Raw genomic sequence first — 55,455 nt, 5'->3', positions numbered from 1 at the left:
GCCGCGCTCACCTACGACGAGGCCTCGGCGGCCGCGCCCGAGCGCGAGGAGCGCCGGGCGGCGCTGATCGCCGACATCGACCGCGAGTCGGCCGTGACCGACGACCTGGTCGCCACGCTCGCCCAGCTGCAGACCGACGTCGGCACCGCGCGCGACCAGGCGCTGTCGGCGTCCACCGTGGGCCAGCGGGCACTGGGCCGGCTCGCCGAGGCCGAGGCCGGTGCGGCCGCCGAACCGGTGACCGGGCCCGGGTTGACCGTGACCCTGGGCAACGCGCTGCCCTCCGCCGACGACGACCCGGTGGCCACCGGCGCCGCCGACGACCAGATCGCCCAGGTGCTCGACCGGGACCTGCAGCTGCTGGTCAACGCGCTGTGGGCGGCCGGGGCCGAGGCGATCAGCGTCGACGGCCAGCGACTGGGGCCGACCACCACGATCCGGCAGGCCGGCGGCGCGATCCTGGTCGACCTGCGCCCGGTCACCAGCCCGTACGTCGTCGAGGCGATCGGCGACCCGGTCGGCCTGAACAACGGCTTCCTCACCTCGCCCGAGGTCCGCAACCTCGGCCAGCTCGCGGTGACCTACGACTGGCAGTTCGACCTGGTCCGCAGCGACGGCCTCGAGCTGACCGGCGCCGGCAGCGTCGAGCTGCGCTCCGCGCGGCCGGTCGACCCGACCACCGACGCGGGCACCCCGGCCGACGGCGCCCCCACGGACGACGGAGACTGACCCGGTGATCCCCATCCTCGGCCTCGCGGTGGGCGTGGTGCTCGGCCTGCTGCTGGACCCCAGCGTCCCGGTGTGGCTGCAGCCCTACCTGCCGATCGCGGTCGTCGCGGCCCTGGACGCCGTCTTCGGCGGCATCCGCGCCCGGTTCGACGGGATCTTCGACGCCAAGGTGTTCGTGGTGTCCTTCGTGTCCAACGTGGTGGTGGCCGCGCTGATCGTGTTCCTGGGCGACCAGCTGGGCGTCGGCGCCCAGCTGTCGACCGCGGTCGTGGTCGTGCTGGGCATCCGCATCTTCGGCAACGCCGCCGCCATCCGCCGGCACCTCTTCCGGGCCTGAGCGGGAGGCAGCCATGACCGACCAGGACCCGGCCCGGCCCGAGCCCGAGGCTCCCGGGCCCGACGCCGTCGAGACCGAGCCCGAGACGGTGGGGGAGGCCCGGCCTCCGTCCGTCTGGCACCAGCTGCGGCACGGCCGGCGGGACCGGCTGGCCGCCGCGCTGATCGGCGCGCTCACCCTGCTGCTGGGCTTCGCCTTCGCCGTCCAGGTGCGCAGCCATGACGGCGGCGAGGACTACGACCGGGCCCGCGAGGAGGACCTGGTCAGCATCCTCGACGACGTCAACTCCCGCGAGGACCGGCTGCGCCAGCAGATCTCCGAGCAGCGGACCGCCCTCGACCAGCTCACCGACACCGACAGCCAGTCCGCGGCGGCCCTGGCCGAGGCGCAGCAGCGGGCCACCGAGCTGGGCATCCTCAACGGCAGCCTGGCCGCCCAGGGCCAGGGGCTGACCATGACGCTCACCGACCCGGCCGGGGAGATCACCCCGGCCATCCTGCTCAACGCCGTCCAGGAGCTGCGCGGCGCCGGTGCGGAGACCATGCAGGTCGACGACGTCCGGATCGGCGTGAGCAGCGCGGTGACCGGCACCGCCGGCGCGCTGAGCATCGACGGCCAGGCCGTCACCGCCCCCTACGTCTTCGTCGTGATCGGCGAGCCGCAGGTGCTGGCCACCGCCATGGACATCCCGGGCGGGGTGAGCGCCACGGTCCGCCGGGAGGGCGGCGACGTCCGGATCGTGCAGTCCGACCAGGTCGTCGTGGACGCGCTGCGCCCCCTCGACGAGCCCCAATACGCTGACCCCGACGGCAACTGAGAGAAGGACGACGCATGAGCACCCCTGAGGACCGCCGCTACACCGACCAGCACGAGTGGGCCCAGGTCCAGGGCACCTCCGGTGCGGCCACGGTGGTCCGCATCGGGATCACCGACCACGCGCAGGACGCCCTGGGCGACATCGTGTTCGTCCAGCTGCCCGCCGTCGGCGACGAGCTCACCGTGGGCAACCCGATCGGCGAGGTCGAGTCCACGAAGAGCGTGTCCGACGTCTACGCGCCGCTGGCCGGGACGGTGTCGGCGGTCAACGACGCGCTGGCCGAGACCCCCGAGACGGTCAACTCCGACCCCTACGGCGAGGGCTGGCTGCTGGAGATCGAGGTCACCGGCGACACCGAGGACCCGACCGCCGAGCTGATGGACGCGCAGGCCTACCAGACCCTGGTCGACCAGGGCTGACCCGACCCGCCCGGCAGCCGCCGGGGCCGACCCCCGGTCACCCGGGATGCGGCGATCACTATGCTCGCCGAGAGTGATCCGGGACGGCACCGCGACGGTGCCGCGACGGACCCACCCTCAGCCTCGACGTCCGGTTGACCCTCGGGTCGGCCGACTGGTTCCATGATCCCGGCCCGCCCGCTGACAGCGGCGGCCGACCCTCGACGGGCCGCCCGGCCCGTCGTCCGCCGGCCGGCCGCGGCCTGAGAAGACAGTCCGCGGCGGTGCCGCCTGCACATCCGGAGGAGACACCGTGCACTGCACTCGATGTGGACACCAGAACCCCGAGGGCAGTCGCTTCTGCGCGCAGTGCGGCTCGGCCCTGTCCCCGGAGCGGGTGGGCGAGTCCACCAGCGTCATCCCCAAGGTGGGCGGCGAGGACTCCGGCGAGGCCCCCCAGACCGGTGAGACCCCGCTCGACGCGCACGCCGGCGCCGTGGAGTCCCTCCCGGCCGGCTCCGCCCTGCTGGTGGTCAAGCGTGGCCCGAACGCGGGCAGCCGCTTCCTGCTCGACCAGGAGGTCACCACCGCCGGTCGGCACCCCGACAGCGACATCTTCCTCGACGACGTGACCGTCAGTCGCCGGCACGTGGAGTTCCACCGCGAGGGTGGCGGCTTCACCGTGCACGACGTGGGCAGCCTCAACGGCACCTACGTCAACCGCGAGCCGGTGGACGTCGCCTCCCTCGCCGGTGGCGACGAGGTGCAGATCGGCAAGTTCCGGTTGGTCTACCTGACCGGGCCGCGCACCGGCGAGCCCGCCTCGTCGTGACCGCGGCGGCCCGGGCCGGGGAGCCCGCGCCGGGTGCCGGCGCGACCGGGGCCGACAGCCGGCCCCGGTTCACCATCGGCGAGGTGCTCGCCGACCTGCGCGACGAGTTCCCCGACGTGACGATCTCCAAGATCCGCTACCTCGAGGGCGAGGACCTGGTCCACCCGCAGCGCACGCCGTCGGGATACCGGAAGTTCTCCACCGCCGACATCGACCGGCTGCGGTTCGTGCTGGCCGCCCAGCGCGACCAGTACCTCCCGCTGCGGGTGATCAAGGAGCAGCTGGACGCGCTGGACCGGGGCGAGTCGCCGGCCACGCTGCCGGCGCGCCCCGAGGTCACGGCTCCGGAGTCGCAGCCGGCACCGGCCCGGGAGCCCGAGCAGGGCGAGCCGCTGTCGGCCGCCGACTTCGCGGCCGCGGCGGACCTCGACGACGCCCAGCTGGCCGACTGCGTGCAGTACGGCCTGCTGACCCCGGGTGCCGACGGCCGGTTCCCGGCGTCGGCCCTGGCGGTGGCCCGGGCCGCCGGCGGTCTGGCCCGGCACGGCATCGAGCCCCGGCACCTGCGGGTGTACCGGACCAGCGCCGAGCGCGAGGCCGCCCTGGTCGAGCAGGTCGTCGCCCCGGTGCTGATGGCCCGCTCCGAGGACGCGCACACCCGCGCGGCCGAGCAGCTGCGGGAGCTGGGCACGCTGTCCACCCAGCTGCACACCGCGCTGCTGGAGGCCCGGCTCCGCGAGGTCCTCGGGGCCGACGCCGGGGCCTGACCCGCGGCGTACGTTGTGAACCGTCGTCCGGCCCTCGTGGTCGGTCCAGCACCGACCGGGGGAGGCCCATCGTGCAGGAGCTCAGAGTGGTCGGTGTCCGGGTCGAGCTGCCCGGCAACCAGCCGATCCTGCTGCTGAAGGAGACGCAGGGCGAGCGCTACCTGCCGATCTGGATCGGCGCGGTCGAGGCCGCGGCCATCGCGTTCGAGCAGCAGGGGGTCCGGCCGGCCCGGCCGATGACCCACGACCTGCTGCGCGAGGTGGTCACCGTGCTCGGGGCCAGCCTCGAGGCCGTGCACATCACCGAGATGAAGGACGGCATCTACCTCGCCGAGCTCGTCTTCGGCGACGAGCGGACGGTCAGCGCCCGCCCCTCGGACGCGGTCGCGCTCGCCGTCCGCACCGGTGCGCCGATCTACGGCGCGGAGGCACTGCTCGACGAGGTGGGGATCGAGATCCCCGACGAGCAGGAGGACGAGGTCGAGAAGTTCCGCGAGTTCCTCGACCAGGTCAGCCCGGACGACTTCTTCGGCCCGGATCCCACGTCGGACCCCAGCCCCTGACCCAGCGTGAGTGGGCCGTGACGGCGTGCCGATCGCAGGTCACAGCCAGGTCACCCTCTGGGGTGACCTGGTCGACACGCCGCCGACCGCGGTTGACCGCCCCACCGGGCGGGCCTACCTTCGACGAATCACCCCGGTGCAACTCCGAGCGCACAGCTCGGTGGTCGCGCGGGGCGCCGGCCGGGTCTCCGGATCGGGCCGCACGACGAGGAGGACGCTGACGTGGGCGACGGCAACCAGGGCCAGCTGTTCACCGACGCGGCAGTGGGTGCTCCCTCCTACGACGAGGCCGACTCCGACGCGTTCGGCTACCGGGGCCCCACCGCGTGTGCGGCCTCTGGCATCACCTATCGGCAGTTGGACTACTGGGCGAGAACAGGTCTGGTCGCCCCGTCGGTCCGCACCGCCACCGGCTCGGGCACCCAGCGCCTCTACAGCTTCCGCGACATCCTCGTGCTCAAGGTCGTCAAGCGACTGCTGGACACCGGGGTCTCGCTGCAGAACATCCGCAAGGCCGTGGACCACCTGCGCACCCGCGGGGTCAAGGACCTGGCCAACGTGACCCTGCTGTCCGACGGCGCGACGGTGTACGAGTGCACCTCGGCCGAGGAGGTCGTCGACCTGCTCGCCGGTGGCCAGGGCGTGTTCGGCATCGCGGTGTCCGGCGCGCTGCGCGAGCTGACCGGCGAGCTCGCCGAGCTGCCCGCCGAGCGCCTGGACGGCGGTCCGGTCGAGGCCGACGACGAGCTCTCCGCCCGTCGCCGCCGCCGCGCCTCCGCCTAGCCGCCAGCGGGTACGTTCGGGGTCGTGGTCGACCCCGCAGCTCCTCTCCCCGCCCTGGCCGATCTCCAGCCCCGCGGCGCGTTCGCCGCCCGGCACATCGGCCCCCGCACCGACGACACCGCGGCCATGCTCGCCGCGGTCGGTCAGCCGTCGCTGGCCGCGCTGGTCGACGCCGCCGTCCCCGAGGTCGTGCGCGACCGCAGCGCGCTGGATCTGCCCGCCGCCCAGGGCGAGGCCGAGGTGCTGGCCGCCCTGCGCGAGCGGGCCGCCCGGAACGAGGTGTTCACCTCGATGATCGGGCTGGGCTACAGCGGCACCACCACCCCGGCGGTCATCCAGCGCACGATCCTGGAGAACCCGGCCTGGTACACCGCCTACACGCCCTACCAGCCCGAGATCAGCCAGGGCCGGCTCGAGGCGCTGATCAACTTCCAGACCACGGTCGCCGACCTCACCGGGCTCCCGGTCGCGGGCGCCTCCATGCTCGACGAGTCCACCGCGGCCGCCGAGGCGATGACCCTGGTCCGGCGGGCCGGCAAGGCCAAGCCCGACGCGGTGTTCGTCGTGGACGCCGACACGTTGCCGCAGACCCTCGCGGTGCTGCAGACCCGGGCCGAGCCGCTGGGGATCACCCTGCACGTGGCCGACCTGACCGCCGGCTGGCCCACCGACCTGCCCGAGGCCGGGGCGTTCGGCGTCCTGCTGGCCTATCCGGGTGCCTCGGGCGCCGTCCGGGACCACCGCGCGCTGACCGCTGCCGCGCACGAGGCCGGTGCCGCGGTGGTCGTCGCCGCGGACCTGCTGGCGCTGACCCTGGTCGAGGCACCGGGGGAGTGGGGCGCCGACGTCGCCTGCGGCACCACCCAGCGCTTCGGCGTCCCGATGGGCTACGGCGGCCCGCACGCCGGTTACCTGTCGGTCCGCGAGGGCCTGGCCCGCCAGCTCCCCGGCCGGCTGGTCGGCGTCTCGGTGGACGCCGACGGCGACGTCGCCTACCGGCTGGCGCTGCAGACCCGCGAGCAGCACATCCGCCGGGAGAAGGCGACCAGCAACATCTGCACCGCGCAGGTGCTGCTCGCCGTCATCGCCGGCGCCTACGCCGTCTACCACGGGCCCGAGGGCCTGGCGGCGATCGCGGCCCGCACGCACCGGTCGGCCACCACGCTGGCCGGGTGGCTGCGCGCCGGTGGCGTGGACGTCGTCCACGAGCACTTCTTCGACACCGTGCTGGCCGCGGTGCCGGGCCGGGCGGTCGACGTCGTCGCGGCCGCTGCAGAGCGCCGGATCAACCTGCGGCTGGTGGACGCCGACACCGTCGCGGTGGCCTGCGACGAGACCACGTCGGTGGACACGCTGCGCGAGGTCGCCGCCGCGTTCGGCGTCGAGCCGGGCGGTCTGGACGACGTCACCGACGCCCTGCCCGCGGCCGTGCGGCGGAGCACGCCCTACCTGACCCACCCGGTCTTCTCCGCCCACCGCAGCGAGACCGCGATGCTGCGCTACCTCCGGTCGCTGAGCGACAAGGACCTGGCGCTGGACCGCACGATGATCCCGCTGGGCTCCTGCACGATGAAGCTGAACGCGGCGACCGAGATGGCCGCGATCACCTGGCCGGAGTTCGCCGGGTTGCACCCCTTCGCCCCGGTCGAGCAGGCCCGCGGCTACGCGCAGCTGATCGACGAGCTGTGCACCGGGCTGGCCGAGATCACCGGGTACGCCGCGGTCAGCGTGCAGCCCAACGCCGGCTCGCAGGGCGAGTTCGCCGGGCTGCTGGCCATCCGCGGCTACCACCACTCGCGCGGGGACGTGCAGCGCGACGTCTGCCTGATCCCGTCCTCGGCGCACGGCACGAACGCCGCGTCGGCGGTCATGGCCGGCATGCGGGTCGTGGTGGTGGCCTGCGACGACCAGGGCAACGTCGACGTCGCCGACCTGCGGGCCAAGGTCTCGCAGCACGCCGACCGGCTGGCCGCGCTGATGATCACCTACCCGTCCACGCACGGGGTGTTCGAGACCGCGGTGGGCGACATCTGCGCCGCGGTTCACGACGCCGGTGGTCAGGTGTACGTCGACGGCGCGAACCTCAACGCCCTGGTCGGCCTGGCCCGGCCGGGCCGGTTCGGCTCGGACGTCAGCCACCTCAACCTGCACAAGACGTTCTGCATCCCGCACGGCGGCGGTGGCCCCGGCGTCGGCCCGATCGGCGTCCGGGAGCACCTGGTGCCCTTCCTGCCCGGCCACCCGCTGGTCGAGACCGGCGGCACCGGACCGGCCGTGGCCGGCGCCCCGTTCGGCTCGGCGGGGATCCTGCCCATCTCCTGGGCCTACCTGCGGCTGATGGGCCCCGACGGGCTGACCCGGGCCACCGAGCACGCCATCCTGGCCGCCAACTACGTGGCCGCGCGGCTCCGCGAGCACTACCCGGTGCTCTACACCGGCGCGGAGGGCCTGGTGGCCCACGAGTGCATCCTGGACATCCGCGGCATCACCAAGGCCACCGGCGTCACCAACGACGACATCGCCAAGCGGCTGGTCGACTACGGCTTCCACGCCCCGACCATGAGCTTCCCGGTCAACGGCACGCTGATGGTGGAGCCGACCGAGAGCGAGGACCTGGGCGAGATCGACCGCTTCGTAGACGCGATGATCGCCATCCGCGGCGAGATCGCCCGGGTCGAGTCCGGGGAGTTCGACGCCACCGACAACCCGCTGCGCAACGCCCCACACACGCTGGCGATGCTGGCGCGGGACTGGGACAAGCCGTACAGCCGGGAGACCGCGGTGTACCCGGTGCGCGCGCTGGTGGGCCGGTCCTACCTGTCGCCGGTGCGCCGCATCGACGGTGCGTACGGGGACCGGAACTTGGTCTGTTCCTGCCCATCGCCGGAGGCCTTCGAGGAGGTCGCACCGGAGGCCGGCGCGGTCCCGGCCCCGCACGGCGACCCCGAAGGCGTCGGCGAGACCGAGACCGCGGGCGTCGAGCGCGAGGTCGTCGCCCAGGCCTGACCCACTGACGCGGTTCCCGCCCTCATCCGCTGTGCGGTGAGGGCGGGAACCCGGCGGTGCGTGGCCGCTACAGCTCGCGCGGCCGGGCCTGCACGTCGGCCATCCAGGCGACCAGCTCGTCGGCGTCGGTGGGCAGCGCGTCGGACAGCACCCGGGCGGCGCCGTCGGTGACCACGAGGTCGTCCTCGATGCGGACGGCGACCCCGCGCAGCTCGTCGGGGACGGTGCGGTCGTTGACCTGGAAGTACAGGCCGGGCTCGACGGTGAGGCAGTGCCCCGGCTGGAGCGTGGTGGCCAGGTACTCGGCGCCGTCCAGGGTGGCGCAGTCGTGCACGTCCAGGCCGAGCAGGTGGCTGGTGGAGTGCAGGGTGTAGCGCCGGTGGGCGCCGGCGCCGGGGCGGGCGAGGTCCTCGTGCAGGGCGTCGTCGGCCGACCAGGGGATCAGTCCCCAGCGGCAGAGGTGGTCGGCCAGGACCCACTGCGCGGCGCGGTGGGCGGCGAGGAAGTCGCGGCCGGGGCGGACCTCGGCGATGCCGGCGTCATGGGCCTCGCGGACGGCGTCGTGCACCCGGCGCTGGACCGGCGTCCAGGTGCCGGAGACGGGCAGGGTGCGGGTGACGTCGGCGGTGTAGAGGGAGGTGGTCTCCACGCCCATGTCGGCGAGCAGCAGCTGGCCGGGGCGGATGTCGCCGTCGACGGGGGCCCAGTGCAGCGAGGTGCCGTGCGTGCCGGCGGCGACGATGGAGGAGTAGCCGACGTCGTTGCCCTCGAGGCGGGCGCGGCGCCAGAAGGTGCCCTCGAGCCAGCGCTCGCCGCGCCGGCCGTCGCCGGCGAGGAGCTCCGGCAGTTCGCGGACGACGTCGGCGAACCCGCGGGCGGTGGCGGCGCAGGCGTCGGCGAGGCGGTCGATCTCCCAGTCGTCCTTGACCGCGCGGAGGCGGTCGACCGTGCGGCCCAGCTCGGGGTCGCCGGGTCCCAGGTCGGGGTCGACACCGCCGAGGACCCGGGCGTCACCGGCGGCGCGGAGGGCGGCGGGGAGCTCGGTGCGCGGTCGGACCTGCACGTCGAGAGCGGCGGCGGTGCCGGCGGCGGAGGGGACGCCGCCGACCCAGAGTGCGCCCTCGCGGCGGTCGGTGACGTAGGTGAGCGTGCCCGGCCCGGCGGAGGGCGGCAGGTAGATCGTGGCGGCGCCGTCGGGGGCGAGGAGGAGGACGGCGCCCTCGGCCTGGTCACCGGTGAGCCAGGTGTAGGCGCTGGCGGGGCGGAACCCGTAGACGGTGTCGTTGGCGCGGACCGGAGCGGTGCCCGACGGGACGACGACGGTGCCCCCGGGCAGGGCGGCCAGCAGGCGGGCGCGGTGCGCGGCAGCGGCGGCGGCGGCGCCCGGGTGGGCAGGATGCGGCGCCTCGGGCTCGGGGTCCCAGCCGTCGGCCAGCGTGGTCTGCACCCAGGGCCCGAACGCCTGGTCGTGCGGGGCGCGGCGGGTGGCGTCGGGGACGGCGGGGCTGCCCGCGAGGTCGTCGGCAGAGCTCATGCACCCAGTCTCCCGCTGCCCTCGTCGGGCCGTGTGCCCACCCTCCGCCGACGCCACGGCGACCCGGCTGCCGCTGCTGATCGTGCTGCCTGGCGGAACCGGCGCTTGGCCTGACCCCCCCCTTCCGACGACCCGGAGCCCTGGGTCCCGCCCCGTCGGACTGCAGTCGCGTCGGCCACCGAACCTGCGTCCGAGTCGCTCCGGATCAGCTCCGCCACCGGCCAGCGTGGCGACCGCGTGGCCCAGGGCCCCGCCACTGTGCCGGACCTCGCCTCAGAGCACCCCCTCCCGTCGAACCCGGCCCGGGCCACCGCGAAGGCCCGCACCCCGAGAACCGATGGCCGTCCGGCGGCCGTATCGAAGCCTTGGGTGATCACCTTGGACGGGACGCCCACCCGGGCGGCCGAACGCCGCTCAGCGGGTCGTCTGTCGAGGCCAGACGGTCAGAAGGGTGGTGGGTCGGCGGCTGGGTCGTAGGGCGGCGGCGACTCCTCGAGCAGGTCGAGGACCTCACCCATCGCCGGTGGCCGGGTGGTCCGGGTCGTGCCGCCGGGCGTGGTCACGTGCAGGGTGCCGTCGGCGTCGATGGCGAACCGCCAGCCGGGCGCGTGGGTCTTGAGCCGGTGGTGCCGGCGGCAGAGCATGGCCAGGTTGCGGACGCAGGTCGGTCCACCCCGTTCGGGGTCGTGGTGGTCGTAGGGGATGACGTGGTCGGCGTCGCAGGTCCGGGCGACTTGTCGGCAGCCGGGGAAGCGGCAGTGCCGGTCGCGGGCGCGCAGGTACCGGTACTGGGCTGCGGTCGGTGTGTAGCCAGGAGCTGGTGGTGGCGGTCCGAGTCCACGCCCGCCCTTCGCAGCGGCGACCAGCTCCTCGGGGGTGGCGACGGCGAGCAGTCGGCCGCGCTCGCCGGTGATGGTGAGGTCGAGGTCTCCGCCGTCGGGGTGGGTCAGACCGAGGGCGTCGATGCGGTGCAGCAGGGACCGCACCGCGGCCGGGGTGACCGGCAATCCGCCGACGTGCCCGACCCGGCTACCGCAGCCCGCATCACGGGCGGCCGGGACGCTGATCGCTTCGTAGTCGGCCGCGTCGTCGTCGGCCGCGTCGTCGTCGGCGGAGCCATCCTCGGCCGCCTCGTCCTCGGTCGCTCCGTCTTCGGTCGCTTCGTCTTCGGTCGCTTCGTCCTCGGTTGTCTCGTCGCTGGGGACGGCGCCCTCGGCTGCCGCCGACTCGGCCTTCGCCGGGGCGTCGGGGAGGAGGTCGGCGAGGTCGGCGTTGATGGTCACGTGGGCGACCACGGGGTCCTGGGCTTCCCAGGGGCGGGTGATGAGGGTGGCGACCAGTTCGGTCTCGATCTCCCCGGCCCGGCGGTCGTCTCCGTCGGCCTTCCGCTCCCGCGCGAACGCCGCCAGCTGGGCCTTCACCAGCTTCGCGGTCGCAGCCTCCATCCCGGCCACCCGCACGTCGGCCAGGCCGTCGCCGGTGCCCTGCACCCGCACCCCGGCCTCCCGCTTGCGCAACTCCCGCCGCCGGTCCGCCGCCGCAGGGTCCGCAGCGATCAGCGCGGCCTCGAGCCGGACGCGCAACGTCGAGGGCGCGCACCCTGCCGCGGCCCACGCCACCCCGCGGGCGGCGACCGCGTCGACGATCGCGTCGTCGACCGGGCCGCCCCACGACCGGGCCTGGTAGCGCAGCGCCCGCACGATGGCCTTGGCACGGGTCTCATCGATCCGCTGATCAGCCAACGCATCCCACACCGCCGGGAACTGCCGGACCAGCGTCAGGTCGTCATCCACCAGGTACCGGGCCGACCCGACGGACATGTTCAGCAGGACCGCGACCTCGTCGGGCAGGAAGTCATCGGCGGTCTGCAGTGACGGGTCAAGATCCGGGTCGGCGTCGGGGCGGGTGTCGGTGCGCGCACCGGGCGCGAACGGCAGCGGCTGCCGGGCCCCGAGGGTGGCCTTCCGCTCGATCAGGCCGGCGCGGTAGGCGGCCAGGGCCGACATCTGCTTGGCCACCGAGGCCAGCTCCGCGTCCAGCTCGGTACCCGAGAGCCCGGCGGCGGCCGCGAGCTCGGTCAGCCGTGGCACCGGCGCAGCGTCGACGGGGACAGCGGTGACGTAGGGGGTCACCTCCACCCGGAACCGTCGCGCCGTCGCTGTCATGGACCCAGTCCACCAGAGGGGTCTGACAGAAACGGCGCCCGAACAGCGTCCTGAACAGCTAATTCTCTGCTAGCGGGCCGCCACCTGGCGTGACGAAAGAAGTCGACCGGTGTCTGGACCGTCGTCGTCAGTGGGGAGGCATCAGGCGGGGGAGGGCTGTGCCGATCGGGCGGCGACGACCTCGACGCGGCTCCGGCGGCCAGTTCGGGGACGCCCGTGTGTCGACGCAGGGCCGCTCGGGAGCGACTCGTTCACCTGGGCGGTCTGCCGAGTCGGGTCGGTCATGCCGATCGAGCGGCGACGACTCGACGCGTCCAGGGCGACCAGTTGGGGGACCCCCTATCCAGGAGGACCGACGGGGCTGATCTCGACGCGGACACCTGGGTGGTGCTGCGGGGGCAGGTCGATCGCGTCGGACGGGCGGCGTCCGCATCGGTCACCACCTGCGCCACCACCGTCGTCCCTCGTCGGCACGACCCGTGCGGCCGCTCAATCGGCACCAATACGACAAACCTGGGTAGCCCGGGGCGCCTTGCTCCCGACACTGCGCCCCGAGCCCTTTCCGCCCACCCACAGCAGGTGAGTAGGCCGGGCTCTCAGAGCGGCGCCTCCACGAAGACGCAGAACGGATGCCCCGCCGGGTCGACCAGCACGTACAGCGGCTCGTCCGGGTCCTCGCTGCGGTCCAGCCGGAGCGTCGCCCCGAGCCCCAATGCGGTCTGCAGCACCTGCTGCAGGCTCAGCACATCGGGCACGGAACAGTCCAGGTGCAGCTGCATCGGGACGTCGTCCTCGGGCCAGGTGGTCGGCGTGAGCCGCTCCACCTGCTGGAACGCCAGCTGCGGCGCGCCGCCGGGGCTGCGCAGCACCAGCCACTCCAGCTCGTCTGGTCCCTCGGCCGGGGGTTCGTCCCCGGGCCGGTACTCGTAGCCGAGCAGCTGCCGGTAGAACTCGGCCAGCGTGCGGATGTCGGTGCCGTCGAGCACCACCTGCCGGATGGTCGGGACGATCACGGCCCCTCCTCGTCGATGCGGTCGGATCCACCATGCTCCGGGGGTACGACACCGTCGACCCGGGCGCCCGGCGGTGCCAGGGTGTGGTCCATGACCTACGGATCGCCGGAGTTCGACTGGGACGTGCTGACCCGCCCCGACGTGGCCTCGCTGCTCGCCGGCCAGCTGGGGTTCTCCTGGCTCGACCTGCACGAGCACCTGCAGGACCTCGCCGACGACGAGTACTTCTGGAAGCCCGCGCCGTGGGCCCTCTCGATCGCCCCGCGCAGCAAGACCAGCCGGCGCACCGCCGGCGCGGGGGAGTGGGTGGTGGAGTGGCCCGACGGCCCCGACGACCCCGGGCCGCGCACCATCGCCTGGCTGGTCTCGCACCTCGTCGAGGTGTTCACCGAGCGCTGGGAGTGGACCTTCGGCGGCCGCACCCGGCGGCGCGACGACCTGGTGCTGGCGCACCCCAGCGCCGAGGCCGGGGTCGCGGCGCTGGTGGAGGCGGTCGGCGCCTGGCGGGAGGGCATCGCGGGGCTGTCCGAGGACGAGCTGTGGACGGTCGGGCGCAGCCAGGCCACCCCGGTCGACCAGCAGGCACCCTTCGCCCACCTGGTGCTGCACCTCAACCGCGAGCTGATCCACCACGGCGCCGAGATCACCGTGCTGCGCGACCTCTACCGGGCGAGCTCCGCGGCGTAGGCGGCCAACGACCGCTGGTAGCGCGGCAACCGGGGAGCCAGCGCGCCCAGCGCGAGGCCCAGCGCCTCCCGTTCCCGGCCAAGGTCGGCCAGGCACAGTGCGAGGAACGCCCGGACGGCGTCGTCCAGGTCGTCGGACGTGCGGTCCAGCTCCGCCTCGAGCAGCTGCGCGCCGTCGGCCGGGCGGCCCAGGTTGCGGTACGAGCTGGCCAGCTGGACGGCGGCCCGCCGGCGCCGGAGGCCACCAACCCCAGCCGCAGCGCCTCCTCGTAGAGCGGCACCGCCTGCTCCGGGTGACCGGTGGAGTCGTGCGCCCCGGCCAGCTCGAACACCCCGGACCCGTCCCCGGTGGGGCAGGCCGCGGCGAGCTCCGCCGCCCGGGCCACGAAGTCCGGGGCGTCCACGTCACCGGCCCACAGCTGCGCCACCTGCTCGTCCCAGTCCACGGCCGACAGCATGCCCGCGGAATCGTCGGTGGCCCGTGCCAGGGTCACCGCATGAGACCGGTCATCACCCTGATCACGCTCGGCGTCACCGACCTCGCCCGGGCCCGGGCGTTCTACGCGGCCCTGGGCTGGCGGGAGTCCAGCCAGTCCCAGGAGGAGGTCGCGTTCCTGCAGGGCGCCGGCACCCACCTGGGCCTGTGGTCCCGCACCGAGCTGGCCGCCGACTCCGAGGTCGCCGACGACACCGGCGGCTGGGGCGGCATCCCCCTGGCCCACACCGTGGGGTCCACCGCCGAGGTGGACGAGGTGCTGGCCGAGGCGGCCGCCGCCGGCGGCACCGTGCTGCGGCCCGGCACCGCCACGTTCTGGGGCGGCTACAACGGGGTGTTCGCCGACCCCGACGGCCACCGCTGGGAGATCGCGCACAACCCGGCCTGGCCCCTGGACGACGCCGGCCGGTCCCAGCTGCCCGACTGAGCCGCTCAGAGCTTGCGGAGCAGGACCCGCTTCACCGAGTGGTCGGCAGCCTTCTGCAGCACCAGCCGGGCCCGCGACCGGGTCGGGGCGATGTTGGTGCGCAGGTTGGGTCCGTTCACCGCCGCCCAGATGCCGCGGGCGGTCTCGACGGCCTCGGCGTCGGTCAGGTCGGCGAAGCGGTGGAAGTAGGCGCCCTCGTCCTGGAACGCCGTCCGGCGCAGGGCGAGGAACCGCTCCACGTACCACTGCTCGACGTCCTGCTCGCCGGCGTCGACGTAGACGGAGAAGTCGAAGAAGTCCGACAGGAACACCTCCGGCACCCGGCCGTCGGCACGGTTGCCCGCCTGCAGCACGTTCAGGCCCTCCAGCACCAGGACGTCGGGGCGGTCGACCAGCTGCACCTCGCCGGGCAGGACGTCGTAGGACTGGTGGGAGTACAGCGGCGCGGTCACCGAGCCCCGGCCACCCTTGACGTCGGCCAGGAACCGCAGCAGCGCCCGGCGGTCGTAGGTCTCCGGGAAGCCCTTGCGGCCGAGCAGACCGCGGGACTCCAGGACCGCGTTGGGGTGCAGGAAGCCGTCGGTGGTGACCAGGTCGACCCGCGGGGTGTCCGGCTGGGCGGCCAGCAGGGCCTGCAGCAACCGGGCGGTGGTGCTCTTGCCGACCGCGACGCTGCCGGCGACGGCGATCACGTACGGCATCTTCGCGGTGCTGGTGCCCAGGAACTCCGACTGGGCGGTCCACAGCCGGCGGCTGGCGGCGACCTGCAGCGCCAGCAGGCGGGCCAGCGGCAGGTAGACAGTGCGCACCTCGTCCAGGTCGATCCGGTCGCCCAGGGTGGCCAGCCGGGCCAGCTGGGCGGCGTCCAGCGGCAGGTCCTGGTTCTTCGCGAGGGCACGCCACTGGTCACGGTCGAACGCCGCGTACGGCGAGGGATGGCTCCGCGGGGCGACCGTCACGGCGACCATGGTGCCGTCGGCCCACCCGTCCACCTCGCCCGGGTGGGCCCGGGCCCCGTCGCCGGGTGCACCCGGTCGGGCGCGTCTAGGGTTCGGGTGTGCCGACGCGACCGGGTCTGCTCGACCGCATCGAGCAGTACTTCGCCCTCTCCCCGCTCCCGGAGACGGCCGTCCGCCGGGTCGGTGCCCTCGACGTCCCGGTCGGCTCCGCCGAGTGGCCCTACCCGGCGCGCCCGCACCCGGGTGGCGGGCCGGTGCCGGTCGCCGACATCGAGGCGGCGCTGGCGCTGCAGCGGGAGTCCGGCATGCCCGAGGCGCTCGAGTGGTTCGCCCAGCGCAACCCGGGCCTGGCCCAGGCCGCCCGCAGCGCCGGGCTCGGGATCGACGAGCTGCCGCTGCTGGTCGCCGTGGACGACGTGGAGGTCACCCTCCCCGAGGGCGTCCGCTTCTTCCTGGTCGGCGCCGACGACCCGCAGCTGGCCACCTACCAGCGGCTGGCCCAGCTGGCCTTCGCCACCCCGGTCGGCGCGACCGCCGGGCCCATCTCCTCCGCGCCCGGCGCGGCCCCCGACCGGCTGGTCGACCCCCCGCAGCCCACCAGCGTGCTGCGCGAGCGGATCGCCGACGGGCGCACGGTCATGATGATCGCCGTCGAGGACGGCGAGCCGGTCGCCGTCGGCTCGCACCAGCCGGTCGACGTGGACGGCACCGGCATGAGCGAGATCGTCGGCGTGGCCACGCTGCCCCGCTTCCGCGGCCGCGGCCTGGGCGCGGGGCTGGCCTCCACGCTGGTCGAGCACGCCGGGGAGACCGTGCAGACGGTCTTCCTGGCCGCCGGGGACGACGACGTCGCGCGGGTCTACGAGCGGGTCGGCTTCGCCCGGATCGGCACCACGCTGGTCGCCGAGCGCGTCAGCGACTGAGCGCCGCCGCCGCGGCGTCCACCGCGGCCCGGGCGGCCGGCCAGTCGACGACGTCGACGGGGAACGTGGCCAGCACGACCACCACCCGGTCGTCGACGACGCCGATCGAGTGCAGGTACCGCTGCCCGTCGAGCACCATCCAGCCCTGCTTGGCCGCCGTCCCCGCCGACCGGCCCGGACCCAGCAGCCCGAAGGACTGGTCGAAGCCGTCCGCACCGGCCGGGGTGGCCCGGGACAGGGCGCCCAGCAGCAGCTCGGCGTCGTCGGGGTGCGCCCGGTCGGGCAGCTCGGTGAGGAACCGGGCCGGGTCGGCGGCGGTGGTCAGCGTCTGGCCCCAGGCGCCCGGGTCGGGAGTGGGTGCCGAGGTGCCCTGCAGGTCGTAGCGGGCGACCACGTCGGCCAGCACCGCCGGGCCGTCGTAGGCCACCCACAGCTCGGACGCCGCGAGGTCGTCGGAGCTGGTGAGGGCCGCGTCGATCCGGGCCAGGTCCTCGGCGGGCAGCGCGGTGCCGGCGGTCCGGGCGGTGGCGAGGATGCCCTCGGCCAGGTACAGCTTGACCAGCGACGCGGTGGGCACCGGCCGGTCGACGTCCCCGACCGCCCAGGATCCCGCCGAGCCCCGGGCGACCGCGTCGGCGGTCGTGCCCGGAGGCTCGGGGGACTGCACGGGCGCGACGGCGGCGACCAGCGTGCCGACCGGACCGAACCCGACCAGCGCGGCCCCGATCGGCGAGACGGCGGGGAACGGGGCGACCAGGGCGGTCGGCTGCACCGACCGGACGACGGCGACCGGCGCAGCCTGGGCAGCCTCGGCCTCCACCAGGAGACCGGCCACCAGCACCGCGGTGACCGCGACCGTGCGACCACCCCAGCGACTCATGGGTTGTGCACTACCCACCGCCGTCCGGGTCACACGCCGCGGGTCACGAGACCTCGAACGTCGGCACCAGGGTGGCCCGGGCCAGCGTGTGGCTGAACAGGTTGAAGCCGAGGAACGCGCAGGAGCCCTCCGCCGGGACGCCGAGGTCGTCGGTGTCCAGTGCGTGCACCACCACGTAGTACCGGTGCGGGCCGTGGCCGGCCGGGGGAGCGGCACCGACGAAGCCGGCGAACCCGGCGTCGTTGCGCAGCTGCACGGCGCCCTCGGGCAGGCCGCCGTCGGCGGCACCGGAGGGGAGCTCGGTGACCGAGGCGGGGATGCCGGTGACCGCCCAGTGCCAGAAGCCGCTGGCGGTGGGGGCGTCGGGGTCGTAGACGGTCACGGCGAAGCCCTTGGTGCCCTCGGGGAACTCCGACCAGGACAGCTGCGGGGAGCGGTCCTCGCCGTCCAGACCCATCTTGCCGCTGACCTGCTCACGGCCCAGCGGCTGTCCGTCGCGCACATCGGAGCTGGTCAGGGCGAACTCGGGCACCTCGGGCAGGAAGTCGTACGGGTTGGGCGGGGTCTGACGGGACATCGGGTGCTCCTCCGGTGCGGTGGATCGGTCGTACCCAACCTAGGAGGGGGAGACCGCGCCCGCTCACCAGGCGGCAGCCGTACCGTCTGCCCCGTGCTGGGACTACCCGAGACCATCCGTGGCTGCCTGTTCGACCTCGACGGCGTGCTCACGCAGACCGCCACCGTCCACCAGGCGGCCTGGAAGCGGACCTTCGACGAGTTCCTGCGTGCCCGCGACCCGCAGGCCGCGGAGTTCAGCGATGCCGACTACCAGCGCTACGTCGACGGCAAGCCGCGCGCGGACGGCGTCCGCGACTTCCTGGCCTCCCGCAGCATCGAGCTGGCCGAGGGGACGCCGGACGACGGTCCCGACGAGCAGACCGTGCAGGGCGTGGCCACCCGCAAGAACGACCTGGTGCAGGCCGAGCTCGACGAGCACGGCGTCACCGTCTACGAGGGCTCGGTCCGCTACCTGCGGGCGGTCAAGGACGCCGGCCTGCCGGTGGCCGTGGTGACCGCGTCGGCCAACGGCGAGAAGGTGATCGCCGCCGGCGGGTTCGCCGACCTGGTCGACGCCCGCATCGACGGCGTGGTGACCGCCCGGGAGGGCTACCGGGGCAAGCCCGCGCCGGACACGTTCCTGGCCGGCGCCCGGGCCCTGGGCCTGCAGCCGGGGGAGGCGGTGGTCTTCGAGGACGCCCAGTCCGGCGTGGCCGCCGGCCGCGCGGGGGACTTCGGCTACGTCGTGGGCGTGGACCGGGTCGGGCAGGCCGACGCGCTGCGCGAGCACGGCGCCGACGTCGTCGTCACCGACCTGGCCGAGCTGCTCGGGGACCCGTCGTGACCGAGGGGCGCGCGCACTTCCCGATCGAGGCCTGGGCGCTCACCGAGACCGGCATCGACCACGACAGCCTCGCGGTCAACGAGTCGGTGTTCGCCCTGGCCAACGGGCACATCGGCATGCGCGGCACGCTGGAGGAGGGCGAGCCCTCCGTCGTCCCGGGCACCTACCTCAACGGCTTCTTCGAGGAGCGCCCGCTGCCCTACGCCGAGGCCGGCTACGGCTTCCCGGAGGAGGGCCAGACCGTCGTCAACGTGACCGACGGCAAGCTGATCCGGCTGCTGGTCGGCGACTCCCCGCTGGACCTGGACTACGGCCAGATCATCTCCCACGAGCGCACCCTGGACCTGCGGGCCGGCGTGCTGCGGCGGTGCACCGAGTGGCGCTCGCCGAACGGGCGGACCGTGGAGCTGCGCAGCACCCGGCTGGTCTCGCTGACCCGCCGGTCGATCGCCGCGATCCGCTACGAGGTGCGCTGCACCGACGACGGCGGCGACCTCTACGTGGCCATCCAGTCCGACCTGCTGGCCAACGAGGTGGTGGAGAACTCCGGGTCCGACGACCCGCGCGCGGCCGCCGCGCTGCGCAAGCCGCTGCAGTCCGAGCTGCACACCGGCCGCGGCCGGCACGCGGTGCTCGTGCACCAGACCACGACCAGCCGGCTGCGGATGGCCGCCGGCATGGACCACGACGTGCTCATCCCCGACAGCGCCAGCGAGGACCTGGAGGTCTCCCCGGACCTCGCCCGCTACACGCTGGCCGCCCGGCTGCCGGCGGGGGAGAAGCTGCGGCTGGTCAAGTACCTGGCCTACGGCTGGTCCTCCCGGCGGTCCTCGGCCGCCGTCCGGGACCAGGTGGAGGGCGCCCTCGCGGTGGCCAAGCTGGCCGGCTGGGACCGCCTGGCCGCCGAGCAGCGCGAGCTGCTGGACGGCCACTGGGCGCAGGCCGACGTCACCATCGAGGGCGACGACGAGCTGCAGCAGGCCGTGCGGGTGGGCATGTTCCACGTCCTGCAGGCCGGCCTCCGCGCGGAGAAGCAGCCGATCCCGGCCAAGGGCCTCACCGGCCCGGGCTACGACGGGCACGCGTTCTGGGACACCGAGACCTACGTCCTCCCGGTGCTGACCTACACCGCGCCGGAGGCCGTCCGGGACGCCCTGATCTGGCGGTGGAGCACCCTGGACCTGGCCCGCGAGCGCGCCGCCGTCCTCGGGCAGAAGGGCGCGGCGTTCCCGTGGCGGACCATCCGCGGCGAGGAGACCAGCGGGTACTGGCCGGCCGGCACCGCGGCGTTCCACGTCAACGCCGACATCGCCGACGCCGTCGTCCGGTACCGCAACGCCACGCAGGACGACACGTTCGACGCCGACCACGGCACGGAGATCCTGGTGGAGACCGCCCGGCTGTGGGCGTCGCTCGGGCACATGGACGACGGCCGCGGCTTCCGCATCGACGGCGTGACCGGCCCCGACGAGTACACCGCCGTGGTGGACAACAACGTCTACACGAACTTGATGGCCCAGCGGAACCTGCGCGAGGCGGTCGCCGCCGTGCACCGCCAGCCCGGGGTCGCGGCGCGGCTGCAGGTCACCGAGGACGAGGTCGCCGTCTGGTCCGAGGCCGCGGAGAAGATGCGGATCCCGTTCGACGACGAGCTCGGCGTGCACATGACCAGCGAGGGCTTCACCCGGCACCAGGAGTGGGACTTCGAGGGCACCCCGCCGGACAAGTACCCGCTGCTGCTGAACTACCCCTACTTCGAGATCTACCGCAAGCAGGTGGTCAAGCAGGCCGACCTGGTCATGGCGCTGCACCTGCGCGGGGACGCCTTCACGCACGAGCAGAAGGTCGCCGACTTCGCCTACTACGAAGCCCGCACCGTCCGCGACTCCTCGCTGTCGGCGGCCCAGCAGGCCGTCGTGGCGGCCGAGTGCGGGCACCTCGAGCTGGCCTACGACTACTGGGGCGAGGCCGCGCTCACCGACCTGCAGAACCTGCACGGCAACTCCGGGCACGGCCTGCACATCGCCTCGCTGGCCGGTGGCTGGACCGTGGCCGTCGCCGGGTTCGGCGGCATGCGCGACCACGACGGTCACCTGACCTTCGCCCCGCGGCTGCCCCCGCAGCTGACCGGGCTGGCCTTCCGGGTCGTCTACCAGGGTCGCTGCCTGCGGGTCCGGATCGGCCGGGAGAAGGTCGTCTACCAGCTCGTGTCCGGCGAGCCCCTGGAGATCGGGCACCACGGCGACACGGTGACCGTGACCGACGCCGAGCTGGCGCTGGACATCCCGCCGGCCGCCGAGGTCGAGCCGGTGCACCAGCCCGCGCACTGCGCTCCCCGTCGGCGGGGACGGCACTCAGGGCAGTAGGAGGTCAGGGGAGCAGCCAGCGGACGGCGAGCACCAGGGCGCCGACGTCGACCAGCAGGAAGAGCCCGACCCAGACCAGCCCGGGGACGCCGGTCAGGCGGGCGAGCTGGTCGGCGTCGCTGTCGGGGGAGCCGTGCCGGCGACGGGCGGCCTGCAGCTCCCACACCGTGCGGGGGGCGGCGAGCAGCAGGAACCACACCACGACGTGGGCGAACCCGGCCTGCCACTGCGCCGGCAGCCACCAGGTCGCCGCGAACACCAGCGCCCCGGTGACCAGCACCGACCACAGCCCGTAGAAGTTGCGGATCTGCAGCAGCAGGAGCGCCAGGAGGGCCAGCACCGCCCACAGCATGCCGATCGCGTGCCCGGCGGCCAGCAGCGCGGCGGCGCCCAGCCCGAGCAGACCGGGACCGACGTAGCCGGCCGCCGCGGTGAGCACCATGCCCGGGCCGGTGGGCCGGCCGCGGGAGACGGTCACCCCCGAGGTGTCCGAGTGCAGCCGGATGCCGGCCAGGCGTCGTCCGGTGACCAGCGCGGCGACGCCGTGCGCGCCCTCGTGGGCGATCGTCACCGCGTTGCGGGTGACCCGCCAGAGGTCGCGCTGCACGACCAGGACCAGCGCGAGGACGGCGGTGACCCCCAGCCACAGCGGCGGCAGCGGGGGAGAGGTGGCGCCCACCCGGTCCCAGATCTCGTCCATCGCCGTCCAGCCGACCACACCGGCCCGCCGAGGGCTGAGCCCGGGGCTCGACGGGTAGCGCCCGGGCATGACCGACACCGACCGTCCCAGCATCCCCGCCGCCCAGCTCACCCCCGGCACCGTCGCGCCGGTGGGGTCCTCCGCCGTCGGCACCTCGGGCGGAGAGCTGTTCGCCGTCTCCCGGCGGTGCCGGCACCAGCTCGGCGACCTGTCCCGCGGCACCGTGGACGCCGAGGGCTGCCTGGTCTGCCCCTGGCACGGGGCGCGCTACGACGTCCGCAGCGGGGCGATGGTCGAGGGCCCCCGTGGCTTCCTGGGCTACCACGGCCCGACCTCGGGCTACACGACCGCGGTGCGCTGGCTCGGCCGGGTGCTCCCGCTGCGGGTCCGGCGGGCCGTGCGGCGCGGGGACGACGTCGTCGTCGAGCCCTGAGCCGACCCGCCACGCCGGTGATCCGTCGGGCAGACTGACGCCGGCCGCTTCGAACCCCCGGACGGCCACGAGGAGGCACCCGTGACCGCCCCGCCGATGTCGGCGCCACCCGCCCTGCTCTACGACGCGCAGCGGGACACCCACCACGTCCGCCCGACGTGGCGTGGCTGGCTGCACCTGGCCTGGTCCCAGCTCGCGCTGGTCTTCGGCGTCCTGCTCGTGGTCGCCGCCCGCGGACCGGTGGAGACGACCGCCGTCCTGGTCTACGTCGTCGCCCTGGTCGGCCTGCTCGGCACCAGCGCGCTCTACCACCTGGGCACCTGGTCGCCCGCCGCCCGCCGGGTGCTGCAGCGCCTGGACCAGTCGATGATCGTCGTGCTGGTCGCCGGCACTGCCACCCCGATCGCGCTGCTCGCGGTCCGCGGGACGGCGGGCTACCTGCTGCTGGGCCTGGTCTGGACCTGCGCTCTGGCCGCGATCGGCCTGCACCTGGTCTTCCTGCAGGTGAACGAGGTCCTGATGGGCAGCGTCTTCATCGGGCTGGGTGTGCTGTCGGCCCTCGGCCTGCCTGCGCTGTGGGACACCGCCGGCCACGCCGCCGGGTGGCTCGTGCTGGGCGGGGGAGCGCTCTACATCCTCGGCGCGGTCGGCTACCACCTGCGCCGGCCCGATCCCCGCCCGCTGGTCTTCGGCTACCACGAGGTGTTCCACGCCCTGGTCTGCGCCGCGGCCACCTGCCACTTCCTCGCCGTCTCCGTCCTGCTGGCGGCCCGGTGAAGCTGACCTGGGCGTACGCGCTCGTCATGGCCGTCGGCACCCCGATCGTGCGCGGCTGGGGCCGGTTGCGGGTGGTCGGCGCGGAGCACGTGCCGGCGACCGGCCCCGTCGTCCTCATGGCCAACCACGACAGCGCCTGGGACCCGGTCGTGGTCGGGGTGGCCGCCGTCCGGCGCCGGCAGGTGCGGGCGCTGGCGAAGGACTCGCTGTGGAAGAACAAGGTCGTGGGCGCCGTCCTGGACCGGATGGGGCAGATCCCGGTGTCCCGCGGTCGCGGGGACGCCGCCGCCCTGGCCGCCGCCGTCGCGGTGCTCCGGGACGGCGGCTGCATCGGTGTCTTCCCCGAGGGCACCGTCTCCCGCGGGCGGACCATGAAGGTGTTCAGCGGCGCCGGCCGGCTGGCCCAGGCCGTCGAGGGCACCCCGGTGGTGGGCGTGCGGATCACCGGTGCGGTGGACGTCGTCCGCTTCCCGAAGCGGCCGCGGATCACCGTGGAGTTCCTGCCGCCGGTGCAGCCGCTGCCGGGGGAGTCGGCGCTGGCGCTGACCCGCCGGGTGGTCGCCGAGGTGCGCTCCACCGCCCCGCCGCAGATCCCCGGCCGGGCCAAGGCCGCCGCCGGGTTCCGGCAGCTGGTCGCCGAGCACGACGCGCAGCGCCCGACGGGCTGACCCGGCTCAGCCGGCGAGGCCGGGCGCCAGGACGACGGCGGCCAGCAGCGGCCCGGCGAGCAGCAGCACCGGCCACCGGCCGGGTCGGCCGCGCCGGGCCAGGGAGTGCACGACCGCGGCGGTGCCCAGCAGCGCGAGCGTGGTCGCGTCCAGCGCCCAGGTGCGGTCGGCGTCCGGCGGCAGCTGCAGCCGGTTGACCAGCATCGCGGCCCCGACCACCAGCGCGGCGGCCAGCAGGGCCAGCTGGCCGACGAGGTCGCCGGCACCGGGCCACCGGTCCCGGCACCGGGGGTCGGCGGGCCGGGTGACGGGGGAGGACGACACGGCGGCGGCGCGCTGGTACGGGGTCACCACACGACCCTCTCCGGCGGGGGACGGCGACCCCACCGCAGCACTACTCAACCGGGACCGGGCAGAACTGTCGGTGCGCGGGCCTACGGTGCCCTCACCACCCGGCGACCGCCCCCGAGGAGACCCGCGATGACCACGTTGACCGACCGCCCGAACACCGCCCTGTTGGTGATCGACGTGCAGAACGGGGTGATGGCCGGCTCGCACGGGACCGACGAGGTCGTGCAGCGGATCGACGGCCTGGTCTCCCGGGCGCGCGCCGAGCAGGTGCCGGTCGTGTGGGTGCAGCACTCGTCTGCCGAGCTGCCGCAGGGCAGCGAGCAGTGGCAGGTCGTGCCGCAGCTGCAGCGCGCCGAGGGGGAGGCGCTCGTGCACAAGGAGCACGGCGACTCCTTCGAGGGCACCGACCTCGAGCAGGTGCTCGCCGGTGCCGGGGTCGGCCGGCTGGTGGTCACCGGTGCGCAGACCGACGCCTGCATCCGCTCCACCATCCACGGGGCGTTCACCCGCGGCTACGACGTCACGCTGGTCGGCGACGCGCACACCACGGAGGACCTCAGCGACTACGGCGCCCCGGCGCCGGCCGACTTCATCTCCCACACCAACCTGTACTGGGGCTTCCAGACCGCACCCGGCCGCACCGCCGCGGTGGTGCCGGCCGCCGACGTCACCCTGGCCGGCTGACGCGGTGCGCGTCGTCGGCATCACGCCGAACCTGCCCGTGGCCGACGTCGAGCAGGCCGGGTTCTGGCGCGACTTCGTGGGGCTGTGCGAGCAGGAGTTCAGCCTGGGCTGGGTGGCCCGGTACACCGACCCGGCGACCGGCCTGCACGTCCAGCTGGTCACCGCCGACGCCACCGCTCCCGAGGACTCCGCCCTCACGGTGAAGACCGACGACGTCGACGCCGCCTACGCCGAGGCCCGCGCGGCGGGCTACGAGATCGTGCACCCGCTGACCACCGAGCCGTGGGGCGTGCGGCGGTTCTTCGTCCGGGCACCCGACGGCACGGTTGTCAACGTGGCCCAGCACAGCGGCTGAACGGCCCGGCCGCCGGCGCTGGCTAGAGTGCCGCGGTGAGCTCCACGCCCCGCTTCGGCCGCTTGATCACCGCCATCGCCACCGCGTTCGACGCGCAGGGCCGGGTCGACCTCGAGGCCACCGCCCGCATCGCCAGGCACGTCGTGGACACCGGCAGCGACGGCGTCGTGGTCTCCGGGACGACGGGAGAGGCGCCGACCACCACCGTGCCCGAGGACGGCGAGATCCTGGCCGCCGTCCGGGAGGCGGTGGGGGACCGGGCGACCGTGATCGCCGGCGTCGGGACCAACAGCACGGCGCACTCGGTGGAGATCGCGGAGCAGGCGGCCGGCATCGGCGCCGACGGCCTGCTGGTGGTGACGCCGTACTACAACAAGCCCAGCCAGAACGGCATCCTCGGGCACATCACGACCGTCGCCGGGGTCAGCGACGTCCCGGTGATGCTCTACGACGTGCCGAGCCGGACCGGGTCCTCGATCGCGCTGGACTCCTACCGGGCCGCCCTCGAGCTGGACACCGTCGTCGCCGTCAAGGACGCCACCGGCAACCCCGCCCAGGCCGCGCGGCTGCGGCAGCTGGGCTACGAGGTCTACTGCGGCGACGACGCCCTGACCCTGGGCTACCTGGCCTACGGCGCGGTCGGCCTGGTGAGCGTCGTGGCGCACGCGGCTGGGGAGCAGCTGCGGGCGATGGTCGAGGCCTTCCTCGCCGGCGACCACGGCACGGCGCTGGAGATCCACACCCGGCTGCTGCCGGCCTTCGACGCGGTCATGGGCGTGCCGAACTACGGCGCGTCGACCGCCAAGGCCGCCCTGCAGCTGCTCGGCGTCCTCGACGACCGCCGGGTCCGCCAGCCGCTGGCCGAGCTCGACGACACCGAGGTCGCCGCCCTGCGCGCCGGCCTGGCCGCGGCCGGCCTGCTGGCACCGTAGGCCCCGGGTGTCCACGACCCCTGGGCTCACCGTCCGCCCGCGCGAGGACGCCGATCTGCCGCGCCTGCTGGAGATCCTGCAGCGCAGCCACGAGCTGGTCGGCTACCCGGTGCGGGCCTCCGTCGTCCGGGCGGACTGGCTGGCGCTGCCGACCGAGCTGGTGTCCGCGGTCGCCGTCCACGACGGGCGGGTGGTCGGGCACGTGGCCCTGCACCCGGCGACCGGGCCCGGTCACGACGCGGGGGAGCAGCTGGCCGCGCAGCGCTGGTCGGCGGCCACCGGGACGCCCGCCGAGCGCCTGGCGGTGCTGTCCCGGCTGGTCACCGACGGCTCGGTGCGCGGCGCGGGGCTGGTGCTGCTCGACCACGCGGTCGCGACGGCGGGGTCGCTCGGGCGGGTCCCGGTGCTGCTGGTGACCCCGGACGCCGACGCCCGCGGGCTCTACCTGCGGCACGGGTGGCGGGAGGTCGGCACCGCCCGGCAGCAGTGGGGCGAGCACACCGTCGACGCGGTGCTGATGGTCCTGGCCGGCGGGGAAGACTGACGTCGTGTTCCACATCGCCTTCCACGAACCCCGCATCCCGCCGAACACCGGCAACGCGATCCGGCTCGTGGCGGCCACCGGGGCGCACCTGCACCTGATCGGTCCGCTGGGGTTCGACCTGTCCGACGCCAAGCTGCGGCGGGCGGGGCTGGACTACCACGACCTCGCCTCGGTCACCGTGCACGACGGCCTGCCCGAGTTCCTCGCCGCGGTGCCCGCCGCCCGGGTCTTCGCCTTCACCGCCTCGGCCACGACCCGGTACACCGACGTCGCCTACCGGCCCGGGGACGTGCTGCTGTTCGGCCCGGAGCCGACGGGGCTCGCCGAGGAGGTCCTGGCCGACCCGCGGGTGACCGACCGGCTGCGGATGCCGATGCTGGCCGGCCGGCGGTCGCTGAACCTGTCGAACGCCGCGGCGATCGCCGCCTACGAGGCCTGGCGCCAGCACGACTTTGACGGCGCCTGAGCCCGCCCTGGCGCTCGGGCTGCCGATAGAACATCGTGTAGCCCCACCAGGTGGACCAGCTCCGGAGGTCGACGTGACGCGACTCAGCCCTCAGCTCTACCGGACCGCGCTGGACCTGGTGGCCGCCCGCCAGCAGGACGAGTACGCCGTCTTCGAGGTCGTGCTGGAGGAGCTGTCCGGCGCGCCGGACGGCCTGGGGGTACTGGGCGTGCTCGCGGTGACGAACCTGTCGGTGCGGCAGGCCAGCGCCGTCGGCCGGTGCCCGGCGTCCCGGGTGCTCGACGGGTTGCGGGTGCAGCCGGTGCCGGCCGCCCAGCCGGTGGTGCCCACCGTCCTGACGCTGCTCTACACCGCGACCGAGGACCTGGGGGAGGCCAGCCGACTGGCCCACGACCTCGGGTCCGACGACCGGGCCGAGCCCTGCATGGTCGTGCTGGCCGACGTGTCGATCGCGATGGCCGAGCGGCTGACCGCGTTCTGCGGCGTGCCGCAGCCGCAGATCATCGCCTCGTGGCGTCAGCAGGCAGAGGCGATGATCGCCGACGACAGCTGGGCCGCCTGAGCGGGGTCTGAACTCCGTTACCTGACATAATGTCGATTATCGGCAGAGTCCAGAACGGCCGAGAGGGGTCTGGTGGGCCGTCCGCCGGACGGCTCGGACGTCGCAGCCCAGCACCGCGCCGACCAGGACGTCGTCAGCTCGTCCGGACCGTCGGTCGTCGTAAACGAACGCCCTGTCGCGACGCTTGTGCACCCCGACGCCTCGGCGTCCACCGGTCGCCGGCGCGGACCCCGGCTGCACGTCGACCGGCGGCCGCCCGACCCGACCGCTCGGCACCCGGCGAACAGCCGAGCCCGGCCCGATGACCCCCGATGTCGGGCCCTGGTCCAGATGGCCGCCGCTCCCCCCGGACCCACCGAGACCAGCCCGGTTGCGTCACGGTGACGCAATGACGTCACTCGTAGTGGTACCGGCAGGCAGCGATCCGGACAGCGTCGTCGTCGACGCGGTAGACCAGTCGGTGCTCCTCGGTGATCCGCCGGGACCAGTAGCCGTGGAAACCGTCCCGCAGCGGCTCGGGCTTGCCGATGCCGTCGTTGCCGTTGCCTGCGATGTCCGCGATCAACGTGTTGATGCGCCGCAGGACCTTGCGGTCCTGCTGCTGCCACCAGAGGTAGTCGTCCCAGCCGTCCTGGTCGAAGACGACGCGCATCAGCCGTCGGGGTCGACGAGCTCCCGCTCGACGCCGCCGCCGGCCTCGAGCCGTTCGACCGACGCCAGCAGGCGCCGGGCGTTGGCCGGGCTGCGCAGCAGGTGGGCGGTCTCCTTGAGCGACTCGTACTCGTCGAGGGCGACGATCACCGCGGGCTCGTGGCCGGCGCGGGTGATGATCACTTCCTCGCGGTCGTCGACGACGCTGCTGAGCACCTCCGCGTACCGGGCACGGGACTCGCTGTAGCTCATGGTCCGCACGGGCCACCCCCTTGTACGCAAAACCGTACGACTCGGCGACCGGGCGGTCAACGGACGCGCTGCACCTGCTCCCCCAGCCGAGTCAGGCCCTTCTCGAACACCGGACCCAGCACCTTCTCCATCGGCACCACCCGGGCGGCCACCCGCATGAGCCGGTTGAGCGTGCCGGTGCCGGCCCAGGTGACCCGGGTGCCGCCGTCCACCTCGGTGAGCGTGAACGTCGACGTGCTGCGCGAGCGCAGCGGCTTGGTGTTCTCCTGCTCGACGACCACCCGGGTGGCCGACACGTCGGTCAGCTCCATCCGGCCGGCGCCGGCCTTCATCGACCCGGCCCAGGCGTAGCTGCTCCCCACCCCGGACCCGTCGTAGGTCCGCTGCATGTCCGGGTCGAGGTCCTCGAACGGCGACCAGTCGCGCCACCGGCGGAAGTCGACCAGCCGCTCCAGGACGGCGGCGGGCGGCGCCGCGACGACGGTCTCGCGGGTCACGGTGTAGGTGTCGGCCACGGCGGGATGGTGCCAGACCACGGTCGGGTGTCGGGTGCCCGCGGACCCGGCGGGTCGCCTAGGCTCCGGGCATGGAGATCCGCCGTCCGGTCGTCACCGCCGTCACCGCCCTCGTCCTGCTCGGTGGCGGGGCCGCCCTGACCGGTTGCAGCGACACCGACGGCCTGGGTCAGCGCAGCGGCACGTCGAAGGACTCCACGGACAACCTGTCGGGCAACGACCCGACCGACGTCTCCCAGGGCAGCGTCTACAACCACGGCAACCAGGACCCCGCGGGCGACGTCGGCATCGAGGAAGGCGCGCCGGTCGACTGACCGGCCTGCCCCGGTCGGCGGGTCAGCCCGCCGACCGCCCGGTCAGCCACAGCTTGTCCAGCCGGCCCGTCGAGCGCACCAGCTCCGACAGCGCCCGCTCCAGCTCGGCCTTGGTCGGCTTCTCCGTCAGCAGGGTCTGCACGTCCTCCAGGGCGCAGCGCAGCTGGAACAACCTGTCCTGCAGGCCGTCGAGCTCCGTGCGGGTCACCAGCACGACGTCGGGCGACAGGCCGGCCTTCGCGGTGGCCGAGCGCTGCTCGTAGGCTCGCTGCCGGCACGCCTGGCCGCAGTACAGCCGCGGCCGCCCCACGGACTCCTGCTCCGGCAGCACGTTGCGGCACCAGCCGCAGCGGCGTTCCTCGGCGTCGGCCGGGCGCCGCCGGGACCGCCGGGAAGACGCACCCGGCGCCGGGACGTCGTGCGTCACGACCTGCTCTGCCACCACGAGCGGAAAGGTAGACGTCCAGCGCCCGCACAGGGGCCGGACACGCCCGCACGACCCCCGGCAGCGGCGCGTCGCACGGTCGCCCAATAGCGTGACGGCGTGCCGGTGCCGCGCTTCCCGTTCCTCGACGGGCCCACACCGCTGGCCATGGCCCACCGCGGCGGCGCGATCGAGCACGTGGAGAACACCCGGCCGGCGTTCCAGGCCTGCGTCGACCTGGGCTACCGGTACCTAGAGACCGACGTCCGGGCGACCGCCGACGGCGTGCTGGTCGCCTTCCACGATGCCGTCCTGGACCGGGTGACCGACCGGGTCGGCCGGGTCGACGCGCTGCCCTGGAGCGAGGTGCAGGGGGCGCTGATCGGCGGCCGTGACCCCGTGCTGCCGCTGGAGGAGCTGCTCACCGCCTGGCCCGACGTCCGCTTCAACATCGACGTGAAGACCGCCGGGGTCCTCGCTCCCCTGGCCGCGCTCATCAGGCGCACCGGCACCCTGCACCGCATCTGCCTGGCCTCGTTCTCCGACGCCCGGGTGGCGGCCGCCCGCCGGCTGCTCGGGCCCGAGCTGTGCACCTCGCTGGGCCCCAAGGGCGTGGCCGCCCTCCGGCTGTCCTCCTGGTCGCCCCGCGCGGCCGGCCTGGTGCGGATCCAGGCGGGCTGCGCCCAGGTGCCGGTGCAGCTGGGCGGGCGACCGCTGGTCGACGAGCGGTTCGTGGCCGCGGCGCACGAGCGGGGCCTGCAGGTGCACGTCTGGACCGTCGACGACCCCGTCGAGGTCGACCGCCTGCTGGACCTCGGCGTCGACGGCATCCTCACCGACCGGCCCACCATGCTGCGCGAGGTGTTCACCCGCCGCGGGGTCTGGGGCCCGGCATGAGGGAACGGCTGCGGACCTGGCGACCGGCCACCCCACCGCTGCCCGCCGACCTCGAGGCCTCCGTCGTCGACACCGACCCCGAGTGGTTCGGCCGGGAGCTGGCGATCGCCGCGCAGCCGCCCTGGTGGCTGTGGCGCCTCGCGCTGACCACCGTGTCGCCCGCGGTGTCCCTGTTCGGCCGGGTGCTGGTCACCGGGTCGGTCCCGGAGCACCTGCGGCGTGGCCCGCTGATCCTGGCCGCGAACCACATCGGCGACTACGACACCTTCACCGTCGCCGCCGCGCTGCACGGGGTCGGGGTGGTCCCCCGGTTCCTGGCCACCGGCGGGATCATGAAGGCCCCGGTGGCCGGACCCGTCCTCGAGCGGTCCGGCGGCATCCGGGTGGACCGCGGCACCGACGTCGCCGCGCACGCCATGCGGGTGGTGCTGGTCGCGCTGGAGCACGGCGGGCAGGTGCTGGTCTACCCCGAGGGCCGGGTGGGCCTGACCGCCGACGGCTGGCCCGAGCGCGGGCGCACCGGCCTGGCCCGCCTGGCGCTGCAGACCCGGGTCCCGGTCATCCCGGTCAGCCAGTGGGGTGCCCACGAGGTGCTGCAGTACGGCAACGACTGGGGCAAGCTGCGCACCGCGCTGTCGGCGGCCTGGCGGCAGCCGGCGCTGCGGGTGCACGTCGGCGCCCCGGTGCCCCTCGACGACCTGGAGCCCGGCCGGACCGGGGACGCCAACCGGGCCCGCACCCGCATCATGGCTGCCATCACCCGGGGTCTGGTCCCGCTGCGCGCCCATGAACCCACCGACCGGATCGCCTTCGCCGACCCCACCCGCCCGGTGAAGGCCGTGGCCGCCTTCCCCGGAGGACTCGTGCCCGCCGACGTGCCCGGTGCTGGACCACCCCCGCCCCCGGCTGGCACCCTGCGCCGGTGAGCGCAGCCCAGGGCACCACCAGCACCCCCGACCGGGCACTGCGCCGCGAGCGCACCGGTTGGTACTCCTACGACTGGGCGATGTCGGTGTTCAACACCAGCGTCACCACCGTCTTCCTGGGGCCCTACCTGACCTCGGTGGCCCGCGACGCCGCCGGCCCGGACGGGAAGCTGGGCTTCCTGGGGATCGACCCGGGCAGCTGGTTCTCCTTCGTGCTGTCGTTCTCCGTCGTCGTCCAGGTCGTCGTGCTGCCGATCACCGGCGCCGTGGCCGACCGGACCGGACGACGGCGCGAGCTGCTGGCCGGGTTCGCCTTCCTCGGCGCCGCCTCGTGCACCGGCCTCTTCTTCGTCGCCGACGGCCGCTACGTGCTGGGGGCCGGGCTGTTCGTGCTGGCCAACATCAGCTTCGGCGCGGCCACCGTCGTCTACTACTCCTGGCTGCCCGACCTCGCCAGGCCCGACGAGCGCGACAAGGTCTCCAGCCGGGGCTGGGCGGTCGGCTACGTGGGCGGCGCGCTGCTGCTCGCCGTCCACCTGGGGCTGTTCCTGTCCGCGGAGTCCCTCGGGCTGACCGAGGGCGAGGCGGTGCGGATCTGCCTGGCCACCGCCGGCCTGTGGTGGGGCGCCTTCACCGTCTTCACCGTGTCCCGGCTGCGCAACCGGCCGGTAGCGGTCACCGAGGGCCGGACGGGGAGCGGGTTCCGGCAGCTGGCGAGCACGCTGAAGGAGATGCGGGCCTTCCCGCTGACCCTCTGGTTCCTCGGCGCCTACCTGCTGTTCAACGACGGCGTGCAGACCGTCATCTCGCTGTCGGCGGTCTACGCCACCGAGGAGCTGGACCTCGAGCAGTCGGTGCTCACCGGCGCCATCCTCATGGTCCAGGTGGTCGCCATCGCCGGCGCCCTGGGCCTGGGGCGGGTCGCCGCCCGGTACGGCGCCACCCGGACCGTCCTGGGCTGCCTGGTGGCCTGGACGGCGGTGCTGGTGGCCGCGTTCTTCCTGCAGACCGGCGCCGTCGCGCAGTTCTACGCGCTGGCCGCGGTGATCGGGCTGGTCCAGGGCGGCACGCAGGCGCTGTCCCGGTCGCTGTTCAGCCACCTGATCCCGGCGGGCAAGGAGGCCGAGTACTACGGCTTCTACGAGATCAGCGACCGCGGTACCAGCTGGCTCGGCCCGCTGGCGTTCGGCCTGACCTACCAGCTCACCGGCTCCTACCGGCTGGCCATCATCAGCCTTGTGGTCTTCTTCGTCGCCGGGTTCGTGCTGCTGGCCCGGCTGCCCATGCGCCGCGCCGTCCTGGCCGCGGGCAACACCCCGCCGGAGATGCTGTGAGCCAGCCCGTGTCGGTCCCGGCGTCCGGGGACCGGCGCCGGCACGCGGCGCCGGCGCACCTGACGTTCTTCCACGGCCCGATGGACTGCGGGAAGTCCACGCTGGCCCTGCAGGTGGACCACAACCAGAGCCGGCAGGGCCGGCAGGGGCTGCGGCTGACCCAGGGCGACCGGTCCCGGGCACCGCAGATCAGCAGCCGGGTGGGGCTCTCCCGCGAGGCGGTGGAGCTCGACGCCGACACCGACGTCCGGCTGATGGTCCGGGACCGCTGGGCCGGCGGGCACCGGGTGGACTACGTGGTCGTGGACGAGGCGCAGTTCCTCACCGGCCGCCAGGTCGAGCAGCTGGCCGAGCTGGTCGACGAGTCGCACGTCGACGTCTACGCCTTCGGCCTGACCACCGACTTCCGCGCCGAGCTGTTCCCCGGCACCCGGCGGCTGTTCGAGCTGGCCGACGTGGTGCAGCGGATCCAGGTCGAGGTGCTGTGCTGGTGCGGGGCGCCCGGGCTGCTCAACGCCCGGGTAGTGGACGGCGCGATGGTGCGGGAGGGCGAGACCGTGGTGGTCGCCGACACCGCCCCGGGTCCGTCGGAGGAGGACACCCGCTACCAGGTGCTCTGCCGGCGGCACCACGTCCGGGGCCAGCTCGGACCCACCCCCACCGGACCGGGTCAGCTCAGCTTCCCCGGGCAGCAGCTGGCCGACGGGCAGGTGTCCGTGCGATGATGACCGACTGACGAGACGGAATCTCCGTCCGACTTCCGTCGTTGATCCGATCGGCCCCGTCCGGGTGACTGCCCGCAGCTCGCGCTGCGGATGCGTCAGCGGCCCGCCGATGGGGCATCGAGCACGGACCACCACGAGCACGAGAGGACGGTGTGCCATGGGCGAACGTTCCCTTCGCGGCAGCCGACTGGGCAGCGTCAGCTACGAGACCGAGCGCAACACCGCGCCGATCGACCGGCAGTACGCCGAGTACCGCTGCGAGCAGAACCACATCGTCACGGTGCCCTTCGCCGACGACGCCGAGCTCCCGGACACCTGGGAGTGCAAGTACGACGGTTCCGCCGCCAAGCTGGTGGGCGGGGCCGAGCCGGCCCCCAAGAAGGTCAAGCCCCCGCGCACGCACTGGGACATGCTCCTGGAGCGCCGCTCGGAGGCCGACCTCGAGGAGGTCCTGGCCGAGCGCCTCGACGTCCTGAAGACGCGCCGCACCAAGGTCAGCTGAAGCACGCAGAAGGGCCCCTCCGGATCACGGCGGGTTCTAACGGTCGCTGCAACACCCGAGCACTTCGGGAGTTGCAGCGACCGTGTCGTTCCAGGACATCTCAGACCCAGCTCGGGATCGCGTGCGGGTGAAGGCGGCGTTCTTTGCATCCTTCGATCGCACTGGCAGCGTCACGGTGTCAGCGGCCGAGGTCGGAGTCGGGCGCAGCTTGGCGGCTGGTTGGACCCGCGCTGCCGGTGTGCGGTCACGACGCCAGTACACCGGGCATCCCGGTCGCGGTGAGTACGAGCGTCTGCGGGCTGGTGGTGCCACCCGGCGGGCGGCTGCGGCGTCGGTCGGGGTCAACGTGCGCACCGCGCAGGACTGGGACAAGGGCATCCGCAAGGTCAACTCCCGGCGGCTGCATCCCGATGGTCGGGTCGTGGACTACGCCGCCGGCACGATCACCCACCAGCCATCGTTGCCGGCGGTGGAGAAGGTGCTGCACCACCGCTTCCTGAGCCTGGCCGAGCGGGAGCAGATCGCCGACCTGCGCGCCGCGGGCCACTCGATCCGCCACGTCGCTGCAGCACTGGACCGTCCGCCCTGCACGGTCAGCCGCGAGCTGACCCGCAACACCGACCCCGGCGGCGCCTACCGGCCCCACGGCGCCCACCGCGCAGCTGCAGGACGCCGGGCACGACCCAAGACGGCCAAGCTGGCCACCGACGGGCCGCTGCGCGCGGCGGTGCAGGCCGGGCTGGATGAGCGCTGGTCACCGGAGCAGATCCACCACACCCTGCGTCAGGATCACCCCGGTGACCAGGACAGGCAGGTGAGCACCGAGACGATCTACCAGGCCATCTACCTCCAAGCCCGCGGCGGACTGCGCCGGGAACTGGCCGTCGCGTTGCGGACCGGGCGAACCCGCCGCACACCTCACCGCGATCCCGCCGCCCGCACCTCCCGGTTCACCGACCCGATGGTCATGATCAGCGAGCGGCCTGCCGAGGTCGAGGACCGTGCCGTGCCCGGGCACTGGGAAGGCGACCTGATCATCGGCGCCGACGGTGCATCGGCGATCGGCACCCTGGTCGAGCGCACCACCCGCTACGTGATGCTGGTGCACCTACCTAACGGGCGGACCGCCGAGGCAGTCCGCGATCAGCTCGTGGCCACCATGGCCACGCTGCCCGGGCATCTACGCGGCTCTCTGACCTGGGACCAGGGCGCGGAGATGGCCGCTCACCGATCCTTCAGCATGGCTACCGGGATGCCGGTCTACTTCTGCGACCCGGCCAGCCCCTGGCAACGCGGCTCCAACGAGAACACCAACGGACTACTCCGCCAGTACTTCCCCAAGGGAACTGACCTGGCCGCCCACGGCCCCGCCGACCTCGAACACGTTGCCCAGCAGCTCAACGGCCGACCACGCAAGACGCTGGACTGGCAGACCCCAGCCCAGCGTCTGCGTGCTCTACTGCAACCGGCCTACTGACCAGCGGTGTTGCGACGACCCCTGGAATCCGCCCACTCCGGAGGGGCCCTTCTGCGTGTCGGGGTCAGCGCTCGACGACGGTGCCCTCGATGACCGCCGGGCGGTCGGCGGGCTCGGGGTGCACCTGGGCCGGGCGGGTGCTCTGCACCCGGACCGGGCCGCGGGCGCGGTCGGGCAGCCGGTTCAGCACCGCCCGGGCGATCAGCGCCCGGGGCAGCTTGCGGGTCCCGGGCAGCAGGCAGAGCAGGCCCAGGAGGTCACCGAGGAACCCGGGCAGGATCATCAGCGCTCCCCCGGCGGCGATCAGCCCGGCGTCGCCCAGCGCGGTGCCCGGGGCGCGGTGCTCCTGGGCCCGCAGCCGCAGCTCGGTGAGCGTCTTTGTGCCCTGCTTGGCCAGCAGCACCCAGCCCAGTGCGCTGGTCACCAGCGCGGCCAGGATGGTCCAGCCCACCCCGATCCAGGCGGCGACGGCGATGAACACCGCCACCTCCGCCAGGGCACCCAGGCCCAGCAAGGTGCGCAGTCGGCTCGTCATGTCGGTCCTCCGGTTCGCGTTCGGGCCGGCACGGGTCGGGGCACTCGGCCGGGCAGCCGATCGGCCACCCGGTCCAGCAGGCCCCACCAGGTCACCCGGGCCAGTGCTTCCCCAACGATCGAGGAGCTCATCTTGCTCCTGCCGGCCGTGCGTTCGCTGAAGGTGATCGGCACCTCGACCACCCGGGCCCCGCTGCGGACCGCCCGCCAGGCCCAGTCGACCTGGAAGCAGTAGCCCTGGCTGGCCACCACGTCGAAGGGCAACCGGGCCAGCAGGTCGGCCCGGGCGGCCCGGAAACCACCGGTCGCGTCGGTGAGCGGCAGGCGCAGGACGCGCCGGGTGTAGACGTTGCCGATCCGGGATATCGCCAGCCGGTGGGCCGGCCAGTTCTCCACCCGGCCACCGGGCACGTACCGCGAGCCGAGCACCAGGTCGGCGTCGGCGAGGGCGGCCAGCAGGTCGGGCAGCTGCTCGGGCGGGTGCGACCCGTCGGCGTCCATCTCGACCACCACCGGCCAGCCGTGCTCGCGGGCCCAGCGGAAACCGGCGACGTAGGCCGGCCCCAGGCCCGCCTTGGCGGTGCGGTGCAGCACGTGCACCCGCTCGTCGGCGGCGGCCAGCCGGTCGGCCAGCTCGCCGGTCCCGTCGGGCGACCCGTCGTCGACGACCAGCGCGTGCGCGGTGGGGACGGCGGCGTGCAGCCGGGTGGGGACCGCCTCGAGGCTCTCGATCTCGCAGTAGGTCGGGACGACGACCAGCACACCGTCGGCGGGGGCGGTCACCGGGCGGCTCGGCGGGGGCGGACCCCGCCCGCCACGACGGCCAGGAAGGCACCCAGCCCGAGGACGGTGAGGGCCACCTCGGGCCAGACCCCCACCCGGGCGGCGACCGTCGTCCCGTCGCGCTGGGCGATGTCCTCGACGAACGTGGCCGGGGTGAACAGGTCCGAGCTGCGGATCAGCGAGCCGTCGGGGGCGATGACCGCGCTGATGCCGCTGGTCGAGGCCATCACCACCGAGCGGCCGAACTCCACCGCGCGCAGCCGGCCCATCGCCAGCTGCTGCGGGCTCTCGTCGGAGAAGCCGAAGGTGGCGTTGTTGGTCTGCACCACGATCATCGTGGCGCCGCCGTCGACCACGTCGCGGACCAGCCCGTCGTAGGCCACCTCGAAGCAGATGACGTCGCCGACCGTGGTGCCGGCCATGTCCAGGGTGCCGATCTCGGTGCCGGCGCGGAAGTCCGCGCGCACCAGGTCGACCTTGTCGCTGAAGAACCGGAAGAACGAGCGGGCCGGCACGTACTCGGCCAGCGGGACCGGGTGCCGCTTGACGTAGGTCTCCCCCGGGCCGGTCTCCGGGTCCCACACGATGGCGGTGTTGGAGATGAACCGGCCCGGGCCGCTGACCACGGCCCCGACCAGGATGGGGGCACCGATCGCCTGCGCGGCGCGGTCGATCGCGGCGGCGGCGTCGTCGTTGAGGTAGGGGTCGATGTCGGAGCTGTTCTCCGGCCAGATGACCAGGTCGGGCTGGGCGACCTCTCCGGCGGCCACCTGCGCGGCCAGCGCCTGCGTCTCGCTCACGTGGTTGTCCAGCACGGCCCGGCGCTGGGCGTTGAAGTCCAGCCCGGCGCGGGGCACGTTGCCCTGCACGACCGCGACCGTGCGGGTCGGCCCGCCCTCGGTCAGCGACCCGCCGGCCAGCGGCAGCGCGGCCGCGGTGCCCAGGAGCGGGACGGCGAGCGTGCCGACGACGGCGAGGGCGGCTGCGCGGAGGGACCGGGTGCGGCGCTCGGCGGCCGAGCTGTCCCGCCACGCCCGGGCCAGCGCCAGGCCGGCCGCGGCCAGCAGCGTGCCGGTGAGCGCGACGGCGAAGCTGACCAGCGCGACCCCGCCGTAGGCGGCGAACGCGGTGAACGGTCCCTCGGCCTGGCTGAAGCCCAGCCGGCCCCACGGGAACCCGCCCAGCGGCCACCTGCCGCGCAACGCCTCGTCGCCCACCCACAGGGCCGCCGCCCACAGCGGCCAGCCGCGCAGCCGGGCGGTGACCGCCAGCGCGCCGCCCAGCAGCGCGACGTAGAGCGCCTCGGTGACCGACAGCGCCAGCCAGGGGAACGATCCGACGTAGATCCCGGTCCAGGACAGCAGCGGCACGAAGAACGCCAGGCCGTGGACCAGGCCCAGCCACAGCCCGGCCCGGAGCCGGACACCCCGGGTGGCCAGGGACAGCGCCGCCGGACCGAGCACCGCGAGGAAGGAGAGGTCCCAGCCGGGGAAGGCGAAGAACAGCGCCGCTCCCCCGGCGGCCGCCAGCAGGGTGCGCAGCACCATGCCGGGGCGGCGACGCGGTGGGTCCGCGGCTGGGAGGTCGCGGTCCACCGACTCGATCACCGTCACGCCGCCCAGCATCCCACCCGGTGCCGACGGGACGGCGCAGCTGCCGCCGGCAGCGGCACCCCGGCCTTCGGGCCGGCGGTCCGGGCGACTGGCTGCGTCCGGTCCCGCCGTTGTCTGGTGGCGCGGGGTGCCGCCCGGCGGTCCGACCGACCTCGCCCCTTGACCAGGACCGGCGGCAGGATCGCGATGGTGCGACGGGGGAACACTAGGGAGCCCGGGACCCGTCGCACAGGCCATCGGGTCACCTGCGGCAGGGCGTTACCAGATCGTTACGTGTCACTCACGCTCGGTGGTCCCGGCCAGGGGGACGACGAGCGTCGCCGTCGCCTCGACCACCCGCAGCGGCTCGGCCAGCACGTCGGCCGCCGACGGGCCGCGGTCCGGGGCGGCCCGGGCGACCACGTCGGCCCAGCAGCGCAGCGTCCGCGACCGCCGGCCGACGGCCACCACCTCGCAGGAGGCCTCCAGCACGTCCCCGGCCTGCACCGGGGCCAGGAACCGGATGTCGGAGTAGCCGGCGAGCAGGCCCTCGTCGGCGTCCCCGACGATCGCGACCTCGGTGGCCACGTCGCCGAACAGGCCCAGGGTGTAGGCGCCGTCGACCAGCGACCCGCCGTAGTGGGCGTGCGCGTAGGGCACGTAGCGGCGGTGGGTGACGGTCAGTCCGACGGTCGCGGTCACGCGGGGACCTCCTCGGGGATCAGGGCGGAGACGAGGTAGGAGGCCACCTCGCCGGGGGTGGTGCCGCGGCCGAAGACCTTGTCGACGCCGAGTTCGCCGGCCATCGCCGGGTCGAAGCGCGGGCCGCCGACGACGAGCAGCGGACGGTCCTCCCCCATCGCCTCGCGGAACGCCCCGGCCAGCTCCCGGGTGTTGCGCAGGTGCGCGTCCTTCTGGGTCACCACCTGGCTGACCAGCACGGCGTCGGCGCGGGCGGCGCGGGCCTGGCCGACCAGCTCGGGCACGGTGACCTGGGCGCCGAGGTTGGCGACGTCCATCTCCCGGTAGTACTCCAGGCCCTTCTCCCCCGCGAAGCCCTTGAGGTTGAGGATCGCGTCGATGCCGACGGTGTGCGCGTCGGTGCCGATGCAGGCGCCCATGACCACGAGCTTGCGGTGCAGCCGGCTCTTGATCGCCCCGTTGACCTCCGCCGGGCTCATCAGCGGGTAGTCGCGCTCCTCGACCTCGACGGCGTCCAGGTCCACCAAGTGGGTGACCGACCCGTAGACGACGAAGAACGTGTAGCCGGTGCCGATGCCGTGGCTGTGCACCACCATCGCCGGGCTGATGCCCATCTTGGTGGCCAGCTGCAGCGCCGCCCCCTCGGCCTTCGGCCCGGGCGGCACGGGCAGGGTGAACGACGTCTGCACCATGCCGTCGCCGGTGGTGTCGCCGTACGGCCGGACGATCGAGCTCATCGGGATCCCTCCAGCAGCGCGGCCTGCATCAGCTCGGTGGCCGGGTCCAGGTGGTCGGCGTCCTTGACCACGACGCCGTCCAGGCCCTTGCCGCGGTCGGCCGGGCGCTTGGTGATGCCGAAGGTGCCGGCCGCGATCGAGGGCAGCAGGCCGTCCGCGGTGATCCGCTCCAGCAGGTCCACGGCCTCGCCGAGCACGGTGTGCGCCCGGGTGTCGATGAACCCGCCCGGCGGCGGGGCGAAGTCCTCGCCCAGCCCGCCGGCGGCGTCCAGCACGTAGCGCACGTTGCGCAGCGCCAGGTCCCGGTCGCTCAGCCACGGGGTGACCACGGCCTCGGTCATCATGCCGACCAGCAGGATCGACTGGCCGGTGAGCATCCCGGCCAGGTTGAAGAACCCGTCCAGCAGGTAGCCGCCGAACACGTCGCCGGTCATGTGCTTGGTGGGCGGCATCCACTTGAGCGGGGCGTCGGGGAACAGCGAGCGGGCCAGCATCGCGTGCGCCAACTCCAGCCGGAAGGACTCCGGGACGGCGGGGTTGATCTCGAAGGCGTGGCCCAGGCCCAGCTGCCAGTCCTCGAGCCCGGCCTCCCGGGCGAACCGCTCGTTGAGCAGCTGGCTGACCGTGACGGTGTGCGCCTCGTCGACCGCGTCGGCGGTGGTGAGGTAGTTGTCCTCGCCGGTGTTGATGATGATCCCGGCGCGGGCGTGCACCATCCGGCTGAACCGCTGGTCGACGAAGGTGCGGATCGGGTTGATGTCGCGGAAGAGGATCCCGTACATCGCGTCGTTCAGCATCATGTCCAGCCGCTCGAGGCCGGCCAGCGCGGCGATCTCGGGCATGCACAGCCCCGAGGCGTAGTTCGTCAGCCGGACGTAGCGGCCGAGCTCCGCGCTGACCTCGTCGAGGGCGGCCCGCATCAGCCGGAAGTTCTCCTGGGTGGCGTACGTGCCGGCGTACCCGGTGCGGGTGGCGCCCTCGGGCACGTAGTCCAGCAGCGACTGCCCGGTGGACCGGATGACGGCGATGACGTCGGCACCGGCCCGGGCGGCGGCCTGGGCCTGCGGGATGTCCTCGTAGATGTCGCCGGTGGCCACGATGAGGTAGATCCAGGGACGGCGCGGCGGGTCGCCGTGGGTGGCCACCAGGTCCTCCCGCCGGCGGCGGGCGTCGTCCACCCGGCCCAGGCCGGCGCCGACGGCGGCCAGTGCGGCCTCGCGGGCCTGCTCGTGGGCGGCACCGGTGGGCAGCTCGAAGCGGGCGGTGCCGGCCCCGACCTGCTCGGCGACGTCCTGCAGGCTCGCTGCCCGCCCGGAGGCGATGGCGTGCCAGACCGGCAGCGCGACGCCCGAGGCCAGCCCGACCTGGTCGCGGACGGTGTCCACCACGCGGTTCACCCAGGGGATCTCGCCCTCGCCGGTGACCGGGTCGGTGCCCTCCAGCCCGGCCAGCCGCAGCACGGCCCGCTCGACGGAGACGGTGGTGTGCCGACCGGCCAGGTCGATGACCGGCTGGGCGGCCTGCTCGGCCAGCTCGCGGGCCCGGGTGACGAGCCCGGGGTCCAGGGTCAGTCGTGCGCTCACGGTGCTCCTCGGACGACGTCGCCGGACACCAGGAGGCCGCGGCAGGTGGGGCGGGCGCGCTCGGCGAGCACTCCGGACAGGGTCAGGTCGGTGGCCCAGAGCGCCAGGTGCGCCGGTGCGCCCACGGCCAGCGGGCCGTCGCGGTGCTCCGCGCGGGCGGCGTGCCAGCCGCCGTGGGTGGCGGCGTCGTAGGCGTCGAAGGGGCGCAGGCCGGCGCCGGGCGTGCGGTGGTCGACGGCGGCGTGCACGCCGCCCCACGGGTCCAGCGGGGTGACCGGCGCGTCGCTGCCCAGGGCGATGGCGACCCCGCCGTCGGACAGGTCGGCCAGCGGGTTGCAGGCCAGCGCCCGCTCCACGCCCAGGCGCTCGGCGTACATGCCGTCGTCCCCGCCCCAGGCGGCGTCGAAGGCCGGCTGCACGCTGGCGACCATCCCCCAGCGGCGCATCTCGTCGATCGCGTCGGTGGACACCATCTCGACGTGCTCCAGCCGGTGCCGGCACGCCCGGACGGCGTCACGGCCCAGCTGCTCCCCCACCGCGGCGACCGCGGCCAATACCTGGTCCACCGCGGCGTCCCCGATGCAGTGGAACCCGGCCTGCACGCCGGCGGCGGTGCAGGCCCGGACGTGCTCGACCAGCTGCGCGGTCTCGAACCGCAGCACGCCCGAGGTCTCCGGCCGGTCGGCGTAGGGCGTCGACAGCGCGGCGGTGTGCGAGCCGAACGCGCCGTCGCAGAACAGGTCGCCGCCGGCGCCGGCCAGCCCCAGCTCGCGGACGACGTCCAGACCGCCGCGCTCGGAGAGCTCGCCCCACCAGCCCAGCACCAGCGGACCCGGATCCTGCCGACTCAGCGCGAGCACGCCGGCCAGGTCCTCGGCGCTGGACACCTCGGGACCGGCCATCTCGTGCACGCAGCCGATGCCGAGGTCGGCGGCCAGGTCCAGGGTGGCCCGCTGCGCCGCGGCGCGCTGGACCGGGTCGACCGCGCCGTAGGCGACCTGGCGGGCGGCGTGGTGGGCGTCCAGCCGGAGCCGGCCGTCGGCGGCGAAGCCGGGCAGGCCGGTGATGCCGGGGACCCGGTCCAGCAGCGCGGTGGACACCGTCGCGGAGTGCACGTCGACCCGGGCCAGGTAGACCTGCCGGTCGCCGACGACGGCGTCCAGGTCGTGCCGGGTGAGCGCGCGGCCCTCGGGCCAGGCCGTCTCCTCCCACCCGGTGCCCAGCACGATGCCGGTGGGGTGCGCCGCCACGTGCGCGGCGACGGCGGCCAGCGCCGAGCGCAGGCTGTCCGCCCCGTGCAGGTCCAGCCCGGTCAGCGCCAGACCGGTGGCGGTGGCGTGCACGTGGGCGTCGACGAACGCCGGGGTCAGCAGAGCTCCCCCGCCGTCCAGGGTGCGGTCCGCGCGCGGCGCACCGGCGGCGGGCCCGACCCAGGCGATCGCGCCGTCCACGACGTGCACGGCCCGGCCGGCGGCGTCGCCCACGGTGACGTCGGTGACCAGCAGGCTCATGGGTGGACGCGCGGGTCGACCAGCGCCCGCACCCCGGCGTTGCGGCGGTACAGGTCCAGGGCCAGGGCGGCGTGCCCCGGCGTGTAGCCGTTCCCGATCAGCATCGTCACGTCCGCTGCCATCCCCTCGGCGCCCAGGGCCGCCGCCGGGAAGGAGGTGGCCATCGAGAAGAAGACCACGGTGCCCCCGTCCACCGTCGCGAGGACCGCCCCGTGCTCGGCGCCGGGCACGTCGACGCAGACGACGGTGACGTCGACGGGCTCGCCGAGGGCGGCCGCGACGGCCAGCGGGTCGGTGGCGTCGGCGACGACGACCTCGTGCGCGAGGTCGGCGGCCCGCAGGGCGGCGGCCTCCCGCTCGTCCCGGACGACGCCCACCACCCGGCGGGCGTGCGCGTCGCGGGCCGCGGCCACCGACAGGCAGCCGGACTTGCCCGCCGCGCCCAGGACGGCGACCGAGGTGCCGCGGCGGACCACCCGCTCGGTGGCTGCCGGCGCCCCGCAGACGTCCAGCAGGGCCAGCGCGACGTTCTCGGGCAGGTCGTCGGGCAGCACCGCGGCGATGGACCGGGCGAACAGCACGGCGGTGCCCTGCGCCGGGACCTGCTCGCCGTGGCCGTCCCAGCGCGCCAGGCCGTCGGTGATCCGCAGCGGGGTCAGGGTGAGCGACACCAGGGTGGCCACCCGGTCGCCGACCGCCAGGCCGAGCGGTGAGGCCGGGCCGACCTCGGCGACCCGGCCGATGAGCATGCCGCCCGAGCCGGTGACCGGGTTCTGCATCTTGCCGCGCTCGGCGACGATCGCCAGCACGGCGTCGCGCACCGCCGCGCCGTCGCCGCCGTGCGCCTCGTGCAGCTGCCGGTAGGAGGCGGCGTCGAGGTTGAGCCGCTCGACGTCGATGCGCACCTCGTCGGGGCCGGTGGGCGCGTCGGGGTCCAGCCGGCGGGCGGCCTGGGGCAGCACCCCGACCGGCTCCAGCACCCGGTGCACCCCGAGTGCCCGCTCCGTCGCCGTCCGCACCTGGTGCCTCCTCAGTCCTGCTCCGACCCGTCGGTGCAGAACCTATCGTGAAAGTCACGTTTCACCGAACGATCTCCCGTATGGTGTCGACGTCGCCACCGGAAGTGCCGGTTGCAGCTGGAGGTCGTCGTGCTGGAGCAGCCCTACGAGTACACCGCCCGTGAGCTGGTCGAACCCGACTGGCGGCGGCTGCCGGGCTTCGCCGACGTCACCGCGGAGCAGTGGCGCAGCGCCCAGTGGCAGCGCGTGAACTGCGTGAAGAACCTGCGCCAGCTGCGCGGGGTCTACGGCGACCTGCTCGACGAGACCTTCTACGCCGACGTGGAGGCCGACCAGGCCGGCCGGGCCACGATGTCGCTCCTGCTGCCGCCGCAGATGCTCAACACGATGGTGCCGACCGCGGTCCCCACGACCGCGGCGATGCTGGCCGACCCGGTGCGCCGCTACATGCTCCCGGTGGCGTCGGACCGGCTGCCCGGCGCGGCCGCCAGCCACCCGTACGCCGCCCGCGACTCGCTGCACGAGCACGAGATGTGGGCCGTCGAGGGCCTGACCCACCGCTACCCCACCAAGGTGCTCGCCGAGCTGCTGCCCACCTGCCCGCAGTACTGCGGCCACTGCACCCGGATGGACCTGGTCGGCAACTCCACGCCGGCGGTCACCAAGCTGAAGTTCGACCTCAAGCCGGTCGACCGGCAGGCCGAGATGCTGGCCTACCTGCGGGCCACCCCCGGCGTCCGCGACGTCGTGGTCTCCGGCGGCGACGTCGCCAACCTGCCGTTCAAGAACCTGGAGGCCTTCGTCGCCGGGCTGCTGGAGATCGACTCGGTCCGCGACATCCGGCTGGCCACCAAGGCCCTGATGGGGATGCCGCAGCACTGGCTGCAGGACGACGTGGTCGCCGGGATGACCCGCCTGGCCGGCACCGCCCGGGCCCGCGGGGTGTCGCTCGCCGTCCACACGCACGTCAACGCCGCCCAGTCGGTGACGCCGTTGGTCGCCGAGGCCGCGCAGGCGATGCTGGCCGCCGGCGTGCGCGACGTGCGCAACCAGGGCGTGCTGCTGCACGGGGTGAACGACACCGCCGGCCAGCTGCTGGACCTGTGCTTCGCGCTGCTCGACGGCGCCGGGGTCACGCCCTACTACTTCTACATGTGCGACATGATCCCGTCGGCCGAGCACTGGCGGGTGCCGCTGTCGGTCGCCCAGACCCTGCAGCACGACCTGATGGGCTACCTGCCCGGCTTCGCCACGCCGCGGATCGTCTGCGACGTGCCCTACGTCGGCAAGCGCTGGGTGCACCAGGTCGCCGAGTACGACCGCGAACGCGGGATCAGCTACTGGACCAAGAACTACCGGACCGGGATCGAGCGCACCGACGAGGGCGCGCTGGACCGCCGCTACACCTACTACGACCCGATCCACACGCTCCCCGAGGCCGGGCAGCGCTGGTGGGCCGACCGGGCCGTCGACCCGGTCGCCGCCGACGCGGCCGCCGTCGCCTCCCGCGAGGCGTCGGTCGCGCAGCTGGGCTGACCGGGGTAGGCAGGGTGGGTGGAGCTGCTGCGGACCCCCCGGCTGCTGATCCGGGCCTGGACGACGTCGGACGACGACCTGGCCCGGCTCGAGGACCTCTACTCCCGCCCCGAGGTGCTGCGCTTCCTGTCCGGACCGCCGTCGGGCGGGGTGGCGGCGCTGGTCGGCCGGTGGGACGCGGTGCACGCCGCCGACGGGCGGGCCGGTTGCTGGGCGGTGCAGCCGCTGGACGGCGGTCCGGTGGCCGGCACGCTGCTGCTCAAGCCGCTGCCGAACGGGGTGGGTGAGTTCGAGGTCGGCTGGCACCTGCACCCGGACAGCTGGGGCCGCGGGTACGCGACCGAGGCGGCCGGCGGCGTGGTGCAGCGGGCCTTCGAGGACGGGCTGCCCGAGGTGTACGCGGTGGTCCGGCCCGGCAACGAGCGGTCGGTCGCGGTCTGCCGGCGGCTGGGGATGGACCCGCTGGGCCGCACCACCCGCTGGTACGGCGTGGAGTGCGAGGCCTTCCGGCTCAGCGCCCCCGACGTCGTCGACTGACCAGCGGGGCCAGCAGGTACCGGACCTTCTGCAGCGGGGTGCGCTGCACCTTCACCGCGGTGCCGCGCACGTCGTGGATGTCCAGCTCGTGCGCCTCCGCGGGGGTGGGCGCGGTGCCGCCGAGGTGGGCGGGCTGCCACCACCGGTCGTCGTCGCCGGCGGGGACGTCGGGGTAGCTGCGCTGAGCCTCGTCGAGCAGCTGCTCCATCGCCGCCTGCGTGCGGCGCAGCAGGGCCTGCGGCTTCTCCCCCGGCGCCGGCACCAGCGGCTCGCCCAGGAGGACGGTGACGGGCACCCCGCGGCGCAGCACCACCTTGTGGTTCTTGGTGGCCACCCGGTGCCCGCCCCAGACGGCGGCCGGGATGATCGGCACCCCGGCCTGCACGGCCATCCGGGCGGCGCCGGCCTTGAGCTCCTTGACGGTGAAGGAGCTGGAGATGGTGGCCTCGGGGAAGACCCCGACCACCTGGCCGTCCTTCAGCGCCCGGACGGCGACGTCGAAGGCGGCGGCGCCGGCGGTGCGGTCGACCGGGATGTGCTGCATGGCCCGCATGAACGGACCGGCGAACCGGTTGCCGAACACCGAGGCCTTGGCCATGAACCGGACCATCCGGTGCTGCGGCAGCGCGACGTACTCGAGGTAGATGAAGTCGAAGTAGCTCACGTGGTTGCTGGCGATCACCGCGCCGCCGGCTGCCGGCAGGTGCTCGGTGCCGCGGACGTCGAACCGGAAGCCGAACAGCCGCAGCACGGCCAGACCCATCCGGACGACGAACCGGTAGGGCCGGTCGCGCGGGTCCGGGGAGGGTCCGAAGAGGTCGCGGCGGACGACGTCGCGCCAGCTGGCCGTGGTCATGGCCGGACCCTAACCGCCGGCGGCCCCGGATCCCCGGTCAGCACAGCGACAGCTGCTCGGGCCGGTCCACGGGCTCGACGACGACGGCCGGACCGGGCAGCGACCCGAACGGGAAGGACGCCGTCTCGTCGCCGGGCAGCCCGCCGATGCCGCGGGCCGCTCCCCCGCCGTGCCGGTCCAGCCCGTGGGCAGCCAGCAGCGGGGCGACCCGGGCCGACAGCCAGTCGCGGTACTCCGCGGGCAGGTAGGCACCGCGGCCGTAGAGCGACTTGTACCGGCTGACCAGCCGGGGGTGCTCCCGGGACAGCCACGCGGTGAACCACTCGCGGGCACCGGGCCGCAGGTGCAGCGGCACGACGGTGACCCCGGTGGCGCCGGCCGCGGCCACCGCCGCGATCGCCTTCTCCAGGTGCTCGCGCTGGTCGGTCAGCCCGGGCAGCACCGGGGCCAGGAAGACCCCGCAGGGCAGTCCGGCGTCCACGATCTGCCGGACCAGCTCCAGCCGCGCCCGCGGGGTGGGGACGCCGGGTTCCAGCGAGCGGTGCAGGTCGTCGTCCCAGATGGCCAGCGAGACGCCCATGCCGATCGGTACGTCCTTGCTCGCCGCGGCCAGCAGCGGCAGGTCGCGGCGGGCCAGCGTGCCCTTGGTGAGGATCGAGAACGGGGTGCCCGAGCGGGCCAGCGCCTCGATCACCCCCGGCATCAGCCGGTAGCGGCCCTCGGCCCGCTGGTAGGGGTCGGTGTTGGTGCCCAGCGCGACGTGCTCCCGCTTCCAGGACGGCCGGGAGAGCTCCCGGCGCAGCACGTCGGCGATGTTGGTCTTGACCACGATCTCCTGGTCGAAGTCCGCCCCGCTGTCCAGCTCGAGCCACTCGTGGGTCTTGCGGGCGAAGCAGTTGTGGCTCACGACGCCGTTGGCGATGAAGTCCCCGGTGCCCGTGGTGATGTCGTACATCGGCATCTCGACGCCGGTCGGCTCGACCGAGGCCACCCGGAGGTCGGCGTCGCTCGTGATGGCGATGCCGGCGACGGCGCACTTGCGCCGGATGGCCGGGTCGACCAGGTGGATGAACCGCATGTGCTCGCGGAGCCCTCCGCGGAGACGGACGTACTGCAACCCGCCCGGCCGGTGCCTGTCCTCGCGCACGGTGTCGAACCCGAAGGCCGAGAACGCCTCCTCGGTCCGGCTGAGCATCTCCTCGTCGCAGTTGGCGATCCTCAGGATGCCCGCGCTCCGGGAGCCCTCGGCGTCGAAGACGCCGGCGAGGAATCCTCGCCGCCACTCGTCGGTGAGCCGCTCCGGCCAGGCGACGAGCTCCGTGATCCGCTCGAAGTCACCCCGTCGCTGCGTCCGGATCGCGGTGATGGCCTGGCGCACCTCGGTCTGTGGGCTGAAGTCGAAGCGGTCGGTGCGGATGCCCTCCTCGGCCAGCATCTGCTGGGAGCGGTCCAGGGCCTCGACGTCGGCCAGGGCGAGCCGGAAGCGGTGCAGGACGCCGCGCTGGCCGTTGCGCCTGGTCGTCGCGTAGCGCTTGAGGTCGGCATCGCCCCGCACCATCCCGGTGAGGTATCCCCGCCGGTACCCGTCGGTGGCCTTGGGCGTCTCGGAGGTCTTCCCGAAGCCGAGCATCGAGTCGTTCGTCGTCAGGTGCGGCCGCCGGTCGCGGCCGGCTGTCGTCCCGGTGACGTGCTTCCAGCCGCGGCCGGTGAGGAACCGGTGATCGCCGCTGGCCACCAACTCGGTCCCGTCCTGGAGCCTCACCGTGTACCCGAGCTTCCGGGTGCTCCAGTGCGCCCGGACGTCGGTGGCGACGTAGCGACGGTAGGAGCCGACCACCTCGGTCCCGATGATCTGGTCCCCCACCCGCAGGTCGGCGATGCGGCGCGTACGCCCGTCCGCCATCAGCACCGCCGTGTCGCCCTCCAGGCAGTACACACACGCGTGCGAGCAGCCCCGGAAGGTGTTGACCGTGTAGGCGAACGGCATCGCGGAATCCTCGGGCACCTTGTTCAGCGCCGACTTCGCGCGGACCTCGTGCAGGGTCAGGCCGGGGAACTCCGGCACCTGCAGGCTGCGCAGCAGACCGGCCACCGTGGGCAGCCCGGGCAGCACCTCGGGCTCCACCAGGTCCAGCCGCTGGGCATCCCATCGCATGCACCCAGTCGAACACACGTTCGGCAGGCTGTCGATGTGCCGGGCCGGGCTGTGGACGAACTCCTGCTCAGGGTGGCGGCTCGCCGACGTCCAGCCGGCGGACCAGGCCGTCGTCCAGCGTCAGGGTGTGCAGCACGGTGGTGTCCGACAGCGGGTCCCCGTCGGCGTCGCGCACCACCTGGTGCACCGTCACGACCGCTGCCTGGTGGGTCTGCACCACGTGCAGCGGGACGACGGTGAACCGCACGTCCCGGCGCTGGTCGGCGAGGTGGCCGGCGACCGCGGCGGGGCCGCGCAGCCGACCGCCGGACCACGGCTCGGGCCAGTCCACCTGCGGGTGCAGCCGGGCCACCATCGCCGGCAGGTCGGCGGCCGACCAGTCGGCGTAGAACGCGGTGACGTCCAGGGAGCTCAGACCGGCGGCCGGTCCTCGTAGAAGGTGGTGAGCACGACCGTGGTCCGGGTGGTGACGTTGGCGGCGGCCCGGATCTCGGCGAGCAGGCCCTCCAGCGCGTCCGGGGAGGCCACCCGCACCTTGAGCATGTAGCTGTCGGGCCCGGCGACGGAGTGGCAGGCCTCGATCGCGGTGAGGTGCGCCAGCCGGGCGGGGGCGTCGTCGGGCTGGGCGACGTCGATGGGGGTGATCGAGACGAACGCGACCATCGGCAGGCCGACCGCCTTGGCCTCCACCCGCGCCGAGTACCCGGTGATGACCCCGCGCTGCTCGAGCCGGCGGACCCGCTGGTGCACCGCGGACACCGACAGGCCCACCTGGGTGGCCAGCTCGGTGTAGCTCGCCCGCCCGTCCCGGGCCAGCGCGGCCAGCAGGGCGCGGTCGACGTCGGCCCGGGGCTCGAGCTTGTCCAGCGGTTCGGCGGCCACCGGCTCAGCCCCCGAGGTCGGCGGGGACGGCGAGGTCGCTGGGGGTGCGCACAGGCGCAGACTAGCCAGGGACACCGACAGTTCCGCCCGGTCGTTGCCGGGCCGTTACCGTCCCGGACGTGACGACGATGCTCCTGGACGCGGCGAGCCTGTACTTCCGGGCCTTCTACGGCGTCCCCACCACGGTGACCGCACCCGACGGCCGGCCGATCAACGCCGTGCGCGGGTTCCTCGACATGTCCGCCCGGCTGGTCGTCGCGCACCGGCCCGACCGGTTCGTCGCCTGCTGGGACGACGACTGGCGCCCGGCCTTCCGGACCGACGCCGTGCCCTCCTACAAGGCGCACCGGCAGGCACCCGAGGGCGGCGAGGAGGTCCCCGACGAGCTCGGCCCGCAGGTGCCCGTGCTCATCGAGGTGCTCGCGGCCACCGGGCTGGCCCGGGTCGGGGCGCCGGGCTACGAGGCCGACGACGTCATCGGCACCCTGGCCACCCGCGCCCGCGGTCCGGTGGACATCGTCACCGGCGACCGCGACCTGTTCCAGCTGGTGGACGACGCCCGCGGCGTGCGGGTGCTGTACACCGCCCGCGGCGGCATCGGCGACCTCGACCTGGTCGACGAGGGCGCCGTCGCCGCCAAGTACGGCGTACCGGGCAAGGCCTACGCCGACTTCGCGGTGCTCCGCGGGGACCCCAGCGACGGCCTACCCGGCGTCAAGGGAGTCGGCGACAAGACCGCCGCGGCGCTGATCACCGCGTTCGGGTCGCTGGCCGGGATCCGGGAGGCGGTGGCCCACACCGCCGTCCCGAAGGCCCCGCTGACGGCGTCCGTGCTGCGCAAGCTGCACGAGTCGGCCGCCTACCTCGACGCCGCCCCGGCCGTCGTCGAGGTGGTCAAGGACATCGACATGCCGGCCGTGGACGGCGACCTGCCCCGCTCCCCCGCCGACCACGACGCGCTCGCCGAGCTGGCCGAGCGGCACGGCCTGCAGAACTCGATCGCCCGGCTGGGCGCGGCGCTGCAGTGGCCGGGCTACCTGGCCCCCTGAGCGGGGGCCTGCCTCACTCGGACCACTCGTAGGCGCCGTCGTCGTCGGTGACGCGGATGGTGATGGTGACGTCCTCGTCCTCGCCGGTGGTGCCCTCGCAGGTGTAGGTCGCCCCCGTCTCGACGGTCATGTCCTCGTCGCAGGTCAGGTCGACGGAGACGTTCTCGCGCTCCTCGAACTGGGCCGCCACGTCGCGCTGGACCGCCTGCGGGTCGAGGGTCTTGCTCCCCAGCACCATGGGCAGCACGATCGCCGCGGCGATCACCAGCAGACCGAGCACCACGAGCCCGACGATCAGACCGGTGCGCTTGGGCTTGGCCGGCCGCGCCGGCGGCTGGCCGAAGCCGCCGGGCTGGCCGTACTGCTGCCCCGCACCCGGCTGCCCGTACTGGCCGGGCTGCTGGCCGTACTGCTGCTGACCGGCCCCGCCCTGCCCGTACTGCCCCGCCTGCTGGCCGTACTGCTGGCCGGGACCGCCCTGACCGTACTGGCCGGGCTGCTGCTGACCGCCCTGGCCGTACTGGCCGGGCTGCTGGCCGTAGCCGGGCTGGCCGTAGGACGGCGAGCCGCCCTGCTGGCCGTACCCGCCGGCGCCGGGCTGGCCGTACTGCTGCTGGCCCCCCTGCTGGCCCCCTTGCTGGCCGTAGCCGCCCTGCCCGTACTGCTGGCCGGGCTGCTGGCCGTACTGCGGCTGACCGGCGGCGCCCTGGCCGTACAGCTGGCTCCCCTGCTGGCCGTAGCCGCCCTGCGGGGCCTGGCCCCAGGACGGCGACGCACCCTGCTGCTGGCCGGGCTGCGGGCTCGACGACGGCGGGGTCGGCTGGTCCTGCTCCGCGGCGGGCCGGGGCGTCGACTGCCCCCACGACCCGGCGGCGGGCTGCGCGTCGGCGCCCTGACCTCCGGCCTGCTGAGGACCTGCCTGCTGACCACTGGCCTGCTGCCCCCACCCGGAGCTGCCCGACGCGCCGGACCCGTCGGGCTGGCGCAGCGGGATCATCCGGGTGCTGTCGGCACCGGGAGCCGCGTCCGGACCGTCGGCACCCTGGGTGCGGTCGGGGTCCTGGTGGTCGCCACCCTGCGGCGGGATGGGCATCGGTGCTCCCTCGTCGTGGCGGGCCGGACCCCGGGGGTCCCGGCAGCGGGCCGCGCCGATTGTCCACCACCCCGGTCGACGGCCCCACTCGGAGCGCCGCCGCCGCGCCCGCGGCGTCCCCCGGCGATATCGCTCAGCCGCTCACCGCCACCGCGACGACACCGCGGCGGACCCGCTCGACCGCCGTCCGCGCCGTCCGGGCCAGCGCGCCGTCGGTGACCTTGGCCAGCTGGTCGAGCAGGTCGACCAGCTGGCGGGCCCAGCGGACGAAGTCACCGCCGGACAGCTCGGTGCCCACCCGCTCGGCCTCCGCCAGCACCCGGTCCAGCGACTGGCCCTCGGCCCAGCGGTAGGCCGCCTGCGCGAAGCCCAGGTCGAGGTCCCGGCTCGGGCGGACCCCGTGCGCGGTCTCCACCGCGTGCAGCTCGGCGTGCACCCGTCGCATGGCGACCAGGGCCGCGGACACCGGGCCCGAGGGCACCGCCGGCTGGCTGGGCGAATCCCGGCGCGCCTCGAACACCAGCGCGCTGGCGCAGGCCACGAGCCCGGGAGCGTCCAGGCCGGTGAACACCCCGGCCCGCAGGCACTCGGCGGTCAGCAGGTCGGCCTCGGACCAGATCCGGGACAGCTGCCGCCCGGCCGTGGTCACCACCGGCGCCTCGGCCGCCGGGTGCGGGCCGGGGCTGCTCTCGTCGGCCGCCGACGGCGCGTCCGGGCGCAGGTAGCCCAGCTCCTCCAGCACGTCGCAGGTGCGGTCGAACTGACGGGTCAGCGACCCGGTCCGCTCGGCGACCTGCGCCCGCACCCGCTCGGCGTCCCGGCGGGCGCTGAGCCACATCTGGGCGCTGCGGACCAGCTCCTCGCGGTCGGGCAGCTGGTGCACCGGGTGCCGGCGCAGGGCGTGCCGCAGGTCCACCAGCACCGGATCGTCGTCGGCGCCGGACCGGATCCGGGTCTTGCGGGCCCCCAGCCCCAGCTCGGCGCGGGTGTCGCGGAGCACCGCGGCCAGGTCGCGGCGGGCGTGCGGGCTGCGGTGGTTGAAGTTCTTGGGCACCCGGAGCCGGGCGAGGGCGTCCACCGGGCTCGGGAAGTCCAGCGGGCCCAGTCGGCCGGCCCACTTGTCCTCGGTGAGCACGAGCGGCCGGGGGTCGGCCAGCTCGGTGATGCCCGGGTCCAGGACGACGGCCAGCCCCTGCCGCCGTCCCGAGGGCACCCGGATGACGTCGCCCGGTCGCAGCGCCAGCAACGTCTCGGCGGCCTCCCGCCGGCGGCGGGCCTGGGTGTCCCGGGCCAGCTCCTTCTCCCGGTCGGCGATCTCGGCCCGCAGCCGGGCGTACCCGGCGACGTCGCCCTTCCCGGTGGGGACGGCGGCCTCGAGGCGGGCGGCGTCCTCCTCGCCGCGGGCGGCCTGCCGGGCCAGGCCGACCACGGACCGGTCGGTCTGGAACTGGGCGAAGGAGGAGGCGAGCAGCTCCCGGGCGTGCTCCCGGCCGTAGGAGCCGACCAGGTTGACCGCCATGTTGTAGCTGGGCCGGAACGACGAGCGCAGCGGGTACGTGCGGGTGCTGGCCAGGCCGGCGACCGCCGCGGGGTCCACGCCCGGTGCCCACACGACCGCGGCGTGCCCCTCGACGTCGATGCCGCGGCGACCGGCCCGGCCGGTGAGCTGGGTGTACTCCCCCGGCGTCACGTCGACGTGGGCCTCGCCGTTCCACTTGGTCAGCTTCTCCAGCACCACCGTGCGGGCGGGCATGTTGATGCCCAGCGCCAGCGTCTCGGTGGCGAACACGGCCTTGACCAGGCCGCGCACGAAGCACTCCTCGACGGCCTCCTTGAACGCGGGCACCAGGCCGGCGTGGTGGGCGGCCAGCCCGGCCAGCAGGCCCTCGCGCCACTCCCAGAAGCCGAGCACCTGCAGGTCGGCCTCGTGCAGCGCGCCGGTGTGCCGGTCCACCACCTCCGCGACGGCGGCCCGCTCGGCCTCGTCGGTGAGCCGCAGGCCGGACCGCAGGCACTGCTCGACCGCGGCGTCGCACCCCTTGCGGCTGAACACGAAGGTGATCGCCGGCAGCAGACCGGCGGCGTCCAGCCGGGCCAGCACCTCCGACCGGGCCGGCGGGGTGTAGCGGGGCCGGTGCTCGTAGCGGTCCTTGCTGCGCCGGGTGGCCCCGCCGTGCCAGGAGTCGAGTCGGCGCTCCTGCTCCTTCACGTAGCGCACGAGCTCGGGGTCGACGACCGCCGCGCCCCGCTCTCGCCGGGACAACTCGACGTCGCCGGACAGGTGCGCCCCCGGTCGCAGCGCGAACAGGTCGAACATCCGCCCGCCGACCAGCATGTGCTGCCACAGCGGGATCGGCCGCACCTCGCTGACCACGACCCGGGTGTCCCCGCGGACGGTGACCAGCCAGTCGGCGAACTCCTCCGCGTTGCTGACCGTCGCCGACAGCGACACCAGCGCCACGTCGTCCGGGAGGTGGATGATCACCTCCTCCCAGACCGCGCCGCGGAACCGGTCGGCCAGGTAGTGCACCTCGTCCATGACCACGTAGCCCAGCCCGCGCAGCGCCGGGGAGTCGGCGTAGAGCATGTTGCGCAGCACCTCGGTGGTCATCACGACCACGGGGGCGTCGCCGTTGACCGCGTTGTCCCCGGTCAGCAGGCCGACCTTGTCGGGGCCGTACCGGCCGACCAGGTCGGCGAACTTCTGGTTCGACAACGCCTTGATCGGGGTCGTGTAGAACGCCTTGCGGCCCTCGGCCAGCGCCTTGTGGACGGCGAACTCCCCCACCACCGTCTTGCCGGCCCCGGTGGGTGCGCAGACCAGCACGCCGGACCCGCCCTCCAGCGCCTCGCAGGCCTCCTGCTGGAACGGGTCGAGGGTGAACCCGAGGTCGAGCACGAAGTCCGACAGCAGCGGGAAGCGACCGCGGCGCCGGGACGCCGCGTACCGCTCGGCAGGGCTGAGGTCGCCGGTGTCGAGCATGCCTCCACCGTAGGAGGGCTGCGCCGGTCCTGCCGGGGGCCGTCAGCGGCGGCCGGTGCCCAGGACGGTGAGGGCGCCTGGCTCGACCGTGCTGCGCTGGGGCAGCGGCCCCACCGGCTCGCCGTCCGCCCAGGTGGTGAGCGCCTCGGCGTCCGCGCCGACCGGCTCGACCAGGAGCTCGCGGGCCCGGAGCACCTGGACGGCGGGGTGGCTGACGTGGGTGCCCGCGGCCAACCGCGGGCGGGTGCGGACCAGCTCGAGGCGGCTCACCGGACCGACGACGGTGATGTCCAGCCAGCCGTCGCCGGGGTCGGCCCCGGGGCAGATCCGC

The 55,455-nt window shown here is 74.4% G+C and carries 60 protein-coding genes and 1 pseudogene (2 of these 61 only partly in view); 33 read left to right on the top strand and 28 right to left on the bottom strand.

The features are described 5' to 3' along the window. The 9 genes from LFA75_RS22510 to gcvP all read left to right on the top strand — a co-directional run. Positions 1-729, top strand: the 3' portion of a protein-coding gene (locus LFA75_RS22510) for a DUF881 domain-containing protein (protein WP_225235806.1). It extends 192 nt beyond the left edge of the window; only the last 729 of its 921 coding nucleotides appear in the window; its start codon lies beyond the left edge, outside the window; it ends in the stop codon at positions 727-729. Between the two features lie 4 nt (positions 730-733). After that, positions 734-1,066 carry a small basic family protein gene (locus LFA75_RS22505; RefSeq protein ID WP_055768226.1) on the top strand — a complete coding sequence of 111 codons (333 nt, stop codon included), beginning with the start codon at positions 734-736 and terminating at the stop codon, positions 1,064-1,066. Positions 1,067-1,079: 13 nt separating this feature from the next. Then, a complete protein-coding gene (locus LFA75_RS22500; protein WP_225235805.1) occupies positions 1,080-1,883 on the top strand; it encodes a DUF881 domain-containing protein in 804 nt (267 codons plus the stop codon). Between the two features lie 14 nt (positions 1,884-1,897). Further along, the gene (gene gcvH, locus LFA75_RS22495; RefSeq protein WP_225235804.1) at positions 1,898-2,302 is read left to right on the top strand and encodes a glycine cleavage system protein GcvH; all 405 of its coding nucleotides are present in this window, start codon (positions 1,898-1,900) and stop codon (positions 2,300-2,302) included. A gap of 292 nt (positions 2,303-2,594) precedes the next feature. Further along, positions 2,595-3,113 carry an oxoglutarate dehydrogenase inhibitor Odhl gene (odhI, locus tag LFA75_RS22490; protein ID WP_225235803.1) on the top strand — a complete coding sequence of 173 codons (519 nt, stop codon included), beginning with the start codon at positions 2,595-2,597 and terminating at the stop codon, positions 3,111-3,113. Continuing rightward, positions 3,110-3,880 (top strand): transcriptional regulator FtsR, encoded by a 771-nt coding sequence (gene ftsR / locus LFA75_RS22485; protein WP_225235802.1) that lies wholly within the window; start codon positions 3,110-3,112, stop codon positions 3,878-3,880. Before odhI ends, ftsR begins: the two co-directional genes overlap by 4 nt. Before the next feature lie 71 nt (positions 3,881-3,951). Then, positions 3,952-4,443 carry a bifunctional nuclease family protein gene (locus LFA75_RS22480; protein WP_225235801.1) on the top strand — a complete coding sequence of 164 codons (492 nt, stop codon included), beginning with the start codon at positions 3,952-3,954 and terminating at the stop codon, positions 4,441-4,443. 222 nt (positions 4,444-4,665) lie between these two features. Then, a complete protein-coding gene (locus LFA75_RS22475; protein ID WP_455428468.1) occupies positions 4,666-5,226 on the top strand; it encodes a MerR family transcriptional regulator in 561 nt (186 codons plus the stop codon). A gap of 24 nt (positions 5,227-5,250) precedes the next feature. Continuing rightward, positions 5,251-8,232 (top strand): aminomethyl-transferring glycine dehydrogenase, encoded by a 2,982-nt coding sequence (gene gcvP, locus LFA75_RS22470; protein ID WP_225235800.1) that lies wholly within the window; start codon positions 5,251-5,253, stop codon positions 8,230-8,232. A gap of 67 nt (positions 8,233-8,299) precedes the next feature. Here gcvP and LFA75_RS22465 read toward each other — a convergent pair whose 3' ends face one another. The 3 genes from LFA75_RS22465 to LFA75_RS22455 all read right to left on the bottom strand — a co-directional run bounded on the left by LFA75_RS22465 (position 8,300) and on the right by LFA75_RS22455 (position 12,944). Beyond that, positions 8,300-9,766 carry an aminopeptidase P N-terminal domain-containing protein gene (locus LFA75_RS22465; protein WP_225235799.1) on the bottom strand — a complete coding sequence of 489 codons (1,467 nt, stop codon included), beginning with the start codon at positions 9,764-9,766 and terminating at the stop codon, positions 8,300-8,302. Positions 9,767-10,209: 443 nt separating this feature from the next. After that, entirely contained in the window at positions 10,210-11,931 is a 1,722-nt protein-coding gene (locus LFA75_RS22460; RefSeq protein ID WP_225235798.1) for an HNH endonuclease signature motif containing protein, read from the bottom strand. Positions 11,932-12,527: 596 nt separating this feature from the next. Further along, the gene (locus LFA75_RS22455; protein ID WP_225235797.1) at positions 12,528-12,944 is read right to left on the bottom strand and encodes a VOC family protein; all 417 of its coding nucleotides are present in this window, start codon (positions 12,942-12,944) and stop codon (positions 12,528-12,530) included. Positions 12,945-13,034: 90 nt separating this feature from the next. Here LFA75_RS22455 and LFA75_RS22450 point away from each other — a divergent pair, with 90 nt between their 5' ends. After that, positions 13,035-13,631 (top strand): DinB family protein, encoded by a 597-nt coding sequence (locus LFA75_RS22450; protein ID WP_225235796.1) that lies wholly within the window; start codon positions 13,035-13,037, stop codon positions 13,629-13,631. Here LFA75_RS22450 and LFA75_RS24210 read toward each other — a convergent pair. Beyond that, positions 13,607-14,088 (bottom strand): annotated as a pseudogene (locus LFA75_RS24210) (tetratricopeptide repeat protein). The gene LFA75_RS22450 and the pseudogene LFA75_RS24210 overlap by 25 nt on opposite strands. Before the next feature lie 39 nt (positions 14,089-14,127). On the opposite strand from LFA75_RS24210, the gene LFA75_RS22440 reads away from it, so the two are divergent. Further along, positions 14,128-14,553 carry a VOC family protein gene (locus LFA75_RS22440; RefSeq protein WP_225235795.1) on the top strand — a complete coding sequence of 142 codons (426 nt, stop codon included), beginning with the start codon at positions 14,128-14,130 and terminating at the stop codon, positions 14,551-14,553. 5 nt (positions 14,554-14,558) lie between these two features. Here the strand turns inward: LFA75_RS22440 and coaA are convergent, their stop codons facing one another. After that, positions 14,559-15,521 (bottom strand): type I pantothenate kinase, encoded by a 963-nt coding sequence (coaA, locus tag LFA75_RS22435; protein WP_225236110.1) that lies wholly within the window; start codon positions 15,519-15,521, stop codon positions 14,559-14,561. Positions 15,522-15,610: 89 nt separating this feature from the next. Between coaA and LFA75_RS22430 the strand changes: the two genes are divergently transcribed. Further along, positions 15,611-16,435, top strand: a complete 825-nt coding sequence (locus LFA75_RS22430) for a GNAT family N-acetyltransferase (protein WP_225235794.1) — start codon at positions 15,611-15,613, stop codon at positions 16,433-16,435. On the opposite strand, the gene LFA75_RS22425 is transcribed toward LFA75_RS22430, so the two are convergent. Both LFA75_RS22425 and LFA75_RS22420 read right to left on the bottom strand, forming a co-directional pair. Then, positions 16,425-17,315, bottom strand: coding sequence for a class A beta-lactamase-related serine hydrolase (locus LFA75_RS22425; RefSeq protein WP_225235793.1), 891 nt, complete (start codon positions 17,313-17,315; stop codon positions 16,425-16,427). The two genes, LFA75_RS22430 and LFA75_RS22425, sit on opposite strands and share 11 nt — an antisense overlap. 43 nt (positions 17,316-17,358) lie before the next feature. After that, the gene (locus tag LFA75_RS22420) at positions 17,359-17,892 is read right to left on the bottom strand and encodes a YbhB/YbcL family Raf kinase inhibitor-like protein (protein WP_225235792.1); all 534 of its coding nucleotides are present in this window, start codon (positions 17,890-17,892) and stop codon (positions 17,359-17,361) included. A 93-nt stretch (positions 17,893-17,985) separates the two neighbouring features. Between LFA75_RS22420 and LFA75_RS22415 the strand changes: the two genes are divergently transcribed. Together LFA75_RS22415 and LFA75_RS22410 are read left to right on the top strand one after the other, a co-directional pair. Then, positions 17,986-18,717 (top strand): HAD family hydrolase, encoded by a 732-nt coding sequence (locus tag LFA75_RS22415; RefSeq protein ID WP_225235791.1) that lies wholly within the window; start codon positions 17,986-17,988, stop codon positions 18,715-18,717. After that, positions 18,714-21,083 (top strand): glycoside hydrolase family 65 protein, encoded by a 2,370-nt coding sequence (locus LFA75_RS22410; RefSeq protein WP_225235790.1) that lies wholly within the window; start codon positions 18,714-18,716, stop codon positions 21,081-21,083. Before LFA75_RS22415 ends, LFA75_RS22410 begins: the two co-directional genes overlap by 4 nt. A 4-nt stretch (positions 21,084-21,087) precedes the next feature. On the opposite strand, the gene LFA75_RS22405 is transcribed toward LFA75_RS22410, so the two are convergent. Then, positions 21,088-21,852: a M50 family metallopeptidase gene (locus LFA75_RS22405; protein ID WP_225235789.1), complete on the bottom strand. Its 765-nt coding sequence runs from the start codon at positions 21,850-21,852 to the stop codon at positions 21,088-21,090. Here LFA75_RS22405 and LFA75_RS22400 point away from each other — a divergent pair. From LFA75_RS22400 to LFA75_RS22390, 3 genes are all read left to right on the top strand, one after another. Then, on the top strand, positions 21,851-22,216 hold the full coding sequence (locus LFA75_RS22400) for a Rieske (2Fe-2S) protein (protein ID WP_225235788.1): 366 nt from the start codon (positions 21,851-21,853) through the stop codon (positions 22,214-22,216). The genes LFA75_RS22405 and LFA75_RS22400 overlap by 2 nt on opposite strands. 81 nt (positions 22,217-22,297) lie before the next feature. Continuing rightward, positions 22,298-22,993 (top strand): PAQR family membrane homeostasis protein TrhA, encoded by a 696-nt coding sequence (gene trhA / locus LFA75_RS22395; protein WP_225235787.1) that lies wholly within the window; start codon positions 22,298-22,300, stop codon positions 22,991-22,993. Beyond that, positions 22,990-23,661 (top strand): lysophospholipid acyltransferase family protein, encoded by a 672-nt coding sequence (locus LFA75_RS22390; RefSeq protein WP_225235786.1) that lies wholly within the window; start codon positions 22,990-22,992, stop codon positions 23,659-23,661. Before trhA ends, LFA75_RS22390 begins: the two co-directional genes overlap by 4 nt. A 6-nt stretch (positions 23,662-23,667) precedes the next feature. On the opposite strand, the gene LFA75_RS22385 is transcribed toward LFA75_RS22390, so the two are convergent. Beyond that, the gene (locus LFA75_RS22385; RefSeq protein WP_225235785.1) at positions 23,668-24,012 is read right to left on the bottom strand and encodes a hypothetical protein; all 345 of its coding nucleotides are present in this window, start codon (positions 24,010-24,012) and stop codon (positions 23,668-23,670) included. 129 nt (positions 24,013-24,141) lie between these two features. Between LFA75_RS22385 and LFA75_RS22380 the strand changes: the two genes are divergently transcribed. The 6 genes from LFA75_RS22380 (at position 24,142) to LFA75_RS22355 (ending at position 27,555) form a co-directional block, all read left to right on the top strand. After that, positions 24,142-24,696, top strand: coding sequence for a cysteine hydrolase family protein (locus tag LFA75_RS22380; RefSeq protein WP_225235784.1), 555 nt, complete (start codon positions 24,142-24,144; stop codon positions 24,694-24,696). 4 nt (positions 24,697-24,700) lie between these two features. Then, complete coding sequence (locus tag LFA75_RS22375) at positions 24,701-25,051, top strand: VOC family protein (protein ID WP_225235783.1); 351 nt, start codon at positions 24,701-24,703, stop codon at positions 25,049-25,051. Positions 25,052-25,086: 35 nt separating this feature from the next. Then, the gene (gene dapA / locus LFA75_RS22370; RefSeq protein WP_225235782.1) at positions 25,087-25,983 is read left to right on the top strand and encodes a 4-hydroxy-tetrahydrodipicolinate synthase; all 897 of its coding nucleotides are present in this window, start codon (positions 25,087-25,089) and stop codon (positions 25,981-25,983) included. 7 nt (positions 25,984-25,990) lie between these two features. Further along, positions 25,991-26,527 (top strand): GNAT family N-acetyltransferase, encoded by a 537-nt coding sequence (locus tag LFA75_RS22365; protein WP_225235781.1) that lies wholly within the window; start codon positions 25,991-25,993, stop codon positions 26,525-26,527. A gap of 4 nt (positions 26,528-26,531) precedes the next feature. Next, positions 26,532-26,993, top strand: a complete 462-nt coding sequence (locus LFA75_RS22360) for a tRNA (cytidine(34)-2'-O)-methyltransferase (RefSeq protein ID WP_225235780.1) — start codon at positions 26,532-26,534, stop codon at positions 26,991-26,993. A gap of 73 nt (positions 26,994-27,066) precedes the next feature. After that, on the top strand, positions 27,067-27,555 hold the full coding sequence (locus LFA75_RS22355; RefSeq protein WP_225235779.1) for a hypothetical protein: 489 nt from the start codon (positions 27,067-27,069) through the stop codon (positions 27,553-27,555). 394 nt (positions 27,556-27,949) lie between these two features. Here the strand turns inward: LFA75_RS22355 and LFA75_RS22350 are convergent, their stop codons facing one another. Genes LFA75_RS22350 through LFA75_RS22340 form a run of 3 tightly spaced genes read right to left on the bottom strand, consistent with a single transcriptional unit; the run spans position 27,950 to position 28,973 of the window. Beyond that, positions 27,950-28,207, bottom strand: a complete 258-nt coding sequence (locus LFA75_RS22350) for a Txe/YoeB family addiction module toxin (RefSeq protein ID WP_225235778.1) — start codon at positions 28,205-28,207, stop codon at positions 27,950-27,952. Then, positions 28,207-28,458, bottom strand: a complete 252-nt coding sequence (locus tag LFA75_RS22345; protein ID WP_225235777.1) for a type II toxin-antitoxin system Phd/YefM family antitoxin — start codon at positions 28,456-28,458, stop codon at positions 28,207-28,209. Before LFA75_RS22345 ends, LFA75_RS22350 begins: the two co-directional genes overlap by 1 nt. 56 nt (positions 28,459-28,514) lie before the next feature. Next, positions 28,515-28,973 carry an SRPBCC family protein gene (locus LFA75_RS22340; RefSeq protein WP_225235776.1) on the bottom strand — a complete coding sequence of 153 codons (459 nt, stop codon included), beginning with the start codon at positions 28,971-28,973 and terminating at the stop codon, positions 28,515-28,517. Positions 28,974-29,044: 71 nt separating this feature from the next. On the opposite strand from LFA75_RS22340, the gene LFA75_RS22335 reads away from it, so the two are divergent. After that, positions 29,045-29,287 carry a hypothetical protein gene (locus tag LFA75_RS22335; protein WP_225235775.1) on the top strand — a complete coding sequence of 81 codons (243 nt, stop codon included), beginning with the start codon at positions 29,045-29,047 and terminating at the stop codon, positions 29,285-29,287. 22 nt (positions 29,288-29,309) lie between these two features. Here LFA75_RS22335 and LFA75_RS22330 read toward each other — a convergent pair whose 3' ends face one another. Continuing rightward, on the bottom strand, positions 29,310-29,732 hold the full coding sequence (locus tag LFA75_RS22330; protein ID WP_225235774.1) for a hypothetical protein: 423 nt from the start codon (positions 29,730-29,732) through the stop codon (positions 29,310-29,312). 99 nt (positions 29,733-29,831) lie between these two features. Between LFA75_RS22330 and LFA75_RS22325 the strand changes: the two genes are divergently transcribed. The 6 genes from LFA75_RS22325 to LFA75_RS22300 all read left to right on the top strand — a co-directional run bounded on the left by LFA75_RS22325 (position 29,832) and on the right by LFA75_RS22300 (position 35,572). Continuing rightward, the gene (locus LFA75_RS22325) at positions 29,832-30,608 is read left to right on the top strand and encodes a glycerophosphodiester phosphodiesterase (protein WP_225235773.1); all 777 of its coding nucleotides are present in this window, start codon (positions 29,832-29,834) and stop codon (positions 30,606-30,608) included. Further along, the gene (locus LFA75_RS22320) at positions 30,605-31,534 is read left to right on the top strand and encodes a lysophospholipid acyltransferase family protein (protein ID WP_225235772.1); all 930 of its coding nucleotides are present in this window, start codon (positions 30,605-30,607) and stop codon (positions 31,532-31,534) included. Before LFA75_RS22325 ends, LFA75_RS22320 begins: the two co-directional genes overlap by 4 nt. After that, positions 31,531-32,868 (top strand): MFS transporter, encoded by a 1,338-nt coding sequence (locus LFA75_RS22315; RefSeq protein WP_225235771.1) that lies wholly within the window; start codon positions 31,531-31,533, stop codon positions 32,866-32,868. Before LFA75_RS22320 ends, LFA75_RS22315 begins: the two co-directional genes overlap by 4 nt. Next, the gene (locus LFA75_RS22310) at positions 32,865-33,593 is read left to right on the top strand and encodes a thymidine kinase (protein WP_225235770.1); all 729 of its coding nucleotides are present in this window, start codon (positions 32,865-32,867) and stop codon (positions 33,591-33,593) included. The genes LFA75_RS22315 and LFA75_RS22310 overlap by 4 nt, the downstream gene beginning before the upstream one ends. Before the next feature lie 157 nt (positions 33,594-33,750). Further along, complete coding sequence (locus tag LFA75_RS22305) at positions 33,751-34,095, top strand: RNA polymerase-binding protein RbpA (RefSeq protein WP_225235769.1); 345 nt, start codon at positions 33,751-33,753, stop codon at positions 34,093-34,095. A gap of 292 nt (positions 34,096-34,387) precedes the next feature. Further along, a complete protein-coding gene (locus LFA75_RS22300; protein ID WP_404820981.1) occupies positions 34,388-35,572 on the top strand; it encodes an IS30 family transposase in 1,185 nt (394 codons plus the stop codon). A gap of 64 nt (positions 35,573-35,636) precedes the next feature. Here the strand turns inward: LFA75_RS22300 and LFA75_RS22295 are convergent, their stop codons facing one another. From LFA75_RS22295 to kdd, 8 genes are all read right to left on the bottom strand, one after another. Next, a complete protein-coding gene (locus tag LFA75_RS22295; RefSeq protein WP_225235768.1) occupies positions 35,637-36,107 on the bottom strand; it encodes an FxsA family protein in 471 nt (156 codons plus the stop codon). Then, positions 36,104-36,889 carry a polyprenol monophosphomannose synthase gene (locus LFA75_RS22290; RefSeq protein WP_225235767.1) on the bottom strand — a complete coding sequence of 262 codons (786 nt, stop codon included), beginning with the start codon at positions 36,887-36,889 and terminating at the stop codon, positions 36,104-36,106. Before LFA75_RS22290 ends, LFA75_RS22295 begins: the two co-directional genes overlap by 4 nt. After that, the gene (gene lnt / locus LFA75_RS22285; RefSeq protein WP_225235766.1) at positions 36,886-38,502 is read right to left on the bottom strand and encodes an apolipoprotein N-acyltransferase; all 1,617 of its coding nucleotides are present in this window, start codon (positions 38,500-38,502) and stop codon (positions 36,886-36,888) included. The genes LFA75_RS22290 and lnt overlap by 4 nt, the downstream gene beginning before the upstream one ends. 276 nt (positions 38,503-38,778) lie before the next feature. Beyond that, entirely contained in the window at positions 38,779-39,183 is a 405-nt protein-coding gene (kal, locus tag LFA75_RS22280) for a 3-aminobutyryl-CoA ammonia lyase (RefSeq protein WP_225235765.1), read from the bottom strand. Further along, a complete protein-coding gene (gene kamE / locus LFA75_RS22275) occupies positions 39,180-39,920 on the bottom strand; it encodes a lysine 5,6-aminomutase subunit beta (protein ID WP_225235764.1) in 741 nt (246 codons plus the stop codon). The genes kal and kamE overlap by 4 nt, the downstream gene beginning before the upstream one ends. Beyond that, complete coding sequence (gene kamD / locus LFA75_RS22270; RefSeq protein ID WP_225235763.1) at positions 39,917-41,503, bottom strand: lysine 5,6-aminomutase subunit alpha; 1,587 nt, start codon at positions 41,501-41,503, stop codon at positions 39,917-39,919. Before kamD ends, kamE begins: the two co-directional genes overlap by 4 nt. Further along, positions 41,500-43,014 (bottom strand): amidohydrolase, encoded by a 1,515-nt coding sequence (locus tag LFA75_RS22265; protein ID WP_225235762.1) that lies wholly within the window; start codon positions 43,012-43,014, stop codon positions 41,500-41,502. The genes kamD and LFA75_RS22265 overlap by 4 nt, the downstream gene beginning before the upstream one ends. Further along, positions 43,011-44,033: an L-erythro-3,5-diaminohexanoate dehydrogenase gene (gene kdd / locus LFA75_RS22260; protein ID WP_225235761.1), complete on the bottom strand. Its 1,023-nt coding sequence runs from the start codon at positions 44,031-44,033 to the stop codon at positions 43,011-43,013. Before kdd ends, LFA75_RS22265 begins: the two co-directional genes overlap by 4 nt. 111 nt (positions 44,034-44,144) lie before the next feature. Here kdd and LFA75_RS22255 point away from each other — a divergent pair, with 111 nt between their 5' ends. Both LFA75_RS22255 and LFA75_RS22250 read left to right on the top strand, forming a co-directional pair. After that, entirely contained in the window at positions 44,145-45,569 is a 1,425-nt protein-coding gene (locus LFA75_RS22255; protein ID WP_225235760.1) for a KamA family radical SAM protein, read from the top strand. Positions 45,570-45,587: 18 nt separating this feature from the next. Next, a complete protein-coding gene (locus tag LFA75_RS22250) occupies positions 45,588-46,106 on the top strand; it encodes a GNAT family N-acetyltransferase (protein WP_225235759.1) in 519 nt (172 codons plus the stop codon). On the opposite strand, the gene LFA75_RS22245 is transcribed toward LFA75_RS22250, so the two are convergent. From LFA75_RS22245 to LFA75_RS22230, 4 genes are all read right to left on the bottom strand, one after another. Next, positions 46,081-46,962 (bottom strand): lysophospholipid acyltransferase family protein, encoded by an 882-nt coding sequence (locus LFA75_RS22245; RefSeq protein WP_225235758.1) that lies wholly within the window; start codon positions 46,960-46,962, stop codon positions 46,081-46,083. The two genes, LFA75_RS22250 and LFA75_RS22245, sit on opposite strands and share 26 nt — an antisense overlap. A 37-nt stretch (positions 46,963-46,999) precedes the next feature. After that, positions 47,000-49,117 (bottom strand): intein-containing Rv2578c family radical SAM protein, encoded by a 2,118-nt coding sequence (locus tag LFA75_RS22240; RefSeq protein ID WP_225235757.1) that lies wholly within the window; start codon positions 49,115-49,117, stop codon positions 47,000-47,002. A 67-nt stretch (positions 49,118-49,184) separates the two neighbouring features. Further along, positions 49,185-49,523, bottom strand: a complete 339-nt coding sequence (locus LFA75_RS22235) for a nuclear transport factor 2 family protein (RefSeq protein WP_225236108.1) — start codon at positions 49,521-49,523, stop codon at positions 49,185-49,187. Between the two features lie 5 nt (positions 49,524-49,528). Continuing rightward, positions 49,529-49,999: an Lrp/AsnC family transcriptional regulator gene (locus LFA75_RS22230; protein ID WP_225235756.1), complete on the bottom strand. Its 471-nt coding sequence runs from the start codon at positions 49,997-49,999 to the stop codon at positions 49,529-49,531. Positions 50,000-50,127: 128 nt separating this feature from the next. Between LFA75_RS22230 and LFA75_RS22225 the strand changes: the two genes are divergently transcribed. After that, positions 50,128-51,048, top strand: a complete 921-nt coding sequence (locus tag LFA75_RS22225) for a 5'-3' exonuclease (protein ID WP_225236107.1) — start codon at positions 50,128-50,130, stop codon at positions 51,046-51,048. 13 nt (positions 51,049-51,061) lie between these two features. On the opposite strand, the gene LFA75_RS22220 is transcribed toward LFA75_RS22225, so the two are convergent. The 3 genes from LFA75_RS22220 to LFA75_RS22210 form a co-directional block, all read right to left on the bottom strand. Then, a complete protein-coding gene (locus LFA75_RS22220) occupies positions 51,062-52,141 on the bottom strand; it encodes a DUF4333 domain-containing protein (RefSeq protein WP_225235755.1) in 1,080 nt (359 codons plus the stop codon). Positions 52,142-52,274: 133 nt separating this feature from the next. Continuing rightward, a complete protein-coding gene (locus tag LFA75_RS22215; RefSeq protein WP_225235754.1) occupies positions 52,275-55,124 on the bottom strand; it encodes a DEAD/DEAH box helicase in 2,850 nt (949 codons plus the stop codon). 42 nt (positions 55,125-55,166) lie between these two features. Next, positions 55,167-55,455 carry the end of a diacylglycerol kinase family protein gene (locus LFA75_RS22210; protein WP_225235753.1) on the bottom strand. 623 nt of this gene lie beyond the right edge of the window, so 289 of the gene's 912 nt are visible here — the last part of the coding sequence; the start codon falls outside the window, past its right edge; it ends in the stop codon at positions 55,167-55,169.

This window comes from Klenkia terrae, assembly GCF_900491935.1.
GTDB classification, from domain to species: domain Bacteria; phylum Actinomycetota; class Actinomycetes; order Mycobacteriales; family Geodermatophilaceae; genus Klenkia; species Klenkia terrae.
The sequence above is the reverse complement of the archived record's forward strand: the minus strand, read 5'-3'. Positions and strand labels throughout refer to the sequence as shown.

Bases quoted from the DNA above. Each gene is read 5' to 3' on its own strand.
- LFA75_RS22500 (WP_225235805.1), top strand. From the start codon at position 1,080: ATGACCGACCAGGACCCGGCCCGGCCCGAGCCCGAGGCTCCCGGGCCC.
- gcvH (WP_225235804.1), top strand. From the start codon at position 1,898: ATGAGCACCCCTGAGGACCGCCGCTACACCGACCAGCACGAGTGGGCC.
- LFA75_RS22465 (WP_225235799.1), bottom strand. From the start codon at position 9,766: ATGAGCTCTGCCGACGACCTCGCGGGCAGCCCCGCCGTCCCCGACGCC.
- LFA75_RS22460 (WP_225235798.1), bottom strand. From the start codon at position 11,931: ATGACAGCGACGGCGCGACGGTTCCGGGTGGAGGTGACCCCCTACGTC.
- LFA75_RS22450 (WP_225235796.1), top strand. From the start codon at position 13,035: ATGACCTACGGATCGCCGGAGTTCGACTGGGACGTGCTGACCCGCCCC.
- LFA75_RS22440 (WP_225235795.1), top strand. From the start codon at position 14,128: ATGAGACCGGTCATCACCCTGATCACGCTCGGCGTCACCGACCTCGCC.
- coaA (WP_225236110.1), bottom strand. From the start codon at position 15,521: ATGGTCGCCGTGACGGTCGCCCCGCGGAGCCATCCCTCGCCGTACGCG.
- LFA75_RS22425 (WP_225235793.1), bottom strand. From the start codon at position 17,315: ATGAGTCGCTGGGGTGGTCGCACGGTCGCGGTCACCGCGGTGCTGGTG.
- LFA75_RS22420 (WP_225235792.1), bottom strand. From the start codon at position 17,892: ATGTCCCGTCAGACCCCGCCCAACCCGTACGACTTCCTGCCCGAGGTG.
- LFA75_RS22400 (WP_225235788.1), top strand. From the start codon at position 21,851: ATGACCGACACCGACCGTCCCAGCATCCCCGCCGCCCAGCTCACCCCC.
- LFA75_RS22405 (WP_225235789.1), bottom strand. From the start codon at position 21,852: ATGCCCGGGCGCTACCCGTCGAGCCCCGGGCTCAGCCCTCGGCGGGCC.
- LFA75_RS22380 (WP_225235784.1), top strand. From the start codon at position 24,142: ATGACCACGTTGACCGACCGCCCGAACACCGCCCTGTTGGTGATCGAC.
- LFA75_RS22350 (WP_225235778.1), bottom strand. From the start codon at position 28,207: ATGCGCGTCGTCTTCGACCAGGACGGCTGGGACGACTACCTCTGGTGG.
- LFA75_RS22345 (WP_225235777.1), bottom strand. From the start codon at position 28,458: ATGAGCTACAGCGAGTCCCGTGCCCGGTACGCGGAGGTGCTCAGCAGC.
- LFA75_RS22335 (WP_225235775.1), top strand. From the start codon at position 29,045: ATGGAGATCCGCCGTCCGGTCGTCACCGCCGTCACCGCCCTCGTCCTG.
- LFA75_RS22320 (WP_225235772.1), top strand. From the start codon at position 30,605: ATGAGGGAACGGCTGCGGACCTGGCGACCGGCCACCCCACCGCTGCCC.
- LFA75_RS22305 (WP_225235769.1), top strand. From the start codon at position 33,751: ATGGGCGAACGTTCCCTTCGCGGCAGCCGACTGGGCAGCGTCAGCTAC.
- LFA75_RS22295 (WP_225235768.1), bottom strand. From the start codon at position 36,107: ATGACGAGCCGACTGCGCACCTTGCTGGGCCTGGGTGCCCTGGCGGAG.
- kamE (WP_225235764.1), bottom strand. From the start codon at position 39,920: ATGAGCTCGATCGTCCGGCCGTACGGCGACACCACCGGCGACGGCATG.
- LFA75_RS22265 (WP_225235762.1), bottom strand. From the start codon at position 43,014: ATGAGCCTGCTGGTCACCGACGTCACCGTGGGCGACGCCGCCGGCCGG.
- LFA75_RS22245 (WP_225235758.1), bottom strand. From the start codon at position 46,962: ATGACCACGGCCAGCTGGCGCGACGTCGTCCGCCGCGACCTCTTCGGA.
- LFA75_RS22240 (WP_225235757.1), bottom strand. From the start codon at position 49,117: ATGCGATGGGATGCCCAGCGGCTGGACCTGGTGGAGCCCGAGGTGCTG.
- LFA75_RS22225 (WP_225236107.1), top strand. From the start codon at position 50,128: ATGCTCCTGGACGCGGCGAGCCTGTACTTCCGGGCCTTCTACGGCGTC.
- LFA75_RS22220 (WP_225235755.1), bottom strand. From the start codon at position 52,141: ATGCCCATCCCGCCGCAGGGTGGCGACCACCAGGACCCCGACCGCACC.
- LFA75_RS22215 (WP_225235754.1), bottom strand. From the start codon at position 55,124: ATGCTCGACACCGGCGACCTCAGCCCTGCCGAGCGGTACGCGGCGTCC.